Genomic DNA, 57,671 nt, shown 5'->3' on the forward strand with positions numbered 1-57,671 from the left:
GACTCCAGGAAGCTCGCCCAGCTCAAGAACAAGGGAGAGCTGGTGCGCATCCGTCGGGGCGTCTACACGAAATCCGACGACTGGAACAGTTCCAGTCCGGCGCAGCAATATGGGCTCCGTGCTTCGGCGTTCCAGGCGCTGGCACCGCGCCAACCCGTCCTGTGTCATGCAACCGCAGCACGCCTGTGGGGACTGTGGATTGTCGGACTGCCGTCAAAGCTGCACGTGGTGACGGAGACCGCCACCAGCGGACGCAACAACAATGGGGTCATGCGTCACCTTGGATCGCTGACCAACGGCGTCGTGCAGTGCGGTCCGTTCCTGCTTACCGACAAGCCGACCACCACCGTGGCACTGGTCAAGGAGTTGTCGTTCCCTTTTGCGGTCGCTGTCTGTGACTCCGCCCTGCGATCCCCCGAGGCCGGCCAGGCTGTCAACGAATTCACGGCCGCTGGCTCCGGGCCCGACCTCCATGAGCCGTCATGGGAAACAGACGGCCCACAGGGACAGGCCGTTTCGGTGGACGGTCTGCGCGCGGCCGCCGGCCGTCTCGGCAGCAGGGCAGCCCGCGAACGAACCTTGGCGGTCATCAACTTTGCCTCGGACCTGTCCGGGTCTGCAGGTGAATCCATCAGTCGCGCCAAAATGTTCCAATTCGGATTTCCCGCACCAGTGCTCCAACAACCGTTTGTCCTGCGTGACGGCAGAAAGGCAAGAGTCGACTTTTGGTTTGAGGAACAACGGGTCGTCGGCGAATTCGACGGCAAGGGCAAGTATCTCCGCGCCGACTGGGGTGCAGGCATGTCCATCCAGCAACGAGTGATGAAGGAAAAGGCCCGTGAGGACCAGATCCGCGCCCAGGGCGTCGGGTTTGTCCGTTGGGAATGGAAGGAAATGATGAACCGTCAGCAGTTCATCCACTTGTTGCGCCAAGCCGGGCTGCCCCAGAAATGACGTGCCCCGGCAAATATTGCCGCCGTTCCCGCATTTTGCCGCAGGTCTACTTGCGGCAAAATGCGCGAACGGCGGCAATTCCGGGTGGTGGACGCTACGCCTCGGCGGGTTCCTCGTACTTGGGGAAGATCGGCGCCGGGGCGGGCAGGACTGTTCCGGGCACCAGGGGCACCCCAAAGGCAGCGAACTGGCGGATGGCGTCGTCCCGGGAAGCACCCTGGCCCAGGACCGTCAGCAGCTTCGCGGCGGCGTCCGGCATGACCGGCTGGACCAGGATGGAGACCATGCGCAGCACCTCGAGGGTCACGTACAGCACCGTTTCCATGCGGGCCACATCCGTCTTGCGCAAAACCCACGGGGCCTGGTCGGCAAAGTAGGCGTTGGTGTCACCCAGGACCAGCCAGATCCTCTCCAGCGAGCCGTGGAAGTCCTGGACCGCGTACGCCGCCCGGGAGTGCTCCAGCAGCGCGCCGGCCGCGGCCAGGATCTCCGAGTCCGCGGCCGTGAACGCACCCGGAACCGGCACCGTGCCGGAGCAGTTCTTGGCCACCATGGACAGCGAGCGCTGGGCCAGGTTGCCGAGGTTGTTGGCGAGGTCGTGGTTCATGCGACCCACCACGGCGTCGTGGTTGTAGGAGCCGTCCGCGCCGAACGGGACCTCGCGGAGCAGGAAGAAGCGCACCTGGTCCAGGCCGTACTGCGCCACCCAGTCGGCCGGTGCCACCACGTTGCCCAGGGACTTGGACATCTTCACGCCGTTGTTGTGCAGGAAGCCGTGGATCATGACGCGCTTGGGCAGCTCCAGCCCGGCGGACATGAGGAACGCCGGCCAGTACACGGCGTGGAAGCGGGAAATGTCCTTGCCGATCACGTGCAGGTCGGCCGGCCAGAACTTCTGGAACGCCTCCGAGGACACGTCCGGGTAGCCCACGCCGGTCAGGTAGTTGGTTAGCGCGTCGACCCACACGTACATGACGTGCTTGTCGTTGCCCGGGACCGGAACGCCCCAGTCGAAGGTGGTGCGGCTGACGGAGAGATCCTCCAGGCCGCCCTTGACGAAGCTGACGACCTCGTTGAAGCGGGTGCGCGGGGCGCCGAAGTCGGGCTGGTCCGCGTACAGGGCCAGCAGCCGGTCCTGGTAGTTGGAGAGGCGGAAGAAGTAGCTTTCCTCCTCCGTCCAGGTCAGCTCGGTGTCCGTGACCTTGGAGTAGCGCTTGCCGTCCTCGCGCAGTTCGGTCTCGTCCTCGCCGTAATAGGCCTCGTCGCGGACCGAGTACCAGCCCTCGTACTTGCCCAGGTAGATGTCCCCGGCATCCTCCATCTTCTTCCAGATGGCCTGCGACGCCGCATAGTGGTCCGCGTCCGTGGTGCGGATGAAGCGATCGTAGGTGATGCCGAGCGCCGCATGGGCTGCCTTGTACACGGCGGCGTTGCGGTCAACGAGCTCCTTGGGGGTGATGCCTTCCTTCTCGGCCGCCTGCGCGATCTTCATGCCATGCTCATCCGTGCCGGTCAGGAACATCACGTCGAACCCGTCCAGGCGCTTGAAGCGGGCCATGGCGTCGGTGGCGATGTACTCGTAGGCATGCCCGATGTGCGGAACACCGTTGGGGTATGTGATGGCGGTGGTCAGATAGTAGGGCGTCTTGGCCGGCTCAGTTGAGGTCACCCTACGAATTTACCGTGAACCGTCCAAAATCACCGCTTCGCGTCCCACCGGCCCAAAGCGTTAACGTTCGACGCCGGCACCTGGGTGGGATGTACATCCCACCCAGGTGCCGGCGTCGTTCGCGGACCGGGGTTTCGACAAGCTCAACCAGCGGCAGGCTCAACCAGCGGCAGGCTCAACCAGCGGCAGGGGCGTCAGTCCTCCAGGTCGACCTCGCGGGTCACGGTGGCGCCGATCTCGGTCTTGATGGACTCGAGCACGCCCTGCGGGACGGAGCTGTCCACCGTGATGAGGGCCAGCGCCTGGCCGCCCTCGCTGTGGCGGGCCACCTGCATGCCGGCGATGTTCACGCCGTTCTCTCCCAGGAGCCGGCCCAAAGTTCCGACCACACCGGGACGGTCCGCGTAGGAGATGACCAGGAGGTGGTCGCTCATCGGGATTTCCAGCTCGTAGCCGTTGACGCCAACGATCTTCTGGATCTGCTTCGGGCCGGTCAGGGTGCCGGAGACGGAGATCTGGGAATCGTCGGAGAGCGCGCCGCGGATGGTGAGCACGTTGCGGTAGTCGGCGGACTCGAGCGTGGTGATCAGACGGGTGTTGATGCCGCGCTGCTCGGCCAGGATGGGGGCGTTGACGTAGGAGACCTGCTCGGAGACGACGTCCTTGAACACGCCCTTCAGCGCGGAGAGCTCCAGGGCCTTCACGTCCAGGGCGGCTATCTCCCCCGCGACCTCGACGTCGATCTGCGTCACCGAGGCGTGGGTCAGGGCGGTGAAGATGCGGCCCAGCTTCTCGATCAGCGGGATGCCCGGGCGGACGTCGGCGGCGATGACGCCCCCGGCGACGTTGACGGCGTCGGGCACCAGCTCGCCGGCCAGGGCCAGGCGGACCGACCTGGCCACGGACACGCCGGCCTTTTCCTGCGCCTCATCGGTGGAGGCGCCCAGGTGTGGGGTGACAATGACGTTGTCCAGCCCCAGGAAGTCGACGTCGGTGGCGGGCTCCTTGACGAAGACGTCAATCCCGGCGCCGGCGATTTCGCCGTCGCGCAGGGCCGTGTTGAGTGCTGCCTCGTCCACCAGGCCGCCGCGGGCGACGTTGATGACATAGGAGGTCTTCTTCATTTTTTTGAACGCTTCGGTGCCGATCATGCCGAGCGTTTCCGGGGTGCGGGGCATGTGGATGGTGACGAAGTCGGACTGTTCCAGCAGCTCGTCGAGCGTCACCAGCTGCACGCCCAGGCTGGCGGCGCGGGCGGAGGTGACATAGGGGTCGTAGGCGATGACCTCCATGCCGAAGGCCTTGGCGCGCTCGGTGATGAGCGCGCCAATGCGGCCCAGGCCGATGATGCCGAGCTTCTTTTCCAGCAGTTCGGTGCCCGTGTACTTGGAGCGCTTCCACTCGCCGTTCTTCAGCGCGGTGCTCGCGGCCGGGATGTGGCGGGCCAGGGAGAGGATGTGGCCGATGGTCAGTTCGGCGGCGGAGACGATGTTCGACGTCGGCGCGTTGACCACCATGACACCGGCCTGCGTGGCGGCCTTGATGTCCACGTTGTCCAGCCCCACGCCGGCACGCGCAATGACCTTCAGGTTCTTCGCGGCCGCGATGGCCTCGGCGTCGACCTGGGTGGCGGAACGGACCAGGATCGCGTCGGCGTCCACAATGGCGGAGAGCAGCTGGGCGCGGTCGGACCCGTCCGTCTGGCGGATCTCAAAGTCAGGGCCCAGCGCCTCGACCGTGGCGGGTGAAAGTTCCTCTGCGAGGAGTACGACTGGCTTGGTGGCGCTCACCTATGACCTCTTTAGCTCTCGGGGATGTTCTGGTGGGGATTTTGGTGAAGGGTGCGGCAGTTGTGCATTAAGACAAAAAAGCCGGACTCCAGTTTATGGGAGCCCGGCTTCCTTGCCGTAACAATTGGCCGGGGCGGCGACGCAAGCGACGCCCGTCACACGGCCGGGGGACGAGCGCTACCGGGCGACGGAACCTTCGGTGTAGTCGTCGTCGGACTTGATCCAGGAGAACAGCTTGCGCAGCTCGCGGCCGGTGGCCTCGATCGGGTGGTCCTCACCCTTCTTGCGCAGGGCCTTGAACTCCGGCGCGCCGGCATCCTGGTCGTCGATGAAGCGCTTGGCGAAGGCCCCGTTCTGGATGTCCGCGAGGACGGCCTTCATGTTTTCCTTCACGTCGGGGGTGATGACGCGCGGGCCGGAGACGTAGTCGCCGTACTCCGCGGTGTCGGAGACGCTCCAGCGCTGCTTGGCGATGCCGCCCTCGACCATGAGGTCGACGATCAGCTTGAGCTCGTGCAGCACCTCGAAGTAGGCGACCTCGGGCTTGTAGCCGGCCTCGGTCAGCGTCTCGAAGCCGTACTGGACGAGCTGCGAGGCGCCGCCGCAGAGCACTGCCTGCTCGCCGAACAGGTCGGTCTCGGTCTCCTCGGTGAAGGTGGTCTCGATGACGCCGGCGCGGGTTCCGCCGATGCCCTTGGCGTAGGACAGCGCCAGTTCGCGCGCCTTGCCGGAGGGGTTCTGTTCGACGGCGATCAGGTCCGGCACGCCGCGCCCGGCCTCGAACTCGCGGCGCACGATGTGGCCCGGGCCCTTGGGTGCGACGAGGGCGACGTCGACGTCGGCCGGCGGCTGGATGTAGCCGTAGCGGATGTTGAAGCCGTGGCCGAAGAAGAGCGCGTCCCCGGCGTTGAGATGGGGGGCGATGTCCTCTGCGTACACGAAGCGCTGGACCTGGTCCGGGGTGAGGACCATGATCAGGTCCGCCTCCTTGACGGCGTCGGCGACGTTGAGGACGCGCAGGCCCTCGGCCTCGGCCTTGGCGCGGGACTTGGAGCCTTCCTTGAGGCCGACGCGGACGTCAACGCCGGAATCGCGCAGGCTCAGTGCGTGTGCGTGGCCCTGGCTGCCGTAGCCGATGACGGCAACCTTGCGACCCTGGATGATGGAGAGGTCTGCGTCGTCGTCGTAGAACATGTCGGTCACTGTGTAACTCCTTGAATATGTGATGTGTGCTGCTGAGTTTTCACTACGTTGAAATTCACTGCGTTGCATGGCCGCGGGCGGCCGCAACTGCGCTGGGCAACGCTGCGCTAGGAGGCGCGGAGCGCCCGGTCGCTCATGGAACGGGATCCCCGCCCGATGGCCAAGGTGCCGGACTGCACGATCTCGCGGATGCCGAAGGGCTCGAGCACGTTGAGCAGTGCCGTGAGCTTGTCCGGATGGCCGGTGGCCTCGATGGTGAGCGAGTCGGTGGATACGTCGACGACCGAGGCGCGGAAGAGGTCTGCGGCTTGGGTGACCTGCAGCCTCGTGGCGGCATCCGCACGTACCTTGACCAGGATGTGGTCCCGTTGCACGGAGTTCTCTGAAACAAGTTCAACAATCTTGATGACGTTGACCAGTTTATTCAGCTGTTTGGTGACTTGTTCAATCAAGTCGCCATCGGCATCGACCACCACGGTCATCCGGGACACCCCGGCGACCTCGGTGGGGCCGACGGCCAGGGAATTGATGTTGAACGCGCGGCGGGCGAACATGCTGGCCACGCGGGTCAGGACGCCGGGCTTGTCCTCAACCAGGACGGAAAGGGTATGGCGTGTCATCTCTAGTCCTCTTCTTCCCACACCGGGGTCATGTTGCGGGCAACCTGGATCTGGTCGTTGCTGACGCCGGAGGGGACCATCGGCCACACCATGGAGTCGGGGCTGACCACAAAGTCGATGACGACCGGGCGGTCGTTGATGGACAGCGCCTTTTCAATGGTCGCGTCGAGGTCCTCCACGCGCTCGCAGCGCAGCCCCACGCACCCGTAGGCGTCCGCGAGCTTCACAAAGTCCGGGACGCGCATGGAGTCATGGCCCGTGTTCAGGTCGGTGTTGGAGTAGCGGCTGTTGTAGAAGAGCGTCTGCCACTGGCGCACCATGCCGAGTGAGGAGTTGTTGATGATGGCAACCTTGATCGGGATGTCGTTGATCCGGCAGGTGGCCAGTTCCTGGTTGGTCATCTGGAAGCAGCCGTCACCGTCAATGGCCCAGACCACGCGGTCGGGGTTGCCCACCTTGGCGCCCATCGCCGCGGGCACCGAATAGCCCATGGTGCCGGCGCCGCCGGAGTTCAGCCAGGAGTGCGGGCGCTCGTACTTGATGAACTGGGCGGCCCACATTTGGTGCTGCCCGACGCCGGCAACGTAGACGCCCTCCGGGCCGGTCAGCGCGCCGATGCGCGAGATGACGCGCTGCGGGGACATGAGGCCGTCTTCCGGCTCGGTCCAGCCCAGCGGGTAGGTGTCGCGCAGGTTGCCCAGGAACGCCCACCAGTCACTGAGGTCCGGCGCCCCGTTGGCCTCGAACTCGGCCTTCACGGCGGCGGAGAGGTCCGGGATGATCTCCTTCACGGAGCCCACGATCGGGACGTCGGCGGTACGGTTCTTGGAGATTTCCGCGGGGTCGATGTCCGCGTGGATCACCTTCGCGTGCGGGGCGAAGCTGCTGAGCACGCCGGTGACGCGGTCGTCAAAGCGGGCGCCCAGGGTGATGAGCAGGTCCGACTGCTGCAGCGCCGTCACGGCGGAGACCGTGCCGTGCATGCCCGGCATGCCGACGTGCAGGCGGTGCGAATCCGGGAAGGCGCCGCGGGCCATGAGCGTTGTGACGACCGGCGCGCCCGTCAGCTCGGCCAGCTCCATGAGTTCCTTGGACGCGTGCGACTTGATGACGCCGCCGCCCACGTACAGCACGGGCTTCTTCGCCTCGCGGATCAGCCTGGCGGCCTCGCGCAGCTGCTTGGAGTGGCCGCGGAACACGGGCCGGTAGCCGGGCAGGTCGATGACCGGCGGCCAGGAGAAGGTCATCTGGCCCTGCTGGGCGTCCTTGGACACGTCCACCAGGACGGGGCCGGGGCGCCCGGTGGAGGCGAGGTGGAAGGCCTCGGCCAGGACGCGCGGAATGTCCTGGGCGTTGGTGACCAGGTAGGAGTGCTTGGTCACCGGCATGGTGATCCCCACGATGTCCGCCTCCTGGAAGGCGTCCGTTCCGATGACGGCGCTTGACACCTGGCCCGTGATGGCCACCATCGGCACCGAGTCCATGTGGGCGTCCATGATGGGCGTGACCAGGTTCGTTGCGCCCGGGCCGGAGGTCACGATGCACACCCCGACCTCACCGGTGACCATGGCGTAGCCCTGGGCCGCGTGGCCGGCGCCCTGTTCGTGGCGCACCAGGACGTGGTTGAGCGAGGAGGCCATGAGGGGGTCGTAGGTGGGCAGGATCGCCCCGCCGGGAAGCCCGAAGACGTCCTTGACGCCAAGCTCTTCAAGTGAACGGACAAGTGCCTCGGAGCCGGTCATCTGCACGGGCGCCACAACATTGTTGGGACCTACGACGGCGGTGGCCGGGCCTGAGGGGCTGGCTGCGGCGGCGCTGCTGCCTGCGGCCGCCCCATGCCCGTGGGACTTGGCGGCCATCAGCGCTGGGCTGGCGGGCTTTCCTTTACTCATCGGTTCTTCCTTTGCGGAACTCGTGCTCTTGGTACTTCCAGGGTGTGCGTAAAGTTGGGTGGTCTCACGCAGTGTTACGAGTTGCCATGCTGTGGTGGAAACAAAAAAACCCCTCAGCCGTCAGGCTCTCATCGAGGGGTTTGCACGTGTTGCGACGTTCTCTTCATTGTTTGTCAGAGGGTCATGGCCTTATGGTGTGGCCACTTTGCGTCACGCGCTAGCTAATGACGACTACGAGCTTCATATGCATGTCTGTAGTCTCCCGTTTTCCTGACCGGGGTGTCAAACAGCCCGCAGGCCCATCTCATTATGTGGACACATGGTCCACTCTGTGGTCAAGGCCGGTGGATGCCGCCGGTGCTAGCCGCACCAGGCGCCCGTGGAGGCGCTGTTGACCAGCTTCGCGTACTTGGCCAGCACGCCCGAGGTGAACTTGGCCGGCAGCGGCTTCCAGCCCACCTTGCGCGCCTCCAGTTCAGCGTCGTCGACCAGGAGATCGAACGTCCGGGCGGCGATGTCCACGCGGATCTTGTCGCCGTCGCGCACAAAGGCGATGGGTCCGCCGTCGGCCGCTTCCGGGGCAACGTGGCCTATGCACAGGCCGGTGGTGCCGCCGGAGAAGCGCCCGTCCGTGAGCAGCAGCACGTCCTTGCCGAGGCCGGCCCCCTTGATGGCGCCGGTGATCGCGAGCATCTCGCGCATGCCGGGGCCGCCCTTGGGGCCCTCGTAGCGGATGACGACGACGTCGCCGGCGTGGATTTCGCCGTTGTCGAGGGCGTCCAGGGCGCCCTGCTCGCGCTCAAAGACGCGGGCGGTGCCTTCGAAGACGTCCAGGTCGAAGCCCGCGCTCTTGACGACGGCGCCCTCCGGTGCGAGCGAGCCGTGCAGGATGGTGATGCCGCCGGTCTTGTGGATCGGGTTGTCCAGGGCACGCAGCACCTTGCCGTCCGGGTCCGGCGGGTTGATCTCGGCCAGGTTCTCGGCAACCGTCTTGCCGGTGACGGTGAGGGCGTCGCCGTGGAGGAGTCCGGCGTCGAGCAGTGCCTTCATGATGACGGGCACCCCGCCGATCTTGTCGACGTCGAACATCACGTAGCGGCCGAAAGGCTTCAGGTCGCCCAGGTGAGGGATCCTGTCGCCGATGCGGTTGAAGTCCTTGAGCGTCAGGTCCACGTGGGCCTCGCGGGCAATGGCGAGCAGGTGGAGGACGGCGTTGGTGGAACCGCCGAACGCCATGGTGACCGCGATGGCGTTCTCGAAGGCCTTCTTGGTCATGATGTCGCGGGCCCGGATGCCCTGTTCCAGCAGGTGCACCACGGCCTCGCCGGACTTGCGGGCAAACATGTCGCGGCGGCGGTCGGCGCTGGGCGGCGCGGCCGAGCCGGGGAGGGACATGCCCAGGGCCTCGCCGATGCACGCCATGGTGTTGGCCGTGTACATGCCGCCGCAGGCACCCTCGCCGGGACAGATGGCCCGTTCGATGCTGTCCAGGTCCTTCAGGCTCATCTTCCCCGCGGCGCAGGCCCCCACGGCCTCGAAGGCGTCGATCAGCGTGACTTCCTTCTCCGTGCCGTCCTCCAGCTTGGCGAAGCCGGGCATGATGGAGCCGGCGTAGAGGAACACGCTGGCCAGGTTCAGGCGGGCCGCGGCCATGAGCATGCCGGGCAGGGACTTGTCGCAGCCGGCCAGGAGCACGGAGCCGTCCAGGCGTTCGGCCATCATGACGGTTTCCACGGAGTCGGCGATGACTTCCCTTGAGACCAGGGAGAAGTGCATGCCCTCGTGGCCCATGGAAATGCCGTCGGAGACGGAGATGGTGCCGAACTGCATGGGGAAGCCGTCCGCGGCGAACACACCCTCCTTGGCGCCCTGGGCCAGGCGGTTCAGGGAGAGGTTGCAGGGGGTGATTTCGTTCCAGGAGCTGGCGACGCCGATCTGCGGCTTGCGGAAGTCGTCGTCGCCCATGCCCACGGCGCGGAACATGCCCCGGGCCGGGGAGGCGTGGATCCCGTCGGTGACGACGCGGCTGCGGGGCTTGATGTCCGGCTTGCCGTCTGCCGTCCGGACAATGTCATCTGCTGCATTGGTCTCCACGCTCATGGGGGCAGTCTATGACGGCATTCACGGCGCGGCCAGCCTTGGCCTGGTTCCGGTCACAGGGCGGACTCGTGGGCCGCGGACTCTTGGGCGGCAGACGGCCGCGGTTGCGGGCGGGCGGCTGCGGGCGGGGTGCTTTTTCGGCAGTCGTGCAGCGGCCGTCCGTGCGAGCCCGGATCCGCGCCGCCTCCGCGCCGCCCGAAAACGCCTTCATTCCGGGGCTTCCGCCCGCACCGCTGGTGATCTGCACCGCAAACGAACTTTCCGATTTCACACTCACTCAAAAACCATGTAATGTTTCATGTCGTTGCGGGGAACACATCGGACACAAGCCGGCGTGGACCACTGCAGCGCGAAGATGCACCTCTAGCTCAATTGGCAGAGCAATTGACTCTTAATCAATGGGTTTCGGGTTCAAGTCCCGAGGGGTGCACAGTTGAGGAACGGCCTCCGGTCCGCTTAGGCGGACCGGAGGCCGTTCCGCTTTCCGTGACGTTGCCGAACAGAATGAGTGAATGTCGACCCATTCCACCGAGAACGGGGCGAACCCGCGACTTCTCCGCGAGAACGGTGCCAACCCGCGAGCGCCCCGACAAGATACACCGCACATGCGGTCTGGCCCCTGTTTCGGTGAATTCAGGCTCAGTGGCGGCGGCTTGGCCCCGTTCCCGACGCCGGGACAGGGACGGCCCGCGGCGTGGCACCCTTCTCGCGTTGCCGCGCGACGCCGGGCCGCGGCACATCACCGGGCAGCGAACCCCGCATCCCGTCAGCCTGCCCAACGGGCACGATGCCACGTGCGCTGGGGTTGGCCGTTTCGGCCCGGGGTACACGGCAGTGCTCGGAGCTGACACCAATGCCACCGGGACGCCAAATCCGGATGCGGCGAATTTGGCAATTTGCGGCATGGGCAATTTAGCCGCCCGGGGCAACTGGCCTAGGCTGAAGTGACAAGCAACCATGACCTGCGCGGCGCTGTCCCCAGCGGCCGGAAGCACGAGCCGGCGGGCGGTTCCTGTTTCGACCCGGGCCACCCGCAATCACGCATCCGGCGGGCGTCAAACGGCACACCGCCACCCTGTGGGGTCCGGCCCGCGCGGCGCCAACCGGGCACCGTCCGGGCGCGTCCGGCCCGCGCGGCGCCAACCGGGCACCGTCCGGGCGCATCCGGCCCGCGGCGCCAACCGGGCGCCGCGCGCCACAGCACCAGCCAAGAAGGAGTCACCATGTCCGAACGCCTTGTCCCCGGCGACACCGCCCCCGCCTTCAGCCTGCCCAATGCGGGCGGCGGCACCACATCCCTGGCGGACTTCAAGGACCAGAACGTGGTGGTCTACTTTTACCCCGCGGCGTCCACGCCCGGCTGCACCAGGCAGGCCTGCGACTTCCGGGACAACCTGGCCTCGCTGAAGTCGGCCGGATACCAGGTGGTGGGCATCTCCCCTGACCCCGTGGCCAAGCTCGCCAAGTTCACCGCCACGGAAGAGCTCACGTTCCCGCTGCTGTTCGACGAGGACCATGCCGTCGCCGAGGACTATGCGGCGTGGGGCGAGAAGAAGAATTACGGCAGGACCTACCGGGGGTTGATCCGGTCCACCATTGTGGTGGACGGCGGCGGCAAGGTGGCGGCGGCCCAGTACAACGTTCGCGCCACCGGCCATGTGGCCAAGCTGCGGCGGGATTTGACGATCGACAAATAGCCCGGGTCTCGACGCGCTCGCGGGGCCCGCTGCTCGAGCACCGGAACAGCAATGCCCGACCCCCGGATCGGCAATGTGTGCGCAAGAGGGGACTTGAACCCCTACGCCCGAAGGCACAGGTACCTAAAACCTGCGTGTCTACCAATTCCACCACTCGCGCTGGCAACAACAGATCATACTACCCGCCCATCCGCCCGCGGGGACCGAACACAACCGCAGGCGGCCGTTGCCAAGCAACAGCCGTTAGGATGAGTGGCTGATGGAATCCGCAGTCCTAAAGGAGAATGCCCCCGTGCCATCCCAGGCCCGCCCACGGCGCAGGCCGCGCCTGCGGGCAGCGGCGATTGCCGCCGTCGTGCTTCTGGGCGGCACGGCCTGCACGGGGTCCCCGGGTCCCGACCCGTCAAGCACGACGCCGGCCACCCGGCAGGGCGCCCCCGTCACCTTTCGCTTTGGCACGGGGGCCGACCCCGCCGGCCTGGACCCGGCGCTTGTAGCGGACACGGAGTCGTACCGGGTGACGCGGCAGGTCCTGGAGGGGCTCGTCACGAACGATCCCGTGAACGGCGCGCCGGCCCCGAGCCTGGCCACGTCGTGGAAGGAACTGGGCGACGGGCTGTCGTACCGGTTCAAGCTGCGCGGCGGCGTCACCTTCCAGGACGGCACCCCCTTTGACGCGCAGGCCGTCTGCACCAACTTTGAGCGCTGGTACACGCTGCCCAAGTCCACCCGCGGCGACGGCTCCGGGACCATGTTCAAGCAGGTGTTCCGCGAATTCTCGGACCAGCCCAAGGATTCGATCTACGGCGGCTGCACGGTGGACGGCCCCCTGGGCGTGACCCTGCGCCTGAAGATGCCGCTGACGGGCTTCCTGCAGGCCCTGACACTGCCCGCGTTTGCGATCTCCTCCCCCGCCGCCCTGGAAAAGGGCACCGCGAACACCCTGAACCAGACGTTCTACGGCAACAAGGTCTCCAAGTACGCGCTGCATCCCGTGGGGACGGGCCCGTTCATGTTCACGTCCTCCGCACCGGGAACCGTGACGATGACCGCCAACCCGAAGTACTGGGGTGAGAAGGGCCAGATCCACACGCTCATCTTCGCCACCTACGATGAGCCCGAGACCCGGCTGGCCGCCTTGGAGGAGGGCACCTTGGACGGCTTTGACCCGGTAACGCCGGCCAACTTTGACAAGCTGGTCAAGGCAGGCAAGCAGGTGCTCCAGCGCGATCCCTTCTCCGTGATGTATGTGGGGATCAATCAGGCCGTGCCGGTCATGAAGGATTTGAAGGTGCGCGAGGCCATCGCCGCCGGCATTGACAAGACCACGCTGGTCAACGACTTCTTCATCGCCGGCACGGCGGCCACGGGACAGTTCATCCCGCCCAAGCTCAGCGGCTTCAACAACGCCGTCCCCGGCATCCCCTTCGACCCCGTCAAGGCCAAGGAACTGCTGAAGTCCTCCAGCTACAAGGGCCAGGAAATCAAGTTCTACTACCCCACCAACGTCACCCGGACCTACCTGCCCACGCCGGAAAAGGTCTATGCGGAAATCGCGCGCGAGCTGACGGCCATCGGCTTCAACATCAAGCCCGTGCCGATCGCCTGGAACGACGGCTACGTCAAGGCCGTCACCAGCCCCGGCGACCACGCGCTGAGCCTCATGGGCTGGAACGGCAGCTACGCCGACCCGGACAACTTTGTGGGCCCGCTCTTTGGCGCCCCCAACGGCGAACTGGGCCTGCAGGACCCCCAGCTCGTTTCCAAGATCACCCGCGCGCGCAGCCTCCCGAACGGCCCCGACCGGACGGCCGCCTACGACGCCATCAACAAGCTGATCGCCGCCACCGTCCCCGCCGTGCCGATCGCCCTGCCCATTTCCGCCATCGCCCTCTCCGACACCGTGGCCGGCTACCCGCTCAGCCCCGTGCTCAACGAGGTGTTCAACCACGTCACGCTGACCCCGCCCGCCAAGTAGCCCTCCTGATGAACGACGCCGGGTGCCCGGCCGGTCGCCGCGCGGCACCCCGGGCCGGCCTCCCCTGTGACGCAGCTCCCCTGATTTACGCAACCAGCACCTGCCGCGATACGCTTCTACAGCTAGGAAGAGCCTCTATTCGGAGTTGACTGTGACCTTCATCTCGACCACCAAAGACGCTGACGTCGTTCTCATCGGAGGCGGCATCATGAGCGCCACTTTGGGTGCAATGCTCAAGCAACTCGAACCGACCTGGAACATTGTGCTGTTTGAGCAGCTGGGGCAGCCGGGCCTTGAATCCTCCAGCCCGTGGAACAACGCCGGCACCGGCCACTCCGCGCTCTGCGAACTGAACTATTCGCCACAGGCCAAGGACGGCACCGTTGATCCGGCAAAGGCGCTGAACATCAACGAACAGTTCCAGCTCTCCCGCCAGTTCTGGGCCCACATGGTGGACAACGGCCTGGTCGGCTCCCCGAAGGGTTTCATCAACACCGTCCCGCACATGAGCTTTGTCATTGGCGAAGCGCACCGGAAGTTCCTCAAGGCCCGGCACGCCGCGCTAAGCAGCAACCCGCTGTTCGCGTCCATGGAGTACTCCGAGGACCCCGCCCAGATTGCCAAGTGGGCGCCCCTGGTCATGAAGGGACGCGACCCCCGGGAAAAGGTGACCGCCACGCGGGCCGCCGAGGGCACCGACGTCGACTTTGGCGCCCTGACCCGCGAGCTCATCGGGTACATGGACGGCCACGGCGTCGAGGTCAACTACAACACCTCCGTCACCGACGTCGAACGCACTCCCGACGGCCAGTGGGACGTTTCCACCAAGCACCGCGCCTCCGGCGAACGCGGGCGCATCCAGGCCAGGTTTGTGTTCATCGGCAGCGGCGGCGGAGCCCTGCACCTGCTCCAAAAGTCGGGCATCCCCGAGGGCAAGGGCTTTGGCGGCTTCCCCGTTTCCGGCCAGTTCTTCCGCTGCACGGATGAAGAAATCGCGTCACGGCACAGCGCCAAGGTCTACGGCCAGGCCTCCGTGGGCGCCCCGCCCATGTCCGTCCCGCACCTGGACACCCGGTACGTGGGCGGCAAGCGGTCCCTGCTCTTCGGCCCGTACGGCGGCTTCTCCACGAAGTACCTGAAGACAGGCAGCTACCTTGACCTGCCCGGCTCCATCCGGCCCGGCAACATCATCCCGATGCTCGCCGTCGGCAAGGACAACCTGGACCTGGTGAAGTACCTGGTCAGCGAGGTCACCAAGTCCCACGCCGGCAAGGTGGAGGCGCTCCACGAGTACTTCCCCGGCGCCGACGGCAAGGACTGGGAACTCATTACCGCCGGGCAGCGCGTGCAGATCATCAAGAAGGACGCGAAGAAGGGCGGCATCCTGCAGTTCGGCACCGAGGTCATCACCTCCGCCGACGGCACCATCTCCGCCCTGCTCGGCGCCTCCCCCGGCGCGTCCACGGCCGTGCCGATCATGCTGCAGCTGCTCCAGCGCTGCTTCCCGCGCAAGTTCAAGCTGGAATGGCAGGATTCGCTGCGCGGCATGATGCCCACCTACGGCACCAAGCTCAACGAGAACCCGGAACTGTTTGAGAAGACCCTCGCCTCAACGGCTCAATCCCTGCAGCTGCAGGACGCGGCCCTCTAGCTTCCTGCCCGGCAGAACCGGCAGAACCCGCAGGACCTGCAGGACCCGCACGGCCCAACGGAACCGGCATAACGCAGTGGGAGTGTATTGATGTTTCGTTTGGCACGGATGTCCCTGGGCAACCGGGCGTTGATCGCCTTGATCACCATCTTCGGGGTGGTGTTCGGCGTCATCACGCTCGGCTCGCTCAAGCAGGAGCTGATCCCCTCCATCGAGTTCCCGCAGATCACGGTGGTCTCCTCCATGCCCGGCGCCTCGCCGGAGGTGGTGGACAAGCAGGTCGGCGCCCCGCTGGAGGCCGCGCTCAACGGCGTCGAAGGCCTGGAGACGAGCACGTCCACCTCGCGCAGCGGCGTCTCCACGATCAACCTGTCCTTTGCCTACGGCACCAACCTTGACCGCGCCCGGAACCAGATTGACCGGGCCATTTCCAACCTCGCCCCGAGCCTGCCCGACGGTGTCCAACCGCAGCCCATTGCCGGCAGCATCGCCGATTTCCCCATCGTCTTCCTGGCTGTTTCCTCCGACCAGGGCCTGTCCGCGCTGAACACCAGCCTCCAGGGGACCGCGGTGCCGGCACTGCTGAAGATCGACGGCGTCCGCAGCGCCGACATTACCGGCGCCAACTCCCAGCACATCGCCATCGTCCCGGACGCGGCCAGGATGGCTGCCGCCGGAGTCAACGCCGTCACCATCACGAATGCCCTCAAGAACAACGGCACGCTGGTCCCTGTCGGCTCCCTGAACGACAACGGGCTGACGCTGCCCATCCAGGCCGGCAGTCCCGTTGACTCGCTTGACGCGATCAAGGCCCTGCCGCTGTCCGGCGGCAAGGACCATGCCGCCCCGACCATCGGCTCGGTGGCCAGCGTTGCCCTGGCGGACGATCCCACCACCTCCATCACGCGCACCGACGGCAAACCCACGCTGGCGCTCTCCATCACCAAGACCCCCGCCGCGGATACCGTGACGCTGTCCCACGCGATCAGCGCCTCGCTGCCGCAGATCCAGGCCTCCCTGGGCCACAACACCAGGTTCACCACCGTCCTGGACCAGGCGCCGTTCATTGAAAAGTCCATCCACGACCTCACGCAGGAGGGCCTGCTGGGACTTGGCTTCGCCGTCGTGGTGATCCTGGTGTTCCTGCTTTCGGTCCGCTCCACCCTGGTCACGGCCATCTCCATCCCGCTGTCCCTGCTGGTGACATTCATCGGGCTGTGGGCCACCGGGTATTCGCTGAACATCCTGACGCTGGGCGCGCTGACCATTGCCATCGGCCGGGTGGTGGACGACTCCATTGTGGTCATTGAAAACATCAAGCGGCACATGAGCTACGGCGAGGACAAGCTGGCGGCCATCCTCTCCGCCATCCGCGAGGTGGCCGGGGCCGTGACCGCGTCCACGCTGACCACGGTGGCTGTGTTCCTGCCCATCGCCTTTGTGGGCAGCCTGGCCGGGGAGCTGTTCCGGCCGTTCGCGCTCACCGTGACCTTCGCGCTGGTGGCCTCGCTGCTGGTCTCGCTGACCATCGTGCCGGTGCTCGCGTATTGGTTCCTGAAGTCCCCCTCCCCGTCGGGCGCCGCGTCGGGCGACAGGGATGGCACCCCGTCCGGATCCCGGGACGACGCCGGAACGGCCTTGGGCGGGCAGGCGCTGCTGCGCGCAGTGGAAGGGAAGGAGCGCTCGTCCTGGCTGCAGCGCGGCTACCTTCCCGTGCTCGCCAAGACCCAAAAGCACCCCGTGTACACGCTGCTGGCCGGCGTCATCGTCCTTGGGGCCACGCTGGCCATGACGCCTCTGCTGCCCACCAACCTGCTGGGCGACACCGGGCAAAACAGCCTGACCGTCACCCAGAAAATGCCCGCGGGCACCAGCCTGGACGTCACGGACGCGGCAGCAAAAAAGGTGGAGGCCGCGCTGGCCCGCATTGACGGGATCCAGGACGTGCAGGTCACCGTCGGAAACAGCTCCGGCGGCTTCTCCGCGCTGCGGTCCTCCGGCGCGTCCAGCGCCACGTTCCAGGTCATCACCGATCCCAACGCGGACCAGGTGGCGCTGCAGGACACCGTCCGCGACGCGGTGGCCCAGGTCAAGGACGCCGGGACCATTGCCCTGGGGTCATCCGGCGGCGGCTTCGGCACCTCAAGCTCCGTGGACGTCACGGTGAAGGCGGGCACCGGCGTCGCGCTTCAGGACGCCTCAGACGCATTGGTGAAGGCCATGACCGGCCTGCCGGGGGCGCAGTCGGTTGCAAGCAACCTCTCCGGGGCACAGCCGGTGGTGCAGGTCAGTGTGGACCGGGCCAAGGCCGTTGCGGCGGGGCTCGACGAATCGCAGATCACCGGCCTGCTCGCGGCCACCGTCAGCCCCCTGCCGGGCGGGACGGTGCGCATCGACACCACCGATTACAAGGTCCAGGTGGGTGTCGGGCGGACGTTCGACTCGGTCGCCGCCCTCGCCGCGGCCCGGATTCCCACCCCGGCCGGCCCCGTGCCGCTGAGTGCCTTCGCCACGGTGAAGCAGGTGGACACGCCCCTGACCATCACCTCCTCCAACGGGCAGCGGACGGCCACCGTTTCCGTCACGCCGGATGCCAACTCGCTGGGCACGCTGAGCGCCGAGGTGCAAAGGAAGATCGATTCCGTGAAGCTGCCGCCCGGCGCCGTTGCCACGATCGGCGGGGCGGCAACACAGCAGGCGGATTCGTTCCGGCAGCTGGGCCTGGCCATGCTGGCGGCCATCGCCATTGTGTACGTGATCATGGTGGCCACGTTCAAGTCGCTCATCCAGCCGCTGATCCTGCTGGTCTCCATCCCGTTTGCGGCGACGGGCGCCATCGCGCTGCTCCTCATCACGCGCGTGCCGCTGGGGCTGGCGTCGCTGATTGGCATGTTGATGCTGGTGGGCATTGTGGTCACGAATGCCATTGTGCTCATTGACCTGATCAACCAGTACCGGCGCCCCTCCGGCGATCGGCCGGCCATGAACGTGGCGGACGCCATTGAACACGGCGCCCGGCAGCGCCTGCGCCCGATCCTGATGACGGCGCTGGCCACCATTTTCGCCCTGACGCCGATGGCCCTGGGCGTGACGGGCGGCGGCGGGTTCATCTCGCAGCCGCTGGCAATCGTGGTGGTGGGCGGGCTGGTGTCCTCCACGCTGCTGACGCTGGTGCTGGTGCCCGTGCTGTACCGGCTGGTGGAGGGCCGCAAGGAACGGCGCGCCCTCCTGAAGGCGCTCCAGGTGGTGCACCGGCCGGCGCCGCCAGGGGGTTCCGGCACCCCCGGACCTGAGTACCGGGACTGGACCACGGGCGCCATCCCGAAGGTCCGCGGCCGCCGCGCCGCGGACTGACCCCGCCCATTCAACTGTGACGCACCTGTTGCTGTTTTCACGCCTGTTGTCAGCAACAGGTGCGTCACTGGTGGGGTGGTGCGCCGAGTGCGGATGACTTAAGCGGGGGCGGTGCATAGTGGCCATGATGGAGGCATGCTCCCGCTCACCCGCTTTCCCCAATCCCTTCATGGCGGCCCGTTTACCGTTGCTGAAGCGCCCGAGTCCGATACCAGCCATGCGATGCTCCGGCACGCCCGGGTCCTCAAGCCAAGCCGCGGCATAAAGTCCTTGAGGAACGACGCCGATGTTCCCCTTGCGCTCCCCGCCCCGGTTCCCCTGGCACCCGGCGTTGAGAGGACGCCCGCTCATTCCTTTCCGGCGGCTGGACGCAAGTGCGTCACCGTTGCGGAGGGGAGCCGGGGAGGGTGGCGCCGCTGGTCAGCTCCACCAGCACCAGAAATCCGACCACGGCGGCCGCCGTGGGCCCGGCCCGCAACCCCGGCGAGGCCTGACGGGCTTGACTTGGATCCACGAATTACCTCCCGGCCGGATTGTGACGTCGCCTACAGTGTCGCTTGGTGAGCATCCTAGTACGCGCCGGTAACCCGCCCTCCACGGCGCGCAGGACCGGCCGGGAACCGGCCCCGGGCACGGGGGAGAGGCGCCCGAACCGTCCGGGAACATTTTGCCCTCCCCCCGGGTTGGACCGTATATTAGATGCAAACGTATATATCTCGACCACCGGCCGGGAGACGAAGGAGCAATCATGCAGTTCGGAATTTTCAGTGTTGGCGACGTCACCATGGACCCCACCACGGGACGCACCCCCACCGAACACGAGCGCCTGAAGGCCATCACCACCATCGCCAGGCACGCCGAGGACATCGGCATGGACGTCTTTGCCACGGGCGAGCACCACAACCCGCCCTTCTACCCCAGCTCCCCCACCACCATCCTGGGCTATATTGCGGCGCAGACCGAGAAGATCATCCTCTCCACGACCACCACCCTGATCACCACCAACGATCCCGTGAAGATCGCCGAGGACTTCGCCACCCTGCAGCACCTGGCCGAGGGCCGCGTGGACCTGGTCCTGGGCCGCGGCAACATGGGCGCCGTCTACCCGTGGTTTGGCAAGAACAACCAGGATTCGGTCGAGCTGACAGTGGAAAACTACGCGCTGCTGCGCCGCCTGTGGGATGAGGAAGTGGTGAACTGGGAGGGCAAGTTCCGCACGCCGCTGCGCGGATTCACCGCCACGCCCCGCCCGCTCGACGGCGTCGCCCCCTTTGTGTGGCACGGCGCCATCCGCACGCCCCAGGTCGCGGAGATCGCCGCCTACTACGGCGACGGCTTCTTTGCCAACAACATCTTCTGGCCCAAGGAGCACTACATCCAGCTGATCAACCTTTACCGGGAGCGCTACGCACACTACGGACATGGAACGCCGGAGCAGGCCATTGTGGGCCTGGGCGGGCAGTTCTTCATCCGCAAGAACTCGCAGGATGCCGTCAACGAGTTCCGCCCGTACTTCAACAACGCCCCCGTGTATGGCCACGGCCCGTCCATGGAGGACTTCACCTCGCAGACGCCGCTGACAGTCGGCAGCCCGCAGGAAATGATTGAAAAGACACTGGCCTTTCGCGACTACTTCGGCGACTACCAGCGCCAGCTGTTCCTGGTGGACCACGCGGGCCTGCCGTTGAAGACAGTGCTGGAGCAGCTGGACCTCTTTGGTTCCGACGTGCTCCCCACGCTGCGCACGGAGTTTGCCAAGAACCGCCCGGCCAGCATCCCCGAGGCCCCCACGTTCGCCGCACGCAAGGCGGCCAAGGAAGCCGGGGAGGCGGCCGGCGTCGGACAAGACGGCGCCGCGGCAGGCGCGGTGACGGCATGACATCCGCCGCGGCCCACCGCCGGCTGGCCACGGAGGCCTGGGAATCGCTGCTGCGTTCGCAGGTGGCCGTCATGCGCGAACTTCACAAGGAACCCATTTTCAAGAAGGTGGGCAGCCGGGAGTATGACGTCCTGTTCAACCTCTCGCGCTGCCCCACCGGCTGGCTGCGCCTGAACGAGCTCAACGACAACGTCCTGCTGACCCAGCCAAGCATCTCCCGCCTCGTGGAACGGCTGGAGGCGCGCGGCCTGGTCCAGCGAAGGACACCCGACGACGACCGGCGGGGCGTGCTGATCGGCCTCACCGAGGCGGGCGCAGCGCTCCAAAAGGAGGTAGGCCGGGCGCATGTGCGCAACATCATGAACCTCATGGAGGAGGGCCTCAGCGACGCGGAAATGCAGACGCTGCTGGAGCTGACCGGCAAGCTGCGGGAGGCGGTGGCCGGGCGGGCGGCTGCCCCCGCCGACGAGGCGGCTACCCCAGCGACGTCAGCGACGTGACCATCCTCTGCACGTTCAGGTAGCCGCTGGTGCGCATATAGGCCTGCGCGTCCGCGATGGTGGCGAAGGCACGCAGACCCGCCGATCCGTCCAGCGCGCTGGTGAACTGGAGGACGTCGCCGAACATGTAGATGCCGAGCGTGTCCGAGCGCACGGTGTTGTACACCAGGCAGGCCTTCCCGTCCGCACCGGCCGTCTGGTCGGTGATGCCGTACGAGGCGTAAAAGTGGGTCGCGCCCCGGATGACGCGGTACACGTAGCGCGGGGCCACCGCGGCCGCCGCTGTGTTGTTTGACGGGATTTGCAGCGGAATGCTGGCGAGGACGGTGTAGGGCCGCGCCGACTTTGGCTGGCAGGCCCCGCCCAGCCTCGACATGTGGGTTTGCAGGGTGGCCACAACGTCACCTTGGCTGTCGCGCACTTCCACGCGCAGGCCCTTGCCGGACTGGCCGGGCACCTGCTGCGTGATCCAGTCCGCGGGCAGGTCGAAGCTGACGGTCCTGCCGGGATCGGTATAGGTTTTCCACTGCGCGGCGGTTGGCTCGGCTGCGGGGCTGGCGGACGGGCTGCCCGAGGCGGGGCCCGCCGTGCCCGAGCCGGGGCCCGCCGTGCCCGCGGTGCCCGTGGTAACTGGGATGCCGGAACCTCCCGAGGACGACGGCGCGGGGCCGGTCTGGGTGGTGCCGCCCGCCTGCGGTGAGGGGGTCGCCGGGCTGATAGTCACGCCGCAGGCTGCCAGTGACAGGGCCGCGGCGGCCGCGGCCGCCGCGCGCAGCATCCTTCGGGCCGTTGTCCGGGCGGTTTTGGTCCGACGTTGCATGGAAACTCCCTGGGCCGGAGCCGAGACTGTCTGTCCGGTTGCAGCCATGGTAGCCATCTGCGGCGGGTCCGCTCCGGCGACGCGCCGCAGAGATCCCGGCGCCGATTCACAGGGCCTGCATCAGCTCCCGGTAAAACACCACGCCCGCGCCGAGCGCCGACACGCGGACCTTTTCGTTGACGCCGTGGATGCTGGCGCGGTCGCCGGCATCCATCAGCAGGGGCGAGAACCGGTATACGGCCGGGCAGAGCGCCGTGAAATGACGGGCGTCGGTGGCCCCCGTTTGCACGTAGGGCGTCACCACGGCGCCGGGGTGGGAGACTCCCACGCAGCGCGAGAGCAGGGCAAACTGTTCGTTGTTGAATGGGGAAACCGGCGAGGGCTCGTGCGCGCCGTGGACCCGCAGCTCGATGGACGGGTCGTCAATGGTGCGCCGCACGCGCTCGACCGCACCCGCCACGTCCTCCCCCACGGCAATGCGGATGTTGGCATTCGCCCGCGCCGTTGCGGCCAGGACGTTGGCGCCCCTGCTGCCTTCAAGCTCGGTGACGGCCACCGTGGTGCGCGTCATGGCCCGTGTTTCGTCCCCCAGCAGGTCAAAAACGCGCGTCAGCAGTCCCTTGAACGCCCACATGTTCGACGTCACCAGGCGCAGACCAAAGCCGCTGTGCACCCCGATCCGGCGCAGCATCTCCACAACCGGCCCCGGCATCGACTGCGGGAACGGATGCGTTTCCAGCGCCATGATGGCCCGCGCGAGGCGTGCCGTGGCGCCCATCCTGGGTGGCGTGGAGGCGTGGCCGCCAGCGCTGCGCGCCACGAGCTCCAGGTCCAGGATCCCCTTTTCGGCCACCCCGATGACGGCGGCCGGGCGGCGCAGGCCGGGAAACGCGTTTTCGGCCACGGCGCCTCCCTCATCCAGGACCATCCACGGCCGCACCCCCCGGCCGGCGAGCAGCGCCGCGGCCGCGACCGCACTGTCGCCGGCTGTTTCCTCGTTGTTGCCAAAGGACAGGTAGATGTCCTGGCGCGGCTCCCAGCCCTCCCCCACCAGGGATTCCACCGCCTCCAGAATGACGACGACGGCCCCCTTGTCGTCCAGCGCGCCCCTCCCCCACACATATCCGGCGTCCCGGTGGCCGGAGAAGCCGGGGTGCGTCCAATTGTCGCGCGCGTCCACGGGCACAACGTCGTAGTGCGCCATGAGCACCACGGCCCTGGCGGCGGCGCCGGGCCCCGCGCCGGGCCACTTGTAGAGCAGGGCGTGCCCGTTGACAAACTCGCGCTCCAGGGCGGCGTGGGCCGCCGGATAGAGCCGCTCCAGGGCGGCGATAAAGCCGGTGAATTCCTCGAGCTCAATTTCATCCCGCCTGGGTGAAAAGACGGTGCGGAAACGAATCAATTCGGCCAGGCGGGCTGCAGCGCGCGTCGCGTGCTCCGCCCCGGTTTCACCTGGGCTGGCAGTCGGGCCGCGGCCCCCGGGCGGCACCGCGGAGCGCTCTCCGGCCGGCGTGCCAAATTGGTCCCCTGGCGGAATCACGGACTGTTCTCCGGCCGGCGCGCCCGGCTCCACACGATCGGCCCCCGCGCGCAGGGCCCGCGCGCCCATGACGGCGGCGGTGCCGGCGGCGCCCGCGGCGAGCACCGCCGCCACGGCTCGGTTCAAGGACTTTGCGCTGGCGCGTTCCATGCCAGCAGTCTAGGCCACCGGGGCCGCGGACCACAGGGTCACCACCGCCCGCCCCTGCCGCCTCGCTCGGCCCCGATCCCCGCCCGCCCCTGCCGCCTCGCTCGGCCCCGATCCCCGCCCGCCCCTGCCGCCTCGCTCGGCCCCGACCACCGCCCGCCCCTGCCGCCTCGCTCGGCCCCGACCACCGCCCGCCCCTGCCGCCTCGCTCCGGCACGCCGCCGAGGAGGTAGGATCTCCTCATGACAGCTGCCCCGTACCGCCTTGCCCGTGTCCACCCACTCGATGCGGCGGACGGCCCCCTGCCGGAGCAGTTCTTTGTCCGCAATGACGCGTCCGGCTTCGCCGGACCCGACGGCACTGTGTGGACGGTGGTCGCCACGCCGTTCCCCGCCTCGGCCGGAAACCAGAACAGCCCCGCCCGGGCCGGCTGGACCACCGGCGCCAGGGTCAGCGAGGACCAGTTCAGCTTCCTTGCGCCGTGCGCCCCGGCCAATGTCTTCGGGATGGCGCACAACACCGGCGCGCCGGGCCGGGCGCTGCCGCCGCAGGCGTTCCACAAGGCCGCCAGCTCGGTCATCGGCCCAGGCGAGGCCATCAGGCTCGGCCCGGAAGCGGGCCGCGTGGAGCCGGAAGCCGAGCTGACCGTCGTCGTCGGCCAGGCCGCACGGCACCTGACCCTGGAAAACGCGCGCGCAGCGATCCTGGGCTTCACCATCGGCAACGACGTCTCCGACCGCGACGCCCAAAAAAGCGACGAACTGTGGATCAGCGCCAAGAGTCCCGACACGTTCACCCCGCTGGGGCCCTGGATCGTGGTGGGCCTGGAAGATCGCGGCCGGCCCATCGGCATTGTGCACAACGGCACCGAGCTGTCCGCCGCCTCGAGTGACGACCTCGGCTGGGGCGTGGGGGAGATCCTGGTGTACCTCAGCAGTTTCATGACGCTGCAGCCCGGGGACGTCATCCTCACCGGATTCCCGGCCGAGTGCCGCCCGCTGGCCCCCGGGGACGACGTGGTGTGCCGCGTGGGCGGGATCGGCGAGCTGCGGAATCCTGTGGTGGCCGGCGAATAGCCGTCCGGGCCGCGGCGGGCCATTCACAGAAAACACACAAGCAACGTTTTGGGCGGTCACAACTGCAGGTGGCAGTATTGGTTACTGATGGCAACTACAACTCCGGCCGAACCAGCAGCCCTGGAACCCGTGCCCGCCACTGGCGCCGGCGGGGCAGTGCGCGCGATGCTCGCGCGGCTGTTGCAGCGCCATCCCGTTTTGTTTGCCCAGCTGCGCGGCTTCGGCGTGGTGGCCGTGATTTGCACGGCGGTTTCCATGCTGATTTTCGCCGGGCTGCGCCAGCCCCTGGGAATGCAGTGGGCCAATGCCGTGTCCCTGGTCCTGTGCTCGGTGCTCAACACCGAGCTGAACCGGCGCATCAGTTTCGGGGTGCGCGGCGGGCACCTGTGGTGGCATGACCAGCGGCGCGGGCTGTGGGTCATGCTGCTGGCGCTGGGCATGACGAGCGGCAGCCTCTGGCTGCTGCACGAGGTGTCACCCGACGCCAGCATCGTGACCGAGCTCGTCGTGATCGCCCTGGGCAACGTGGCGTCCGCCGTGACGCGCTTCCTGTTGCTGCGCTACTGGATCTTCCGCCGGCTGCGGCTGGACGTGCCGGCGGCCGCGTAGCTCCCGAGCCGCTGCACTGCCGCCTCCAGCTCCCCCGCCGCCCTATCCAGGGCGTCGTTCGTGGCGTCTGCGCCGAAGCTGAAGCGGAGCGCCGTTTGCGCCACCGCCCGGTCCACGCCCATCGCGGTGAGCACCTGCGACGGCTCGTCCGCTCCGGCCGCGCAGGCCGATCCCGACGAACAGATGATCGAACGCCGTTCCAGTTCCAGCAGCACGGATTCGCCGCTGGTGCCCGGGAAGCAGAACGACGCCACCGACGGCAGCCGCCGCGTCCGGTGGCCCGTCAGCCGGGCGGCGGGCACCCTGTCCAGGACCTGGTCGATGAAGCGGTCGCGCACGGCCGTGGCATGGTCGACGGCGGTCCCCCGGCCCGCGTCGGAGAGCCGCAGCGCCGTGGCCAGGGCCACCGCGAACGCCACGTTCTCCGTGCCCGAGCGGGTGCCGCGCTCCTGCCCCCCGCCGTGGACCAGCGGCTCGCACGGCACGCCGCCGCGCAGGTACAGCAGCCCCACGCCCTTGGGCGCGCCGACCTTGTGCCCGGAAAGGCTCAGCGCGGACACGCCAAGCGCGCCGACGTCCAGGTCCAGCCACCCGGCGGCCTGCACGGCGTCCGTGTGGAACGGCACGCCCAGGCCGCGCGCCGCGGCGGCCAGTGCGGGAATGTCCTGGACGGTGCCCACCTCGTTGTTGGCGTACATGACGGAGGCGACGGCGACGTCCCGGCCGGCGGTGCCGCCGTCGGGCCTCCCGTGCAGCAGCCGGGCAAACCCGGCCGGGTCGACGAGGGCGTCCGGCCCCACCGGGACCACGTCCACCGTGAAGCCGTGGACGCGCCGGAGGTAGGCGGCGGACTCGGCTATGGCCGGGTGCTCGATGGCGCTGACCACCACGCGGTTGCGGCGGGGGTCGGCGGCGCGGCGGGCCAGCGCGATGCCCTTCAGGGCCAGGTTGTCCGCCTCCGTCCCGCCGGAGGTGAAGGTGAGCTCCTCCGGATGGCAGCCCAGCACGGCCGCGGCCCACGCGCGGGCGCCGGCCAGGGCGGCGGCGGCCTGCTCCCCCAGTTCGTGGTGGCTGGACGGGTTGCCGAACTGGTTGGTCAGGAACGGGAACATGGCCTCGATCACCTCGCGGCGGACCGGGGTGGTGGCGGCGGCGTCCAGGAAGATCATTGCCGGGACCCGGCGGCCTCGATGGCGATGTCCAGGCCGAGGTCCAGGGCGCGCACGCTGTGGGTGAGGGCGCCGACGGAGATGATGTCCACGCCCGTGCGGGCAATCCCGGCGATGGTGGCCAGGTTGACGTTGCCGCTGGCCTCCACCAGCGCCCGGCCGTTGACCAGGGCCACGCCCTCCACGAGCTGGTCAAGGGTGAAGTTGTCCAGCATGATGGTGTCCACGCCGGCGGCCAGCACGGGCTCGATCTGCTCGATGCTGTCCACCTCGACCTCAAAGTGGACGGTGTGGGGCAGCTGGGCGCGGACGCCGGCGAGCGCGGCGGTCAGCCTGGCGGGGTCGCCTCCGGTGAGAACGGCCAGGTGGTTGTCCTTGGCCAGCACGGCGTCCGACAGCGAGAAGCGGTGGTTGTGCCCGCCGCCGCAGCGCACGGCGTAGCGTTCCAGCGCGCGCAGGCCCGGGGTGGTCTTGCGCGTGTCGGTGACGCGGGCCCCGGTGCCCTCAATCTGGCGGGCATATTCGGCGGTCTGGGTGGCGATGGCGCTCATGCGCTGGGTGAGGTTCAGCGCGATGCGCTCGGCCGTCAGCACGGCGCGGGCCAGGCCCGTGACGCCCATGATCCGCTGGCCCGTGGCGAAGGGCTGGCCGTCGGCGACCAGCCGCTCCACCTCCGCAGCCGGGTCCTGCATCACCATGGCCGCGGTGAAGACGTCGCCGCCGGAGAAGATCCCGGGTTCCCGGGCCACGAGCCACGCCGTGGCCGTGGCATGCGCCGGCAGGAGCGTGGCGGAGGTGATGTCCCCGTACGGTGCGTCCTCCACAAACGCCGCACGGAGGATGTTCTCCACAATCGCCCCGGGCAGGGTTGGCAGCGGGGCCGGGTCGGGGTGGACTGGTGGGAGGGGGGCGGCCGCGGCTGGTGGCTTCGGCGTTGTGGGGGCAAGTTCGACGGCGTTCATACTGTTTCGCTTTCAAGAACGGAAAGGCTGGTGGGAAGGTGGGCGTCCTGGCCGGTGCTGGACCGCACCCAGGAGTGCGCGCCCCGCCCGGGCGCGGGCGCTTCGGGAAAGTCGCTGCGGAAGTGCGCGCCGGCGGAGTCCTCGCGGGCAAGGGCGGCATTGACCAGCAGTTCGGCGACGAGGCGGAGGTTTTCCAGTTCCGCCCCGGCCTGCGTGGCGGGCCCTGCCTCCGGGGCGCCGGACCGGGAGGCCTGCGGCCGCCAGGCGGCCAGCTGCCGCGCGGCTGCGCCCAGCCCGGCGGCATTGCGGACCACCCCGGCATGGGCGCCCATGAGGCGCTGCAGCCCGTGCCGTGACAAGGGGACCGGCCCGGCTGCGCCCGGGTCGAGGTCGCCGATCCCGAAGTCGCCCGGTTCGAGGGCGGTTGGCTGCCGCATGGCGGCGCAGGAGGCCGGGGCGCCGGCATGCGCAGCGGATGATGCGAAGTGCCGCACGGCGCGGCGGCCGAACACGAGGCCCTCGAGCAGGGAGTTGGAGGCCAGCCGGTTGGCGCCGTGGACGCCCGTGCAGGCCGCTTCACCGGCGGCATACAGCCCCGGGATCGAGGTCTGGCCGTTGAGGTCCGTTGCCACCCCGCCCATCCAGTAGTGGGCGGCCGGGGTGACAGGCAGCCAGTCGCGGGTCCAGTCGAAGCCGAGTTCGCGGGTCCTGGCGTCAATCGTGGGGAAGCGGCGCGCCAGGTAGCCGGCCCCGTGCGCGGCCTCGACGCCTGTGGCGTCCAGAAACACCGTGTCGCCGGGACTGCCCGGGAGGGAGGAAAGGTGGGCGGCGATGCCGCGGGAGACCACGTCACGCGGGGCCAGGTCGGCCTCGGGGTGGTAGCTGGCCATGAAGGCGGCTCCGGTGCTGTCGCGGAGCACGGCCCCGGCGCCGCGGACGGCCTCGGACACCAGGAAGTTGTCACCCACGGCAAGGGCGGTGGGGTGGAACTGAAAGTACTCGAGATCAGCCACGGCGGCCCCGGCCCGCCAGGCGGCGGCGAGTCCGTCGGCCGTGGCCACGGCCGGGTTGGTGGTGAAGTCGAACAGCTGCCCGGCTCCGCCGCTGGCCAGCAGCACGGCGTCGGCGATCACAGTTCTGGGCGCGCCGCCGGGAGCGAGCAGGGAGACCCCGGCGACGCGCCCGCCGTCGAGCACCAGGTCCCGGACAAAGGCGTGTTCCATGATCCGGACCGTCCCCAGCTCCGCCGCGGCGCGGACGGCGCGGATCAGGCCCTCGGCAATGGCCGCCCCCGTGGCGTCGCCGCCGGCGTGGAGGATCCGGGCGGCGGAGTGGGCACCCTCGAGCCCCAGGGCCGGCCTGCCGGTGTCAGCGTCGCGGTCGAAGACGACCCCGAAGCGTTCCAGGGCGGCGATGTCACCGCAGGCCTCTTCGCAGAGGATGCGCACGGCGTCGGGGTTGCACTGGCCGGCGCCGGCCTTCAGGGTGTCGGCGATGTGCGCCTGGACGGTGTCGCCGGGGGCGGCGGCGTCCGGGCCCAGCACGGCGCAGATGCCGCCCTGCGCAAAGTGGGTGTTGCCCTGCGCCAGCACGCCCTTGGTCACCAGCGTGACGCGCAGTCCCGCCTCGGCGGCCAGCAGGCTGCCAAAGAGCCCCGCAATGCCGCTTCCGACCACGACCAGGTGCGAGTTGCGCGCGCTCATGCGCCCGGGGCTCCCGCGGCCGCCGGTTCCCGCACGCCCGCAGTGCCGCGCCGGTCCCTGGCGGCCGCCTGCCGTTCCGCGCGTTCCTGCACGGATCGCGGCCTGGCGGCCAGCATGCGCTCGAGCGCCACCCGGGCGTGGACGGCCGTCGCCTCGGGGACGGTGATCTGGTTCAGGACCTCCCCGCGCACCAGCCCCTCCAGCACCCAGGCCAGGTAGCCCGGGTGGATCCTGTACATGGTGGAGCACGGGCAGATGACCGGGTCCAGGCAGAAGATGGTGTGCTGCGGGTACTGCGCGGCGAGCCGGTTCACCATGTTGATCTCGGTGCCGATGGCAAAGGTGGTGCCGTCCGGGGCCGCCTGGACGGCCTTGAGGATGTAGTCGGTGGAGCCGGATTCGTCCGCCGCGTCCACCACTTCCATGGGGCATTCCGGGTGGACGATGACGCGCACGCCGGGGAAGTCGGCGCGGGCCTGGTCGATCTGGGCCGTGGTGAAGCGCTTGTGCACGGAGCAGAAGCCCTGCCACAGCACCACCTTCGCGTTGTCCATGGCGGCCGGGGTGTTGCCGCCCAGGGGAAGGCGCGGGTTCCACAGCGGCATGTGCTCCAGCGGGATGCCCATGGCCTTGGCCGTGTTGCGGCCCAGGTGCTGGTCGGGGAAGAACAGCACGCGCTGTCCGCGCTCGTAGGCCCATTCGAGCACGGTGGCGGCATTGGAGGACGTGCACACGATCCCCCCGTGCTCGCCGCAAAAGGCCTTCAGGGCGGCAGAGGAATTCATGTACGTCACGGGGATGACGGGCACCCGGCCGGCGGCGTCGGGCTCGGTGCCGTACAGCTCCTCCAACTGCGCCCAGCAGGCCTCCACGGAGGGCAGGTCCGCCATGTCGGCCATGGAGCAGCCCGCGGCGAGGTTGGGCAGGATCACCGACTGGTGCGCGCCGGAGAGCATGTCGGCGGTCTCGGCCATGAAGTGCACGCCGCAAAACACGATGGCCTCGGCGGCGTCCCTTGCCTTGGCGGCGTTGGCCAGCTGGAAGGAGTCCCCCAGGAAGTCGGCAAACTTCACCACCTCGTCGCGCTGGTAGAAGTGGCCCAGGATCACGACGCGGTCCCCAAGTTCCGCCTTGGCGGCCATGATCCGGGCGGTGAGTTCGTCGTCCGAGGCGTCCTTGTACTCCTGGGGCAGCTGGCCCTGGCGGGGGGTCTCCACGGGGGCCGTGTCCGCGTTGGAGGCGCCGGGGCCGTAGCCGGGCGTGCCGGCAAGGGCCTCGGCGAGGTCAAATTCCCACGGACCCTTCGCCAGGTCGTCGTCGCAGCTTTCCTGCGCCCGGCCCGGCCTGCCCCGGGTGCCCTGCCGCTCGGCCTCGGCGCGGGTGATGAGCTGGATGGTGTTGTTGACGGAGGGCATGGTGTGCTCCAAGGGGTGTTGGACGAAAGGTTGAAGGCGGGCGGCGTGGGCTGGCTTACGGCACGGGAGAGTCCTCGGCGGTGGTCCCGGTGTAGCGGTACAGGCGGGGCGGGCGGTGCTTGCCGCCCTGGAGGTATTCATCGGTGGCCTCGATGTGGGCCGTCTGCTTGAGCTGGCGCCGGAAGTTGGCGGGGTCCACGGTGCGGTCCAGCACGGCCTCATACACTTCGCGCACCTGGGCCAGCGTGAACTTTTCCCCGAGCAGGTGGTAGGCGATGGAGCCGTAGGCCATCTTGTTCCGCAGCCGCCAGAGGGCGTAGTCCACAATCTGGTTGTGGTCGAAGGCGAGCGTCTCCAGGCCGTCGGCCCGGAACCACTTCACATTCTCCGATTCCAGCGCCATGTCCGCCTCCGTGGGCTGGACCATGGCCCAGTAGACGATCGAGACCACGCGCTGGGCCGGCGAGCGGTGCAGGCCGCCGAAGGCATAGAGCTGTTCGAGGTAGCTCGGCGCGAGCCCGGTGGTGTCCGCCAGGTTGCGCGCCGCCGCGTCCTGCAGCGAGTCCGCCTGGGCCAGCGGACCGCCGGGCAGCGCCCACAGGCCCTTGAACGGCTCGCGGATGCGGCGCACCAGCGGCAGCCACAAGGTGGGGCGGCCGCTGGTCGCACTGGGGCGCAGGGCGAAAATGACCGTGGAGATGGCAAGCGCCGGAGGCTGCGCAAGGCGCTCGCTGACGTTGGCCGCACTGACAAAGGGCTGCCGTTCCATGCCTGTCCACCCCGCTTCCACAGTTAAGGTAAATTTGACTAGAACTGATTCTACGGCCCCGCGCGGGCTGACACAAATATTTCGGGAAAAAGTCGGATGAAACCCGGGTCCGGCCCGGCACGTTGGGGTCGGAGCCGACGCGCACGCCCGGGACGGGAACGCCGTCGACCATGAACGGGACACCGTTCGCCGCCCGCCGCCCGCGCCGGGGTTCGGTGCCGTCCCGCCGGATGGTCCGCACGGCATCCCCCAGCAGCGGGTGGCGCATCCGCGGCCGCTGCCTCGTCCGGGGGGGGTGGGAGGTGCGGGTGCGCCGCCGGGCTCGATGGTGCGCTCAAAGTCCATGGCCCACCCTGCCCCGTTCCGGCAACGGGTCCCGTGCGGCGGGAGCCTGCGTACTTGGGCGTACACGCGCAGTGGGGAATAATCTCCCGTGGGGCAGGCCGCCGCGCCGCTGCCTCCCCCGGCGGCCACCCCGCCAACCCCGCCACAGGACCGCCACAGGACCGCCCCCACAGAATGAAGGACACCCACCCCATGAGCACCCAGGCTGCCACCGCCACCGCGCCGCCCGCCACCGGCCTGGGGCATTCCCTCAAGCAGCGGCAGCTGGCCATGATGGGGCTGGGCAGCGCCATCGGTGCGGGGCTGTTCCTGGGCTCCGGCAAGGGCATCGAAGCGGCCGGCCCGGCCGTCCTGGTTTCCTACCTGGCCGCCGGCACCCTCATCATCCTGGTCATGTGGGCGCTGGGCGAAATGGCCGCGGCCAACCCCAGCTCCGGCGCGTTTTCCGTCTACGCCCAAAAGGCGCTGGGCAACGTGGCCGGTTCCACGGTGGGCTGGCTGTGGTGGCTGCAGCTGGTGGTGGTGATCGCCGCAGAGGCCCTGGGCGCGGCCTCCCTGCTGGTCACGATCTGGCCCGTGCTCCCGGTGTGGGCCCTGACCCTGGTCTTCATGGTGGTGTTCACTGCGGTCAACCTGACCAGCGTGAAGAACTACGGCGAGTTTGAGTTCTGGTTCGCGCTGCTGAAGGTGGTGGCCATCGTGCTGTTCCTGGCCTTCGGCGCCGCCCTCCTGCTCGGCTGGATCCCCGGCGCCACGTCCCCCCGCCTGGGCAACTTCACCGGCCACGGCGGCTTTGCGCCGCACGGCCTGACCGGCATCGCCACGGGACTGTTTGTGGTGGTCTTCGCCTTTGGCGGGACGGAAATTGTTGCCGTGGCCGCCGCCGAGACCAGCAACCCCGAACGCAGCGTGGCCATCGCCGTGCGCACCGTGGTGTGGCGGATCCTGGTGTTCTACATCGGCTCCATCTTTGTCATTGCCGCGGTGCTCCCCTGGAACTCGCCGGACCTCGATTCCCCGTTTGCGGGCGTGCTGAACTCGGCCGGCATCGGCTGGGCGGGCACGGCCATCACGCTGGTGGCCGTCGCCGCCCTGCTCTCCGCCCTGAACGCGAACCTGTACGGCGCCTCCCGCATGGTGTACTCGCTGGCGGAGCGTGGCGAGGCCCCGGCCCTCTTTGCCCGGACCAGCCCTCGCCAGGTGCCGCGCGCCGCTGTGGCCGTCTCGGTGATGTTTGGTTTCGTGGCGGTGGTCCTGGAGCTGCTGTTCCCCGGCAGGATCCTGGACGCGCTGCTGAACCTGGTCGGCTCCACATGCCTCATCGTGTGGGGCACGGCCCTGGTTTCCCAGCTGGTCCTGCGCCGCCGGGCCGACCGCGACGGCACCCCGCTCCCCCTCCGCATGGCGGGCTTTCCGGTGCTGACGGGGATCGGGCTGGCCCTGCTCGCCGCGATCTTTGCGGTCGGGTTCTTCGGCGAACAAAGCCGCGCCCAGCTCATCGGGACGTTCGCACTCGTGGCGGGAATCGCCACCGCCTGCGGGCTCGCCCAGCGGCACCGGGCCGGCAGGGCGCGCCGCGAGGACGGGGCGAATTGCGTCCGTCCGGGAATGTGACTAGCGTCTCTGGTGGACGGTGTGCTCAACGGCGCGCATGCCGTTCCGACGTTGGCCCTGGATTTCGCTAGTGTGGATGTACGACGGCGGCACGCGCCTCCGCGGGAAAGGTCACCATGTCTGCCCTTGGCAAGCACCAGGCCGCTGCGGCCCTGCACACCATTGAAGGTGCCAACGCCGGGTTGAACGTCGCAGCCTTCGACCCGGATTTCCCCGTGCCGCTGCCCCCGGTCTTCCTCATTCACGGCTTTGCCTCCTCGATCGACCTCAACTGGGTCAAGAGCGGCTGGGTGGCCGCCCTGAACCGGGCCGGGCGCCGCGTGCTCTCGGTGGACCTGCCCGGCCACGGCAGGAGCGCCGCCCCGGTGGACCTGGACTCCTACACGCCCGGGAAGATCCGCGCCGACCTTCTCCAGGTGCTCATCGATGAAGGCGTACGCCCGCTGCGCGACGGCGACCCCACCTCCGGCGTGGACCTCATCGGTTACTCGCTGGGGTCCCGGCTGGCCTGGGAGTTTGGCGCGACGCAGCCGGAGCTGGTGCGCCGGATGGTGCTGGGCGGCCCCAACCCGCACGACCCCCTCGCCGACTTTGACCTGGCCGCCGCGCAGAACTTCCTCAACGACGGCACCCCCATTGCGGACAAGTCCACGGCCTGGCTGCTGAACATGGCGCAGCTGGTGCCCTCGAATGACATCTTTGCGCTGCTGGCCATGGTCCAGGCCGTCAAGCTTGAGCCGTTCGACCCGACCGATGCCGTGCCCAAAATGCCCATCCTCCTCGTGGCCGGCGACCAGGACGAACGCGCCAGGTCAATGACCCGGCTGGCCGAGCTCAGCGGCCGGGCCGAACAGCGCATCGTCGCCGGGCGGACCCATGAAAACACGGTGACCTCCCGGGAATTCAAGGACGCCGCCGTCGCGTTCCTGGACTAGCCCGGACCCGGCCGGCATGGGGTACAGCGCAGAACCGCGGCCGTGGCAGCCGTTCCTGGACAGGAACGACGCCGGGTCCCGGCTGGGGAGGGCCCTGCGGCCCCCGGCGGGCTCGGTCCGCGGCGGCGCCCTGGTGCTGGGTCTCGCCCGCGGCGGCGTTCCCGTTGCCGCGGGGGTGGCGCGGGCGCTCGGGCTGCCGCTGGGCGTGCTGGTGGTCCGCAAGCTGGGGGTCCCCGGCTCGCCGGAGGTGGCTTTTGGCGCCGTGGCCACGTATGCGGGCACGACAGCGGGCACCCACCTGGATCGCACCGTCCGGGAGTTGCGGCGCCACGGCTACGGGGCGGAGGAACTTGACCAGGTCGAGCGGGATGAACGCGCCGAACTGGCGCGTCGCCAGGCCCTGTACGCCCGCGGCACGCAGGAGCCTGTGGCCGGGCGGACCGTGCTGCTGTGCGACGATGGCCTCGCCACGGGCGCCACCATGCGCGCCGCCGTCACGCTCATGCGGGATGCGGGTGCGGCCGAGGTGCTGGCGTGCGTGCCCGCCGCGCCGCGGCAGGTGTGCGCGGAGCTGCTCGACGTTGCGGACCGCGTGGTCTGCCTTCAGCCGTGGCCCACCCTGCGTGCCGTCAGCGAGGCGTACCTGCGGTTTGGGCAGGTGGGCGACGCCGAGGTCCTCGCGCTGCTGGGTGGTTCCGGGCCGCCGTCGTACGGGCCCGGGGACGCCGGCCCGCAACCAGGGCAGTGACTTCCCGGGCCGTGCAGGGCTCACCCCCGTCCCGCTGCGCGGCGACGGGACGCCGGCGGACGCCGGGCGCCGGGGTGGCCGGCCTGCCGGAACCATCAGCCGGGCCCCCTGTCCGCTTGTTGCCTCAAAGCAGTCCCTCCGCCCGTGGACGCACCCGGCCTGGACGTCTAAAATGGTCACCACAAAATTCCTGCGCATGCCAGGAAAGGGTGATGAACCATGCGAGGCAAACAGCGAACCATCGACAGTGCACTGCTGGGGCCCATGATCCAGGAAGAAACGGCGTACCCCCTCTGGTGCGACCATTGCGGAACGGACGCGTACATCCTCATCGAATCGGTGCGGCGGCGGCATTTCGCCCCGGCGGACCACCTCGACGTGACCTACTTCTGCTCGCAATGCGACGCGATCTACGGCCATCTTGTCAAGGAGTCCGAGATCAAGGCGGAATTCATGGCCGCCATCGCCGTGGCGGGGCGTCCGCAGGCCATTGCGGAGGATGCCGGCTTCACCGAAGCGTCCTGAACCGCGCCGGACTCAACGTACACAGGTGGTCACGGCGCGGGAAGTGCCCTAGTCCCTGGCCCGGCGCAGCACCGCGGCGGCCACCAGGCCCAGCAGCAGCAGGGCCCCGGCGGCGGCCACGGGAACAATGAAGGCCGTCTGGTAGCCCGCGGACTGCGCCAGTGCGCCCGCGATCGAGGAACCCAGCGCGGTCCCGGCGACAATGCCGCTGGCCAACGCCGTCATGACCGTGCCCATCCACTGCGGCGGCGCGATGACGCTGCCCACGCTGAAGACGGTGACCATGGTGGGCCCCACCGGGATGCCAACCAGCAGCAGCACCACGATCATGGCTCCCAGGCTGTCCGGAACGAAGAACGCTGCCGAGCCGGCGGCCATGAGCACGGCGGCCAGCACCCACCGCCACGCGTAGGTGAAGGCGGCGGGCCAGTAGGCCACGGACAGGGCCGCGACGGCCGAGCTGGCGCCCATGACGGCGTACATGAGCCCGGCCTGGTCCACCGAACCGTGGACGCCGGTAAACGCCGTCAGGGCAGTCTGGGAGGAGCCGAAGAAGGTCCCCATGCACAGCATGCCGGCCACCGGGACGGCGACCCTGGCCCATTTGACCGATTCCTGCGGGACGTACCCGGCGTTGCCGGAGGAGGAGGTTTTTCGGGTCGCCACGGCGGCGTGCGTGGGGTGGACCGCGAAGAGCGTCACGAGCGTCACGGTCATGGTGGCGGCCAGGACCAGCGGGAGCCACGGCGTCACCAGCGAGGCCAGCAGGCCCACCAGGGCCGGCCCCAGGACGAACGTGATCTCGTCCGCGGTGCCTTCCAGGGACAGCGCCGTGTCCATCACGGCGCCGCGCTGCTCCTTCGGAAGCCGGCGGCTCAGGGCCATCCAGCGCACGCGGGACAGCGGCCCCACCTGGGGCGACGTGGCCCCGGCCAGCAGCGTGGTGGCCAGCACCGCCCAGGTTGCGGCGGGGCTGAAGTCCGGTGTGGCGTACACGAGGACGACCGCGGCGCCCACGATCAGGGCATTGGCCACGGCGGCGGCAATGAGGACGGGCTTTTGGCCCAGCCGGTCCGCCACGTAGCCGAGCAGCGGCGCGCCGATGGCGGCGCCGACGCCGACGGATCCGGCAGCGAACCCGCCGATGGCATAGGACTTGCTGACCGCCGTGACCAGGGTGAGGACGCCGATGGTGAGCATGGCAAGGGGGACGCGGGCGAACAGCCCCAGAGGGATGTAGGAGTTGCCTGCCAGGCGCGGCAGCATGCCGAAGCGGCCCGCATTTTTGGCGGGCCTGGCGGGATTGTGCGCGTCCGCGGTGCCTGCGGACGTGGAATTGCGGGTGGTCATCATTTATCCGGTCAACAAAAGGGTGCGCACCGTCCCTGCCACCCGGTGCACCCGACCCAAATACACGTGCCAGTCTACCGGGCCGGCCCGCTTCCCGGTCCCCCGGGAACGGTTCATGCCGTCCCCACGGCCAGCGTTGACCCGTTGCGGCCCTTGGCGACCTGCAGGTGGACGGGAATCCGCGTCTTCATCTCCGCGACGTGGCTGACCAGCCCCACCACCCGGCCGCCGTCGCGCAATCCTTCCAGCGCGTCCATGACCTGGTCCAGGGATTCCTCGTCCAGGCTGCCAAAGCCCTCGTCCACGAACAAGGTTTCGATGTCCAGGCCGCCGGATTCCTGCTGCACCACGTCCGCGAGCCCCAGCGCGAGGGAGAGCGACGCCATGAACGACTCCCCGCCGGACAGTGTGGCGGTGTCCCGGCTGCGCTGCGTCCATTCATCCACCACTTCAAGGCCCAGGCCGGACTTCCGGTTTCCCCCGGCCTTCGCGTCCGAGTGGCTGAGCGTGTAGCGCTGGCCGCTCATGGTGGACAGCCGCACGGATGCGGCGAGGGCCACCTGCTCCAGCCGGGCTGCCAGGACGTAGCTGGTCAGCGTCATCTTCAACCGGTTGTCCCCGCCCCCACGGACGGCCTCGGCCAGCCCTGACACCAGCGCGGCCCGCTCCCGCAGCGGCGCCACGAGGGCCTCGCGGGAGGCGAAGGCAGCGGCCGTTTCCGCCACCTGCTCCCCCGCCCGCCGCGCCAGGCCCAGGTGCACGGCAGCCGCCTGGGCGGCGGCCCCGAGGCGCCGGGCGTCCTCGCGCCACCCTGCCAGGTCCCCGGCGGACGGCACCCGGACGCCCCGCGCCGCCTCGAGGGCGGCCTGGGCCACTTCCGCCCGTTCCAGTTGTGCCGTGTTGAGCGTGCCGTCCCGGTCAAAGGCGGCCAGCCGCTCCTGCCGGGCGGACGCCTCCGGCTTTGCCAGCAGCGCCGCGCGGACCTCCTCCGCGTCGGCGAAGGTGCTGTCCGCCAGCGCATCCGCCAGGGCGGACGCCGCATGGCTGGCAGCCTCGGCCGCCGATTCCTGCCGGCGCAGCGCGTCCGTCAGCGCCGAGGCGGCCCGCTGGGCAGCCTCCACCGCGTGCAGCCGTTCCGCCAGTGTGTCGTAACCGGCGCGGGCCGCGGCGAGCTCGCCCTCCAGCTGCGCCGCTTTCTGGGCGAGCGCGGCATTTCCCGCAGTCAGGGACGCCACGCGCTGCGTGCCCGCGAGCAATGCCGACTGGGCGCGCGCCACGCCAGCTTCCAGGACGTCCGTCTCTGCGGAAAGGGCCGACAGCCGGTCTTGCGCCGCAACGGCCGTGTCCAGCACATCCTTGGCACGGACGACGGCGGCGCCGGCCTCCCCTGCCTCGCCGTCGCCTCCGCGTTCAGCCAGGACGGCGAGCGCCTGACGGGCCGTTGCCAGTGCGGCGTGCGATTCAACGGCGCGCTTCTCGGCCTTGTCGCTGGCCGCCTTGGCGGCCTTTTCCGCCTGGACCGCCCCGGTGCCGGGCCCGGCCAGTTCCGAGGGCGCCGGATGGACCGTGCTGCCGCATACCTGGCAGGGCTCGCCATCCACCAGCAGGGCGGCCAGTTCCCCTGCCGCCAGGAAGTGGCGGCGTTCCACGGCGTCCAGCCAGGCCTGCCTGGCGCCAACCGCCGCCTCACGGGACCCGAGGTCGGCGGCGGCGAGCGTGTCCACCTCGGCCGACTGCCGGGCATGCCCTGCGATGCTGTCAACCAGCCGTGTGGCGGCCAGGTGCCGCTCGGCGGCCTGTTCGACCGGGACGGCGCTGCCGCGAAGCGCCGAAAGTTCGGCCTTGACCTCCAGCAGGCGGGCCTTGCCCCGGACTTCGGCACCGCGCTGTTCGGCGACGCCCGCCGTGGCGGCAACGAGGTCCCGTTCTCCCGCGGCAAGGTCCGCGGCGGCACGGGCCAGGCGCTGTTCGCCGGGCATCGCCGCCGCGACGGCGGCCAACTGGCCGGCCAGGGCCTGCTCCACGCGCGCCAGCAGCGGAAGGTCCGGTGCCGCGGCGCCGCCGCCGGCCAGGGATCCGGCCAGGCCTGAGGCCAGCGCGTTCGCGGCAAAGTCTTCACGGGCCAGCTGCGCCCCGGCCTCCGCGCCTGCGCAGGCGCTGGCGGTGGCGGAGGCAGCGGCCACCACGGCGGAGAGGACCTCTGCCTCATGGTGGCGTTGCAGCGACTCCCGCCACTTCCCGGCATCGCCGGTGAGCGCCGCCAGGCGTACCTGTTCGGCCAGGGCGGCTTCACGCAGGGCGTGGCGGGACTGGCACCGTTCGGCCTCGACGACGGCCTCGGCAGCCTCCCGGGCCGCGCCGGCCGCCGCGTCGGCGTCGGCCGCGGCCAGCTGCACGGCCCGCTCCAGCGAGGCGGACAGCCACGTCAACAGCTCCGCCCCGGTGGAATCCAGGCCGGCGCCGTCACCATCGCCTTCCCCCGCCAGCAGCCCCGCCTGGGCCAGGGCCGCGGAGGCCTGGCTGCGGGCCAGCTCCTCGAGCGAGCCGAGCTGGGCCAGCCCCGACGCCACCTGGGCGGCGGCTTCACGGGATTCGGCGTTGAGCCGGATTTCCAGGCCCTGGTAAATTTCGGTGCCGAACAGCTTCTCCAGCAGTTCCTCGCGGTCCTTGGCGCTCGCCCGCAGGAACGCGGCGAATTCGCCCTGGGCCAGCAGGATCACCTTGGTGAACTGCTCCATGTTCATGCCCAGCAGCCGCTGGATCTCGCTGGCGGCCTCGTCGTTGCGCTGGGACAGCGGCAGCCATTCGCCGCCGGCCCATTCGCGCAGCTGCGTGCTGGCCTGCTCCCGGGTGGTGCCGGTGCCGCGCTTGGCCGGGCGCATCCACTCGGGGCTGCGGCGCACTTCCAGCCGGCGGCCGCCGGCACTGAACTCGCACACCACCTCGGGGCCCACGCCGTCGGCGGCGTGGTGGCTGCGCAGGCTCTTCAGGGCGTCGTTCCGGGCCCCGGGAATCCTGCCATAGAGGGCGTAGGCCACGGCATCCAGCACGCTGGTCTTGCCGGCGCCGGTGGGGCCGTTGAGCAGGAACAGCCCCTGCGCCCCCAGGGCATCAAAGTCCACTGTTTCGTGGCCGGCGAATGGGCCGAACGCCCGCATTTCCAAGCGGTGGATTCTCACAGCGCGGCCTCCTGGGCATGGACGGAAGCCAGCGCCCCGCGCAGGACCGCCTGTTCGCCGTCGTCCGCCGGCCGGTGGCGCACATGGTCCAGGAAACCGCAGCAGAGGTCGAGCTCGTCCACGGCCGCCGAGACGCGCTGGCTGTACGACCTTGCCGCAGCATCGCGTGCATTCTCCGGCTCAAACATGAGCACCAGTGTGTTGGGAAAGCGCGCGCGCAGCCGCTCCATGGCGTTGGCCGGGCGGTCGTCGTCCGTCAGCGTCACCTGGCAGTAGTTCTCCTCCACGGGCTGCCACTGCGGATCCGCGAGCAGGTCCGCAAGCCTGCCGCGGAGCACTGACAGGGGCCGCTCCGCCGGCCAGTCGGCGCGGCGCACCTCCTTGAGGCCGTCCGCCGTGATCTCCACGAGCCAGGCGCCCTTGGCGTGGGCGGCCTCGGAGAAGGAATACGGCAGGGGCGAGCCGGAGTACCGGACCGATTCGCTGAGCTTTTGGCGGCCGTGCAGGTGCCCCAGTGCGGTGTAGGTGAACCCGTCAAAGAGGTCCAGCGGCACGGCCCCCACGCCCCCAACGGCCAGCTCCCGCTCGCTGGCAGAGGTGATCCCGCCGCTGGCGAAGGTGTGGGCCAGCACGACGCTTGCCGTCCCGTCCGCGCGCCCCGCCAGGTCCGCGCGGATCAGCTTCAGGGCCGCCTCGGTGACGGCAAAGTGGGAGGCGGGTTCGGCGTCGAGCCCGCCGGCGACGAGGCGCGGCTCCAGGTACGGGATGCCGTAGACGGCCAGCTGGGGTCCGTCCGGGCTGCCGGCCTCGAGCGGGAACAGCACGGGGGTGGCGAGGTCGGCGGTCCGGGTCCGCAGGTGCACGCCGGCGCGTTCCATGATGCGCCCGCCGAAGCCCAGGCGGGTCGCGGAATCGTGGTTGCCGCTCGTGACGACAATGGGCACGCCCGCCGCATTGAGCCGGGCCAGGATGTCGTCAAAGAGATTCACCACATCCACGTTGGGCAGGGCGCGGTCGTAGACGTCCCCTGCCAGCAGGACCACGTCCACGCGCTCCTCGGCGACGGTGGCCAGCAGCTGGTCGGCGAAGCGGCGCTGGGCGGGCAGCGTGCCCACGCCGTGGAACGACCGGCCCAGATGCCAGTCGGAGGTGTGCAAGAGCTTCATGGTTCAAAGCTATCGGACGCCACCGACATTCCCGCCCGGCGGAAGCACTACCTGGCGTCGAAGAAGTCCTGGGCGTCGCTGCGTTTCGGGGCGGGAGCCGCGGCGCCGCTGGCGTCCTGGGCGGAAACGGGCGCCGGCAGGGCATCCAGCGTGCCGTCCGACAACGTCTCCAGGGGCGACGGCGGGGCATCCGCGCCGGCGGCGGCGCCGGCGTCGTCCATGGCAGGAACGGGTGCGGGCGGGACAAACGTGCGGTAGATCGCGGCGGCCAGCGCGGCGCCAAAGAGCGGTGCCAGCCAGAACAGCCACAGCTGGCCGGCAGCCCAGGAGTCGGTGAGGAAGACCACGGCGGAGGACGCGGCCGGGTTCAGCGCACTGTTGCCCACCGGCAGGGCGATGCTCGCCGACACGGCCAGCGCCAGGCCAATGCCGAACGGGGCCAGGTTGGTGTTGTTGCGGGCATGGGTGGCGCCCAGGATCACGGCCACCAGGACGGCGGCGGCCACAATTTCCACGATCATGACGCCCACCATGGGGACCTTCAGCGGCGAGTGGTCGTCAAAGCCGCTGGCCAGGGTGGCGAACACCTTGGACGCGCCGCCGGTGGAATCGGCCGGGATGACCTGCACCACGGCGTAGATGACGCCGGACGCCAGCACGGCGCCGATGGTCTGGGCGGCCACGTAGAGGACCATGGGCAGCCACTTGATCCGTCCGGCAACGGCCATGGCCAGGGAGAAGGCCGGGTTGAAGTAGCCGTTGGAAATGTTGCCAAAGGACACCAGGGCCGCCACCAGGGCCAGCCCGTAGCCAAACGCCACCGCCGATGTGGAGGCGCTGAACAAGGCTGTGGCCAGTCCCACAAAAACGATGAAGAAGCTGCCCAGCGCCTCAATGGCGACCTGGGTGCCCAGCGGGTGGGGCTGCGCGGCGGCGGGGGCCGTTCCGGAAGTGCTCATGGTGAAGAAGGTCCTTCGGTGGGGGAAAATCGTCGGTGATGGGGTGGTTGCCGCTGCGCTGCCCGGAGCCTGCCCGGCCTGCGGCAGTCACATCCCCAGGGCAATCACGTCCCCAGGGCAATGGCCCGGACGGCGGCGGCCGCCAGAGCCACTATAGCCGCCGATGCTGTGCGTACCGTAAGTGCCGGGGCTGCCGTGCCGTCCGCCGCACCCGGCCGCCCGGCGCCGGCGTGCAGCACCCTGATCCGGCCCCCCGGCGCGGCCCGCGGGACGGTAAATTGGAGACATGACCAGCCAGCCCGACTCCGTCAACGCCCCGCCCGCCGACTTTGCCTCCCGCGTCCACGGCACCCTGCTGGGCGGCTCGCTGGGCGACGCGCTGGGGTATCTGGTGGAGTTTGATTCGCTCGCTTCCATCACGGGCAGGTACGGCCCGGCCGGACTGGTGGACCTCTCCCAGGCGGACGGGCCCGTGCATTTTTCGGACGACACCCAGATGACCCTGTACACCCTGGACGGGCTGCTGGAGGTCTTGGAGTGGGCCAACGACGGCGTGGGCGCGGACATCAACGCGTGCCAGTGGCTGGCCTACCTGCGCTGGCTGAAAACGCAGGGCATCCGGCCGGCAGGCAAGGCCCCCGAGCCCCAGCCGCGCTGGATCGACCGCCAGAGCGTGCTGCACCACCAGCGTGCGCCCGGCAACGCCTGCATCACGGGGCTGGCCGGCGGCGAAATGGGCACCCGCTTCCGGCCGGTGAACCCCGATTCCAAGGGCTGCGGGACGGTCATGCGCTCGGCCCCCTACGGCCTGATCCCCAACGTGCCCACGGAGGCCGTGTACAAGATGAGCTCCGACGCCGCGTCGCTGACCCACGGGCACCCGGCGGCCCGGCAAAGCTCCGGTGCCTTCAGCTGGCTCATCCACGCACTGGCGGTGGGGGGCCTGGGGCTGCGCGAGGCGGCCGCGTCGGCACAGGCCCGGGCCGTTGCCGAGCCCGGCGCCGACGCCGCCCTCCTGGCCCGCCTCGACGCCGCCCTCGCCCTCTCCGTGCCGGGCGGCCTTGCCGCGCACGACGGCGAGCCCCTGTCCGGCGGGCAGCTCACCGACGCGCTCGGGCTGGGCTGGGTGGCGGAGGAGGCCCTCGCCGTCGGCCTCTATGCGGTCCTGGCAACGGCCCCCCGGGCGGTGTCCGCGGTGGAGCACTTTCTGGCGGCCATGCGCCTGGCCGTCAACCACGACGGCGACAGCGACTCCACCGGCTCCATCGCCGGAAACATCCTCGGGGCGTTATATGGCGAGGCGGCGCTGCCCGGCGCCTGGCTGCAGCTCGGCGAAGACCCCCAGCTCATCAGGCACCTGGGCACGGAGCTGGTCAAGCTCACGGTGGGCGGCTGAGCCCGCTGCCTGGCTCCCGCTGCCTGGCTCCCGCGGCCAGGTGACCAGGTGCGGCCGCTTGTTGCGGCCGGACTGGCCGGGCAGATGCGCAAACATGCCCCGGCGGCCGCCATGGCGCCTATGGCACCACTGACGACATGTCCTTGGTGGAAACGCCGGATGTCCCCGGCGAAAGGCCTGCCGTCACCGCCACCTCCCAGCTGTACACGCGCCACTTCAGCGACGCAGACTCCATCGACGTCGAACCGTGGCATGCCGACGCGCTGTCCGCGCTGGGAATAGGGGCCCGTGGGCAGCGTTTCCGTTTCCATGCCTCCACTGGACGAAGGGGGTAGGCTCAGGAACATGGGCGCCTTGCCGGACCCGGATGCGCGAGCAGAAACCTTGTGACAAGGACCCGCCGCAGCAAGCAAGAAGCCGTTGTTGTCCGCCATTCACGGAAGGTAGAACCATGGACACCAGGATTGCCACCACCGCCGATGGGATCATGAGCCGGCCCGTGGTGACCGTTCCGCCCGGACTTGATGTGGCCTCGGTGGCGGCGCTGTTGCACGAGCACCGGATCAGCGGCATTCCCGTGGTGGACCCGGATGGCCACGTGCTGGGGCTGGTCAGCGAATACGACCTGCTGGCCAAGACCGGGACCACCGCGGAAGAGATCATGACCACCGCCGTGATCAGCGTCAGTCCCGACACTGCCATCGCCGACGTCCGCCAACTGCTGGTCAGCCAACGCATTGGCCGGCTGCCGGTACTCGCCGGCGGCCGCGTGGCCGGGATCATCAGCCGTGGCGACCTGGTGGCGCTGCTCGCCACCGAATGGGTGTGCGGTGTCTGCGGCGAACCCGCCCGCGGGGAGCATGCTCCGGCCAGCTGTCCCAAATGTGGAGGCGGCCAGGCCGGCTTCACACTGCAGGAGCAGCCGCCGGGGCCGTGAATGCCCGCCGGCAGGCACACCAGCGCGACGACAGGTCACAGCATCTTTGGAGGAGGACACATGGCTGAACGACGGAAACCGGCAGCGGCGCGAGGAAAAGACCCGGCTGCTGCGGGCCGGAAGGCGGAGGCGGTGGAACATTTTCCCGCCGGCGAACCCACTGAACGCCTGCTCGGCTACTATGCCGGCATGGTCCTGATCCGCAAGTTCGAGCTCAGTGCCGACCAGATGTACAAGCGTGCCAAAATCGGCGGCTACTGCCACCTGAACCTGGGTGAGGAGGCCACCGTCGTCGGGCTGATGGATGCGTTGCGGCCCAGCGATTATTTGTTCACCAACTACCGCGACCACGGCTACGCCCTGATGCGCGGGATGACCCCGGGCGCGGTGATGGCGGAACTGTTCGGCAAGTCGACGGGGGTGTCCAAGGGCCGGGGCGGATCAATGCACCTGTTTGACACCGGAGCCCGGATGATGGGCGGCTACGGCATCGTCGGAGGCCAGCTGCCTCCAGCCACCGGCGCAGCGCTGGCACTGACTTACCGCGGCGCCCCCGGCCCGGACGCCGAGGTCGTGATGTGCCAGATGGGGGACGGCACCACCAATATCGGGGCGTTTCACGAATCCCTGAACCTGGCCGCCGTCTGGAACCTGCCCATCGTGTACGTGATTGTGAACAACCGCCTGGGCATGGGAACCACCGTCGAGGCCGCCGCAGGGGAGCCGGAACTGTACAAACGCGGCTGTTCGTACCGAATCCCGGGTGAGCGCGTTGACGGCACCGATGTGGTGGCCGTGCGTGAGGGCGCCCGGCGGGCCCTGGACCGTGCGCGGCTGGAACGAAAGCCGGCGCTGTTGGAAGTCATGAGCTACCGGCTGCGCGGGCACTCGGTGGTGGACCCGGCCCGGTACCGCTCCGCGTCGGACCTTGAAATCGCCCAGTCCGCAGATCCGCTCCCGCTGCTGCGCCGGAGCCTGTTGGCTGCGGGCCTGATGGACGAGGCCCAGGCACAGGACATCGAGTCGGAAGCGGACAAAAAGGTCGCGGCCGCCGTCGCCTTTGCCGATTCAAGCCCGGACCCGACCCCGGACCAGCTCTTCGACTACGCCTACGCCAGTCCGGTCGCGAATGCGGCCCATGCCCTTCCCGGCGACCCCCTGGTGGTGGTCCCATGACCGGCGAAGGCACCGCCAAGGCTGTCATCACGTACCGGCAGGCGCTCAATGACGCACTCCGGGCCGAACTGAGCCGGGACAAGAACGTGATCCTGTTGGGCGAGGAGATCGGGATCTTCGAGGGATCCTATAAGATCACCGCCGGACTGCTGGCTGAATTCGGGCCCGAACGGGTACGCGACACGCCCATCGCCGAGGAGGGCTTCGTCGGGGCCGCGATCGGCGCCGCGATGCTGGGCATGCGTCCCGTGGTGGAAATCATGACGCTGAACTTCAGCCTGATTGCGATGGATCAGATCGTCAACCATGCCGCCAAAATCCATGGCATGTTCGGCGGCCAGACGCCGGTTCCCATGGTGATCCGGATGCCGGGAGGCGGCGGCCAGCAGCTGGCTGCCACGCACTCACAAAACCTGGAGGTCTGGTTCGCGCATGTCCCGGGGCTGAAGGTCGTTGCGCCCTCCAACCCGGCCGATGCCAAGGCCCTGCTGCTGGCGTCGATCCGGGACAATGATCCGGTGATCTTCCTGGAGAACCTGTCCCTGTACAACACCAAGGGCGAGGTGCCCGACGGCGAACACGTCGCGGAGATCGGCAAGGCCGCCGTGGCGCTGGAAGGCACCGACCTGACGGTGATTTCCTACTCGCGCGCCACGACCGTGGCCCTTCAAGTGGCACGCCAGCTCGCCGGCGAAGGCATCTCCGTCGAGGTGGTGGACCTGCGCAGCCTGCGCCCGCTGGACCGGGAGACTGTCTGTGCTTCCGTCCGCAAGACCAGCAGGGCCGTGGTCCTGGAAGATGACTGGCTCAGCTACGGCATCGGCGCGGAAATCTCCGCCACCCTCATGGAAGGGGCCTTCGACTACTTGGACGCGCCGGTTCGCCGCGTGGCCGCGGCGGAAGTTCCACTGCCCTACGCCAAACCGCTCGAACTGGCGGCCCTGCCGGATGCGAACGACCTGATCAAGGTCATCCGCGAACTCCTCGACGCCACCGGCTTCAGCCCTGCGGCGGGCCACCCCATTGACACCGCTACCTGAGAGGACGAGTCCATGCCCGAAGTAGTCATGCCCAGGCTTTCCGACACGATGGAGGAGGGTGTGCTCAGCCGCTGGCTCAAAAAGGAAGGGGACACGGTCCGGCAGGGTGAGGTGATCGGCGAGATCGACACCGACAAGGCCACGATGGAGCTGGAAAGCTTCGACGACGGAATCCTGGAGAAGCTGCTGGTCCCGGAGGGCACCACGGTGGCGATCGGCCAGCCGCTGGCCGTGATCGGCGACGGCAGCGGCACCGTCCCCCCGGTGGAAGCAGCGCCCGAAGCGCCCGGAATTGACCCTTCGACGGGGCCCGTCCCCGCCCCGCCCGAGTCAAGGCCGGCCCAGGCACCGTCCGATGCACGGGCCGACGCCGGCGCACGGCGGCTGCTCAGCTCCCCGCTGGCCCGCCGCGAGGCTGCCCGGCACGGACTGGATCCGGCAACGATCACCGGCACGGGCCCTGGCGGGCGGATTGTGCGCGCGGACGTGGAAGCCGCCATAGCCGCAGCGGAAACGGAGCAGCCTCAACCCCAACGGCAGGCCCCGCCGGCGGCTGCCGGCAGGGAACCAGCCGTGACGCCGTCGTCCGCCCAGGATTCAGTGGAGGTCCCGCTGAGCCAGATGCGCAGGGTGACAGCACACCGGCTCACCGAAAGCGCGGCCGCACCGCACTTCTACCTGACAGTCGTGGTGGCTGTGGATGCCCTGTTCCGCTTCCGCAGCGAGGTCAATGAACGGTTCGCGGACCAAGATGTCAAGGTCAGTGTCACGGACCTGCTGGTGCGGGCGTGCGCAGCCACGCTCAGGCGGCACCCGCACGTCAACTCCTCGTGGGCAGGAGACAAGATCCTGGCACACCAAAAAATCAACATCGGCGTGGCGGTGGCCCTGGACGAGGGCCTGATGGTTCCCGTCGTCACCGGCGCCGACACCAAGAGCCTGGACCGGATAGCCACGGAAACGCGGTCCCTGGCGGAGAAGGCCCGCACCGGGACACTGAAGCTGCACGAATTCAGCGGCGGGACGTTCACCATCAGCAACCTGGGAATGTTTGGCATCGACAACTTCACCGCGGTCATCAACCCGCCGGAGGCCGCCATCCTCGCCGTCGGGGCCGCCACTGATGAACCGTACGCACACGACGGGGAACTGCACAGCCGTCGGGTCATGAAAATCACCATGACCTCCGACCACAGGGTGCTGGACGGGGCCACCGCGGCGGCGTTTCTCAGCGACCTCAAGCGCACACTGGAGGATCCACTGCGGATCGTCATCTGAGCCCGTGGTGCCAACGCCGCTGCGCCTCGCCCTTCCATCCGTGCCTGCCGAAGGGGCTAATTCGCATCCGGACCACAAACGCGGATCCCGGGCGTAAGGCATGCCAAAACACCTGGCCCCGGCAGGGTCCATACGCCCCGCGGCGTCCTGAGGCATGCAGTCGGCAGCACGTGCAGATCTCCGCGTTGGTGTTGATTGGCGGGAGGGACGTGCCAATCGATGCCCACGCCGGCGGCGGCCGTCTCCAGGAGGCTGCCAGCGGAATGCCTTGGGCCCGGAACACGACTGGACCACGGAGGACGCGAACGATCGAGCTTTGACGTGCTTTGCCGGAATCCACCTCGGCACGCCGCGCGCCCGCCAGGCGGGATACTGAACCAGGGGCGGTCCCACCCCCACGCCAAGAATCGTCGTGTGTATGCTGGGGAGAATACCCATTTCGAATGCAGGAGGACTCGTGGATCTGTTGACAAACGACGATATCGCAGCCCTGGCGGCACCGGGACAGGGTGGTACCAACGTTTCCCTGTTCATGGCCACACACAGGTTTGGCCGGGAAGTGGAGGCAGACCGGCTGCGCTTCAAGAATCTCGTAGCCGGCGTGGAAACGACCCTTGGCAAGACGCTGCGGCGAGCCGAGATCGATGAGCTGCTCGCCCCTGCACACCAGCTGCGCGACGATGCCATGGAGTGGCAGTACATGAGCGACGGATTGGCCATGTTTCTGCGCGCGGACCGTCACCGCACCTTCCGGGTCGCGGCGCCGATGCCCACATTCGCCACGGTCGGCGACAAGCCGGTGCTGGGCCCGATGCTGCGGCTCCTCTCCGGCGACGGGCACTTCCTGGTGCTCGCGCTGAGTCAGCGTGAGATCCGCTTGATGGAAGGCAGCCGCAACACGGTGGAGGTCGTGCGGCTCACCGCTGTGCCCACCAGCCTGAAGGATGTCATCACGCCGAGGGAGCCGCGGTCGGACACCATGGCCCGGCCGGCGGCGGGTGGCCGCGGTGGCGGCGGCTCTGCCGTCTTTTACGGGCACGGCGCCGGCGACCAGCACGTCAAGGGCGTCGAGGTGGAGCAGTTCCTTCGGAACGTTTCCACCGGGTTGAAGGAGGTGCTGGCGGGTCAGACCGTGCCGATGGTGCTGGCAGGCCTCGACCACCTCGTCGCGGCCTACCGGGCGGTCAACGCCTACCCCAACGTCATCGAGGCGGCGGTTGAGCACAATTCGGACCAGCTCTCCACCGAGGAGCTGCACAGGAAGGCCTGGCCGCTGATCGAGGCCCGACTGCGTTCGGACCGCGAACGGGTCATCGACCGATTCAAGGAACTCAACGGAACCGGTCTGGTATCCAGCGATCTGGCAATTGTTGCCGAGGCAGCGGCGGCTGGCCGCGTGGAGACTCTTTTCGTCAAGGCGGACCCGTGGTGCTGGGAGCGCGTGGTCCACGACGACTCGCCTGTCGTGGAGCTCGGTGTGGACGAGCGGTTTGCTGACTGTGAGCTGATCGATGCAGCGGCGGTGGCGACGCTGAACACGAACGGCAGGATCTTCGCGACCTCCGAAACCGTCGCGTCCGACAGCGAGGTCGCCGCGATCCTGCGCTACTAACAAGCCCGACGGCGGCCGGGGCGCGGACCGCCAGCTCCGCTCCGGCCGGAAGGGACACCTTCAAAAGGCGCAGCGCCACGCAATCTGGCGCAACGACCCCATCGGGGCAGCCATGCGCCGCTCACCCACCGCCCAGGACCACTGACACCTTGGAATTTCCCGGCCAGTTGGAATTTCCCGGCTAGGCCCTCCGGAGGGAGAAGTTGGCGCATTCCTCGCAGATGCCGGCCGGGATGATGCCGCGGCGCTGGAGCACCCCGAAGATCACGCAGCCAAGGCAGAGCCCGACGAATGCCTCCAGGGACGCCGCCACGATCAAGGCCGCCATCAACGTCCAGCCGGCCGGGGACGCCCCGGAAAGCAGCAGCACAAGCGCGGCGATGGAAAGGACGGCGCCGAGGCCCTGGGCGAAGCGCTTGGGCGGGCCGGGAACCATCTTCGGCGGCCCCAACCGCGGGGCCAGCACCTTCACCGAGAGCCGTGCCGCGGGCGAAATGCGTGGTCCGAAGGCCAGCCGCAGCACGAAGCCAGCGGCAATGACGCCCACCAGCCACAGTTGCCCGGAAATGACCGCCGCCAGCGCCAGCGTCACCACAATGCCGGCCGTGCACCGGGCGGCGTATTCGTTGACGGGGTTGGGGAACGCAAAGAACCGCTTCACGGGTCCCGGCTGCGGCACCTGGATGAATTCGGTGGCGGCGGGGATGCGTTCATTGAGGGTGGTCATCTTCCAAGGCTAGGACGTCCCGCCCCTGCTCAAGAAGCAATGTTGCGGAGAATGACAAAGTCACGTCCCCGCGGGCGTGCCCGGCCGAAGGCGCGAAACCCAAATCCAGGCCCACCCAGCCCTACGTCCCTCAATGGGAAACACTCCCAAGCTGGTGCCGCGCCGGGAGCGTCAGCCCACCATCTGCATGAACTCACCTTCCGAGAGCACCTCGATTCCCTGCCCCCGGCGCTGCAGTTGCAGCACCCGTGCGGCCTTGGACGTCACCCGGCCGCCGCGCAGGTCGGTCGCCGTGAAGCCGCTGCCCACCACCAGAACGGTGGTCTTGCGCGTCACACTGCTGGCGCACTGTGCACCGCAGTGGGCCGCGCGCCGCTTGGCATCCGGCCGATTCAGGCCAAGGTCGCCGGTGAACACCAGGGTCTGCCCGTACAGCGGGTGCCCCGGGTCGGCGGCGATGTTGGGCACCGGGTTGGGGCCCTCCGAGGACCAACTGGACCGCGCCCCCCGGCCTGCGTCCGGGGCGCCTTCCGCCAGTCTCCCCAGCGCCGACCGGGTGGCCTTGGACACCTCGTCGGTGGAGGGGTCCCATGCGTCGACGTGCGGCATGGGCAGCTTCATTGCGGCGAAGACGCCGGCCACCGACGTGGCGGCGCGGCGGGCGGCAATGTCCACCATGATCCCGGCGCAGGCCCGGGCGTCCTCCGTGGCGTCGTGGTGGTTCACCAGCGGGACGCCGGCGGCCTCGGCCACAAACGGCAGCGAATACGACGGCAGGGAGTAGTTCTTCCGGGACAGCACCACGGTGCAGGCGTAGTCGAACGCCGGGGCGCGCATCCCGGAGACCTCCGACGCCGAGCGGATCACGCCGAGGTCGAAGGCCGCGTTGTGCGCCACCAGCGCGTCGCCGCCGATGAATCCCCGGACCTCGGCGAACACGTCCTTGAAGCGCGGGGCGGCCAGGACGTCGTCGGGCGTGATGCCGTGGATTGCGATGTTCCTCGAGTCGAAGTGGTCGTGGCCGGCGGGCGGGCGCATCAGCCAGTACCCTTCATCCACCACCACGCCGTCGCGGACCTTCGTCACGCCCACCGAACAGGGCGATCCCCTGAATCCATTGGCGGTTTCAAAATCGATTGCAGTAAAGTCCACAGGCACCCTTCAAGGCTACCGCCCCCTCGCGCATGTCGGGACAACCGTGAGCCCACCCACGGCACGGGGGCCCGCAGGCGCCGTTGCCGTAATCTGGGGTGGTGATACTTTCAGCTCTGAGTGACTTCGCCCTGCCCGCCCTGGTGGGCCACGGCCCTGCCCCCACGGGGTTGCTGCCGCCCTGGCTCGATCCCGTCAACATCCTTGACAACCCCGCCCTCGGATTCTGGGTGGTGGTCATTGCCTGCGGCATCATCTTCGCCGAGACCGGCCTGCTGGTGGGTTTCTTCCTGCCCGGGGACTCCCTGCTCTTCACGGCCGGCCTGCTGACCAGCACCGGCAAGCTTCCCGTCAACATCGGCGTGCTGATCATGCTGCTGATTGTGTGCGCCTTTGTTGGCAACCAGGTTGGCTACGTCATCGGGGCCAAGGCCGGACCCGCCATCTTCAACAAGCCTGACTCCAGGCTTTTCAGGAAGGACCATGTGGAGCACGCGCACGCCTTCTTCGAAAAGCACGGCGGCAAGGCCCTGGTGCTCGCCCGCTTTGTGCCGATCGTGCGGACCTTTGTGCCGGTCATCGTGGGGGTGGCCCGGATGAACATGCGCCACTTTGTCATCTTCAACGCGATCGGTGCCATACTGTGGGCCGGCGGAGTCACGCTCCTGGGCTTCATCCTGGGCGACCGCTTCCCCTGGGTTCAGAAGAACCTGGACATCATTTTCATCCTGATTGTCCTGCTCTCGGTGGTCCCCATCGTCGTAGAGTTGACCAAGGCGTTCCTGTCCAACCGCAAGGTGGGGAAGCCTTAATGCGTGGTGGCCACGGCGATCGGCTCACCTGACACATCCTCGAAGTGCCGGTTGCGGCCGGCCAGGAAGTAGTACGCCACGCCGGCGATGCCGGCGCCGAAGAACCAGGAAAAGTCGGAGATCGAGTGGAAGAACGGGACCAGGCCGAGGACGATTGAGATGGCGGCCGCCGGGACGAACGCGACGATGGCCCGCGGGTTGACGCCCTGCTGGTAGAAGTACGGCCCGGAATCCTGCAACGTGTACAGGGCAGGAACGTTGACGCGGGCCTTCCGGATCAGCCAGTAGTCCACCATGATGATGCCGAAAAGGGGGCCGAGGAGCGCGCCCAGTCCACCCAGGAAGTAAACGATCACCACTGGGTTGTTGTAGAGGTTCCACGGCAGGATGACAAAGCCGATAACGGCCGAAATCAGGCTGGCGCGGGCAAAGTTGAGATGCTTGGGGAAGAAGTTGTTCAGCGCGTAGACGGGCGCAACGAAGTTGGCCATCATGTTCACCGCGACGGTCAGCACCAGCAAGGCCAGGCTGGCGAGCACCACCAGTACGGTGTTCGGAATGGCTTCCACGACGTCCGACGGGCTGCCGATGATGTGGCCGTTGATCTTGAACTGGGCCCCGGCCATGACCACCGCAATGACGCCAAAAAGCATCGTGTTTACGGGGATGCCCCAGAGGTTTCCCCTGGCGATTGACTTGCGGGATTTGGACGCCCGGGTGAAGTCGCAGAAGTTCAGCACGAAGGTGCCGTAAATGGTCACCCAGAGCGCGGCACCGCCAAAGATGCTGCGCCACATGGCGCCTCCCGTGAGCGGATGGCTCGTGGAGAAGGAAATCGACATGCCAGCCTGGAAGAACATCCAGACGGCCAGCGCGATCAGCGTGACCAGGACCACAGGGCCGGCAAAAACCTCATATTTGCGGATCATGTCCATGCCGTAGCGGACGATCACCACCTGAACGATCCACAGCAGGAGGAAGGTCAGCCACCCGAGCGTCGACAGGCCCAGGAAGGAATTGTGGTCCAGCGCCCCGAATCCGGGGGCGATGGCGATGAGCATGACCCGCAGCACCAGCGTGGCGAGGTAGGTCTGGATGCCGAACCAGACGATGGCCACGGCACCGCGGATGGCTGCCGGCAGCTGCGCCCCCCGGATGCCAAAGGCAATGCGGCTCATGACCGGGAAGGGCACCCCCGTCTTGTGGCCCATGAAGCCGGAGTAGGTCAGCAGGGCAAAGAGCAGTCCGGCGCCGATGGCCAGCGCGAGCAGGATCTGCCAGGCGCCCAGGCCCAGGGCGAAGAGGCCGAGGATGAAGCCGTAGTTGCCCAGGCTGTGCACGTCATTGGCCCAGAGGGCAAAGATGCTGTACGACGTCCAGTGCCGCCCCTCCTTCTTGGTCGGGGCCAGGTCCTGGTTATAGAGCGTGGCGCTGATCCGGGGCAGGCCGGGCACTTCACCGCTGGGCGGATAGTGCAGGATGTGGTCGGCGTGGTGATGGCCGTGGCCGGCGTCCTGTTGCTGCGTCGGGGCGGCAGGTTCATTTTTCATGGATGGTGGACCAATCACTTGCGGGAAACCTCGTCATTGCGGCTACACAAAAAGTGTAGGCCGCACCCCACAGATTCCGCAACAAGAAATTTTGATTTCACCATATGAAAATTGCTGGCGGTGCCGCGCGTGCCGCGACCGTCCCGCCGTCGCGGTTCCCGGCGGACCCGGCCTCAGTGACGTTCCGGGGAAAGCGCCTTGATGATGTGCGGGAGCAGGGCGCGGAAGGCCTGGCCGCGGTGGCTGATGGCGTTCTTTTGCTCGCCGCTCAGCTCGGCGCAGGACTTGTCCATGCCGAGCGGCTGCAGGATCGGGTCGTACCCGAAGCCGCCGTCGCCGCGTGGCGCGCTGAGCAGGGTCCCTTCCAGCGTTCCTTCCTCCACGACGTCCAGGGAGCCGTCCGGGCTGGCGAGAGAGGCGGCGCAGACAAACCGGGCTCCGCGGTGGGCGCCTTCAATGTCGGCGAGCTGGGCCAGGAGCAGGTTCAGGTTCGCGGTGTCGTCGCCATGTGCTCCCGCCCAGCGGGCCGAAAAGATCCCGGGGGCGCCGCCCAGTACATCCACGGCCAGGCCGGAGTCGTCTGCGACGGCCGGGACCCCGGTGAAGGCCGCCACGGCGGCGGCCTTCAACCGCGAGTTTTCCGCAAAGGTGAGCCCAGTTTCCTTGACGTCGGGCGCGTCCAGGGCACCGGCGTCGACCACGTCCACATCGACGTCCAGGCCGGGCACCTGGCCGCGCAGCAGCTCGCGCAGCTCGCGGAGCTTGCCCTGGTTGTGGGTGGCCAGGACCAGACGGGGGCCGCTCACTTGGCCCCAAGTGTTTCGCGCTGGATTTGGGCCAGCTGGCTGGTGCCGATCAGGGCAAGGTCCAGGAGCTGGTTGAGCTCGTCGCGGTCGAACGGGGCGCCTTCCGCCGTGCCCTGGACCTCGACGAATTTGCCGGATCCGGTGACCACCACGTTCATGTCGGTTTCGGCGCGCACGTCCTCCACGTAGGGCAGGTCGAGCATGGGCACGCCCTCGATGATGCCGACGGAGATGGCGGAGACGGTGTCGATGAGCGGCTGCGCGTTCTTCGCGATCAGCTGGTTTTCCTTGGCGTAGGCGACGGCATCGGCCAGGGCCACGTAGGCGCCGGTGATCGCCGCGGTGCGGGTGCCGCCGTCGGCCTGGAGGACGTCGCAGTCCAGGACGATCGTGTTCTCGCCGAGTGCCTTGGTGTCGATGATGGAGCGCAGCGAGCGGCCGATCAGGCGGGAGATCTCGTGGGTGCGCCCGCCGATCCGGCCCTTGACGGATTCGCGGGAATTGCGGGTGTTCGTGGCGCGCGGGAGCATGGCGTATTCGGCGGTGACCCAGCCCGTGCCTTCACCCTTGAGCCAGCGCGGCACGCCCGCGGTCAGCGAGGCGGTGCACAGCACGCGGGTGTTGCCGAATTCGATCAGGGCCGAGCCTTCGGCCTGCTTGGACCAGCCGCGGGTGATGGAAATGTCGCGGAGTTGGTCGGGGGTGCGGCCGTCGGCGCGCAGGATGGCAGTCTCGCTATTCGTCATGGTCTAAGCCTAGCTGTCCCGTCCTGCATGGCCTGCCCGGCGGCCCCTGCGCATGACCCCGTCCTGCGCACCGGCCGTGCCGTACGTTGCGCCGGACAGTGCACCCGGTCAGCCGATCTTGCCGGCCTTCCTGAAGTTCCTGCTGTCGGTGAAGTACTGGGAGCCGGGCCGGCTGAAGCACAGGATGATCGCGGCGATGCCGGCCAGCACCTGCAGGACGGTGAAGATGCCTGCCGGCATGGTGAGGCCGATGAGCCGCGAGAGTGAAATCACGGCAAGAACCAGGCCGGTGATGCGCGCCCAACCGGCCCCCTTGTTGATGAACAGGCCGATGACGATGTACAGCGCCACGGCCACCACCGCCGTGGCGATGAGCACGCCGATCGTGGTGGTCACCGCGACCTGCACCAGGTCGTTGGCTTTGGCGTTGGCGGGCAGGTTTTGCTTGGCGATCGTGGCGGCGGCCGACTGGCGGAACTTGTCCGAGGAGACGTAGACGACCCCGAAGATGGCGGCAATGACCTGCAGCGCGGCCGCAGCGATGACCAGCTGGAACGCCCAACGCACCTGCTTGGGTTTCGTGGGGGCGGCGGGGATGGGCTGCTGGGACCACTCGGGGTTGTAGCTGGGCATCGGCATGTTGCTCATGGTCTTGTCCTTTAGGGGGAAGGGCTCGGCGGCCCCGCCGGCCAGCTCAAGCAACCGCCAGACACCCCAAGCCTTGTTGCATCGGTAGTTCCGACCCTATCCGACCCCGCCGGCGGATTCATGATCATTTGGGATGATTCCGCGGCGGCCCCGGCTCAGCCCGCCTCAGCCGTAATGGGGCTGTTTGATTCCTCGAACTCGACGGCGTCGCCGTACGTCGCTGCCAAGGCGATCACGGCGGCGTTCTCCTCCACGGGAGGGTCCGTGGCGGTTCGGTGGATCGTCACGTGCAGGGCCTGTCCGATCGGGTCCGGCCGCGCCTGGCTGGAGTACTTGGGCTGCTGCATGTAGTGGACCAGGACCCGGCGGCCCGCAAGCGTCCGGCCAGATCAGACGGCAGGCGGCAGCCGGCCTAAAAGATGGCGGCCTGATTCATGGCGCCCTAGATGGTGTAGTGGACCCCGGCCACGGCGGCGGACACGTCGCGCGGGAACACCTCGCGGGCCTCGGCCACCACCGTGTTTGCCTCGGTCCACACGGGGATGTGCGTCAGCAGCAGCCTGCGCGCATTGGCCCGCTCGGCCGCCTCGCCGGCCCGCTTGCCGGTCAGGTGGACGTCCTTGATGTGGTCGTCGCGGCCCTCCTCGAAGGCGGCCTCGCACAGGAAGAGGTGGGCGTCCCGGGCGGCGTCCTCGAGCTCGTCGCAGGCGTCCGTGTCCCCGGAGTACGTCAGGATGATCTCGCGGTCGACCCCCGTGCCGTCATATTCGGTGGTCTCCACGCGGAGGGCATAGGCCTCGGGCACGGGATGGTTGACCGGGAAAGGCGTGACCTTGAAGGGCCCCACCGTGACCGGTTCCAGCGCCTGCCACGGCTGGAAGTCGAATTCCTCGCGCATGCCCGGATCAAGTTCCAGGCCATACGCCGTGGCGAGCCGGTCCGCCGTCGCCGCCGGACCCCAGACGCGGATCCGCCCGCGGTGCCAGCCGTGGGGGTTCCAGCGCACGGCCACGTGCAGCCCGCACAGGTCCATGCAGTGGTCCGGGTGCAGGTGGGAGAGGAAGATCGCGTCGATGTCCTCCAGGTCCATGTATTTTTGGACGTCGCCCAGCGCACCGCTGCCCAAATCCAGCAGCACCCTCCACGGCCGGACGCCGTCATGGGCCGTCAGCAGGTAGCAGGACGCGGACGACGACGGGCCGGGGAAGGACCCGCTGCACCCCACGATCGTCAGTTTCATGTCCGCTCCCCCGGCGCCGGTCCCGAAACTGCCACTTTGCCCGCAGAGTCCCGCAAAACAAAATTCGAGATCCGCGGGGCGGCCGAACCCCCTGCTGCGCGGGCTGCGGCGATCATGTCCGGGGTAATGCGGGCCATGGACCCCGTGGGATAGTGGGCGGACACATGGCGCGCCTGCTCGACGCCACGCACCTCCGGGCCCAGGAAGCGCCGGGCCAGTTCGCCGAACTGGAC

At 68.7% G+C, this 57,671-nt stretch carries 48 protein-coding genes and 2 tRNA genes (2 of these 50 only partly in view); 22 read left to right on the forward strand and 28 right to left on the reverse strand.

What is annotated here, in order from left to right:
* A protein-coding gene (locus G6034_RS03430) for a type IV toxin-antitoxin system AbiEi family antitoxin domain-containing protein (RefSeq protein ID WP_176633708.1) crosses the window boundary here: on the forward strand, positions 1-954 show its 3' portion. 402 nt of this gene lie to the left of the window's left edge; the window shows 954 of its 1,356 coding nt (coding positions 403-1,356); its start codon lies beyond the left edge, outside the window; its stop codon occupies positions 952-954.
* 94 nt (positions 955-1,048) lie between these two features.
* On the opposite strand, the gene metG is transcribed toward G6034_RS03430, so the two are convergent.
* From metG to ilvD, 6 genes are all read right to left on the reverse strand, one after another.
* Complete coding sequence (metG, locus tag G6034_RS03435) at positions 1,049-2,623, reverse strand: methionine--tRNA ligase (RefSeq protein WP_176633709.1); 1,575 nt, start codon at positions 2,621-2,623, stop codon at positions 1,049-1,051.
* Positions 2,624-2,817: 194 nt separating this feature from the next.
* Positions 2,818-4,413 (reverse strand): phosphoglycerate dehydrogenase, encoded by a 1,596-nt coding sequence (gene serA / locus G6034_RS03440; protein WP_176633710.1) that lies wholly within the window; start codon positions 4,411-4,413, stop codon positions 2,818-2,820.
* Between the two features lie 177 nt (positions 4,414-4,590).
* Complete coding sequence (ilvC, locus tag G6034_RS03445) at positions 4,591-5,616, reverse strand: ketol-acid reductoisomerase (RefSeq protein ID WP_176633711.1); 1,026 nt, start codon at positions 5,614-5,616, stop codon at positions 4,591-4,593.
* 107 nt (positions 5,617-5,723) lie between these two features.
* Entirely contained in the window at positions 5,724-6,236 is a 513-nt protein-coding gene (gene ilvN / locus G6034_RS03450) for an acetolactate synthase small subunit (RefSeq protein ID WP_176633712.1), read from the reverse strand.
* A gap of 2 nt (positions 6,237-6,238) precedes the next feature.
* The gene (locus tag G6034_RS03455) at positions 6,239-8,128 is read right to left on the reverse strand and encodes an acetolactate synthase large subunit (RefSeq protein ID WP_176633713.1); all 1,890 of its coding nucleotides are present in this window, start codon (positions 8,126-8,128) and stop codon (positions 6,239-6,241) included.
* A gap of 360 nt (positions 8,129-8,488) precedes the next feature.
* Positions 8,489-10,228 (reverse strand): dihydroxy-acid dehydratase, encoded by a 1,740-nt coding sequence (gene ilvD, locus G6034_RS03460; RefSeq protein ID WP_176633714.1) that lies wholly within the window; start codon positions 10,226-10,228, stop codon positions 8,489-8,491.
* A 357-nt stretch (positions 10,229-10,585) separates the two neighbouring features.
* On the opposite strand from ilvD, the gene G6034_RS03465 reads away from it, so the two are divergent.
* Positions 10,586-10,658, forward strand: a tRNA-Lys gene (locus G6034_RS03465).
* 793 nt (positions 10,659-11,451) lie between these two features.
* Positions 11,452-11,925 (forward strand): thioredoxin-dependent thiol peroxidase, encoded by a 474-nt coding sequence (gene bcp, locus G6034_RS03470; protein WP_176633715.1) that lies wholly within the window; start codon positions 11,452-11,454, stop codon positions 11,923-11,925.
* A gap of 78 nt (positions 11,926-12,003) precedes the next feature.
* On the opposite strand, the gene G6034_RS03475 is transcribed toward bcp, so the two are convergent.
* A tRNA-Leu gene (locus tag G6034_RS03475) sits at positions 12,004-12,085 on the reverse strand.
* Between the two features lie 99 nt (positions 12,086-12,184).
* Between G6034_RS03475 and G6034_RS03480 the strand changes: the two genes are divergently transcribed.
* From G6034_RS03480 to G6034_RS03490, 3 genes are all read left to right on the forward strand, one after another.
* Entirely contained in the window at positions 12,185-13,903 is a 1,719-nt protein-coding gene (locus G6034_RS03480) for an ABC transporter substrate-binding protein (RefSeq protein WP_176633716.1), read from the forward strand.
* A 151-nt stretch (positions 13,904-14,054) separates the two neighbouring features.
* A complete protein-coding gene (locus G6034_RS03485; protein ID WP_176633717.1) occupies positions 14,055-15,554 on the forward strand; it encodes a malate:quinone oxidoreductase in 1,500 nt (499 codons plus the stop codon).
* 90 nt (positions 15,555-15,644) lie between these two features.
* Positions 15,645-18,908: an efflux RND transporter permease subunit gene (locus tag G6034_RS03490; RefSeq protein WP_176633718.1), complete on the forward strand. Its 3,264-nt coding sequence runs from the start codon at positions 15,645-15,647 to the stop codon at positions 18,906-18,908.
* Between the two features lie 379 nt (positions 18,909-19,287).
* Here the strand turns inward: G6034_RS03490 and G6034_RS20065 are convergent, their stop codons facing one another.
* On the reverse strand, positions 19,288-19,422 hold the full coding sequence (locus G6034_RS20065; protein WP_281375383.1) for a hypothetical protein: 135 nt from the start codon (positions 19,420-19,422) through the stop codon (positions 19,288-19,290).
* Between the two features lie 234 nt (positions 19,423-19,656).
* Between G6034_RS20065 and G6034_RS03495 the strand changes: the two genes are divergently transcribed.
* Together G6034_RS03495 and G6034_RS03500 are read left to right on the forward strand one after the other, a co-directional pair.
* Complete coding sequence (locus tag G6034_RS03495) at positions 19,657-20,787, forward strand: LLM class flavin-dependent oxidoreductase (RefSeq protein WP_176633719.1); 1,131 nt, start codon at positions 19,657-19,659, stop codon at positions 20,785-20,787.
* Positions 20,784-21,287, forward strand: coding sequence for a MarR family winged helix-turn-helix transcriptional regulator (locus G6034_RS03500; RefSeq protein WP_176633720.1), 504 nt, complete (start codon positions 20,784-20,786; stop codon positions 21,285-21,287). The genes G6034_RS03495 and G6034_RS03500 overlap by 4 nt, the downstream gene beginning before the upstream one ends.
* Here G6034_RS03500 and G6034_RS03505 read toward each other — a convergent pair.
* The gene (locus G6034_RS03505; protein ID WP_176633721.1) at positions 21,262-22,107 is read right to left on the reverse strand and encodes a hypothetical protein; all 846 of its coding nucleotides are present in this window, start codon (positions 22,105-22,107) and stop codon (positions 21,262-21,264) included. The genes G6034_RS03500 and G6034_RS03505 overlap by 26 nt on opposite strands.
* A gap of 106 nt (positions 22,108-22,213) precedes the next feature.
* The gene (locus tag G6034_RS03510; RefSeq protein ID WP_246295267.1) at positions 22,214-23,797 is read right to left on the reverse strand and encodes a M20/M25/M40 family metallo-hydrolase; all 1,584 of its coding nucleotides are present in this window, start codon (positions 23,795-23,797) and stop codon (positions 22,214-22,216) included.
* Positions 23,798-24,036: 239 nt separating this feature from the next.
* Here G6034_RS03510 and G6034_RS03515 point away from each other — a divergent pair, with 239 nt between their 5' ends.
* Positions 24,037-24,870, forward strand: a complete 834-nt coding sequence (locus G6034_RS03515) for a fumarylacetoacetate hydrolase family protein (RefSeq protein WP_176633722.1) — start codon at positions 24,037-24,039, stop codon at positions 24,868-24,870.
* A gap of 87 nt (positions 24,871-24,957) precedes the next feature.
* A complete protein-coding gene (locus G6034_RS03520) occupies positions 24,958-25,479 on the forward strand; it encodes a GtrA family protein (RefSeq protein WP_176633723.1) in 522 nt (173 codons plus the stop codon).
* Here the strand turns inward: G6034_RS03520 and G6034_RS03525 are convergent.
* Genes G6034_RS03525 through G6034_RS03545 form a run of 5 tightly spaced genes read right to left on the reverse strand, consistent with a single transcriptional unit; the run spans position 25,431 to position 31,497 of the window.
* On the reverse strand, positions 25,431-26,648 hold the full coding sequence (locus tag G6034_RS03525; protein WP_176633724.1) for a cysteine desulfurase family protein: 1,218 nt from the start codon (positions 26,646-26,648) through the stop codon (positions 25,431-25,433). The two genes, G6034_RS03520 and G6034_RS03525, sit on opposite strands and share 49 nt — an antisense overlap.
* The gene (gene nadC / locus G6034_RS03530; protein WP_176633725.1) at positions 26,645-27,610 is read right to left on the reverse strand and encodes a carboxylating nicotinate-nucleotide diphosphorylase; all 966 of its coding nucleotides are present in this window, start codon (positions 27,608-27,610) and stop codon (positions 26,645-26,647) included. Before nadC ends, G6034_RS03525 begins: the two co-directional genes overlap by 4 nt.
* On the reverse strand, positions 27,607-29,313 hold the full coding sequence (nadB, locus tag G6034_RS03535; RefSeq protein WP_176633726.1) for an L-aspartate oxidase: 1,707 nt from the start codon (positions 29,311-29,313) through the stop codon (positions 27,607-27,609). The genes nadC and nadB overlap by 4 nt, the downstream gene beginning before the upstream one ends.
* The gene (gene nadA / locus G6034_RS03540; protein ID WP_176633727.1) at positions 29,310-30,728 is read right to left on the reverse strand and encodes a quinolinate synthase NadA; all 1,419 of its coding nucleotides are present in this window, start codon (positions 30,726-30,728) and stop codon (positions 29,310-29,312) included. The genes nadB and nadA overlap by 4 nt, the downstream gene beginning before the upstream one ends.
* Before the next feature lie 55 nt (positions 30,729-30,783).
* Positions 30,784-31,497, reverse strand: a complete 714-nt coding sequence (locus G6034_RS03545) for an NUDIX hydrolase (RefSeq protein WP_176633728.1) — start codon at positions 31,495-31,497, stop codon at positions 30,784-30,786.
* A gap of 537 nt (positions 31,498-32,034) precedes the next feature.
* On the opposite strand from G6034_RS03545, the gene G6034_RS03550 reads away from it, so the two are divergent.
* The 4 genes from G6034_RS03550 (at position 32,035) to G6034_RS03565 (ending at position 35,664) form a co-directional block, all read left to right on the forward strand.
* On the forward strand, positions 32,035-33,456 hold the full coding sequence (locus G6034_RS03550) for an amino acid permease (protein ID WP_176633729.1): 1,422 nt from the start codon (positions 32,035-32,037) through the stop codon (positions 33,454-33,456).
* A gap of 116 nt (positions 33,457-33,572) precedes the next feature.
* Positions 33,573-34,391, forward strand: coding sequence for an alpha/beta fold hydrolase (locus G6034_RS03555; RefSeq protein ID WP_176633730.1), 819 nt, complete (start codon positions 33,573-33,575; stop codon positions 34,389-34,391).
* A 16-nt stretch (positions 34,392-34,407) separates the two neighbouring features.
* Positions 34,408-35,139 (forward strand): phosphoribosyltransferase, encoded by a 732-nt coding sequence (locus G6034_RS03560; protein ID WP_176633731.1) that lies wholly within the window; start codon positions 34,408-34,410, stop codon positions 35,137-35,139.
* Between the two features lie 219 nt (positions 35,140-35,358).
* On the forward strand, positions 35,359-35,664 hold the full coding sequence (locus tag G6034_RS03565) for a hypothetical protein (protein WP_176633732.1): 306 nt from the start codon (positions 35,359-35,361) through the stop codon (positions 35,662-35,664).
* 48 nt (positions 35,665-35,712) lie between these two features.
* Here G6034_RS03565 and G6034_RS03570 read toward each other — a convergent pair whose 3' ends face one another.
* The 4 genes from G6034_RS03570 to G6034_RS03585 form a co-directional block, all read right to left on the reverse strand.
* Complete coding sequence (locus G6034_RS03570; RefSeq protein ID WP_343037923.1) at positions 35,713-37,017, reverse strand: MFS transporter; 1,305 nt, start codon at positions 37,015-37,017, stop codon at positions 35,713-35,715.
* A gap of 110 nt (positions 37,018-37,127) precedes the next feature.
* Positions 37,128-40,193, reverse strand: coding sequence for an AAA family ATPase (locus G6034_RS03575; RefSeq protein ID WP_176633733.1), 3,066 nt, complete (start codon positions 40,191-40,193; stop codon positions 37,128-37,130).
* Positions 40,190-41,359 carry an exonuclease SbcCD subunit D gene (locus tag G6034_RS03580; protein ID WP_176633734.1) on the reverse strand — a complete coding sequence of 390 codons (1,170 nt, stop codon included), beginning with the start codon at positions 41,357-41,359 and terminating at the stop codon, positions 40,190-40,192. The genes G6034_RS03575 and G6034_RS03580 overlap by 4 nt, the downstream gene beginning before the upstream one ends.
* A 47-nt stretch (positions 41,360-41,406) precedes the next feature.
* Complete coding sequence (locus G6034_RS03585) at positions 41,407-42,318, reverse strand: aquaporin (RefSeq protein ID WP_176633735.1); 912 nt, start codon at positions 42,316-42,318, stop codon at positions 41,407-41,409.
* Between the two features lie 286 nt (positions 42,319-42,604).
* Between G6034_RS03585 and G6034_RS03590 the strand changes: the two genes are divergently transcribed.
* The 7 genes from G6034_RS03590 (at position 42,605) to G6034_RS03620 (ending at position 49,757) form a co-directional block, all read left to right on the forward strand.
* Positions 42,605-43,714, forward strand: coding sequence for an ADP-ribosylglycohydrolase family protein (locus tag G6034_RS03590; RefSeq protein WP_176633736.1), 1,110 nt, complete (start codon positions 42,605-42,607; stop codon positions 43,712-43,714).
* Positions 43,715-43,851: 137 nt separating this feature from the next.
* Positions 43,852-44,049 (forward strand): hypothetical protein, encoded by a 198-nt coding sequence (locus G6034_RS03595; protein ID WP_176633737.1) that lies wholly within the window; start codon positions 43,852-43,854, stop codon positions 44,047-44,049.
* Positions 44,050-44,165: 116 nt separating this feature from the next.
* Complete coding sequence (locus tag G6034_RS03600) at positions 44,166-44,651, forward strand: CBS domain-containing protein (protein ID WP_176633738.1); 486 nt, start codon at positions 44,166-44,168, stop codon at positions 44,649-44,651.
* Between the two features lie 132 nt (positions 44,652-44,783).
* Positions 44,784-45,827: a pyruvate dehydrogenase (acetyl-transferring) E1 component subunit alpha gene (gene pdhA / locus G6034_RS03605; RefSeq protein ID WP_343037924.1), complete on the forward strand. Its 1,044-nt coding sequence runs from the start codon at positions 44,784-44,786 to the stop codon at positions 45,825-45,827.
* The gene (locus G6034_RS03610; protein WP_176633740.1) at positions 45,824-46,867 is read left to right on the forward strand and encodes an alpha-ketoacid dehydrogenase subunit beta; all 1,044 of its coding nucleotides are present in this window, start codon (positions 45,824-45,826) and stop codon (positions 46,865-46,867) included. The genes pdhA and G6034_RS03610 overlap by 4 nt, the downstream gene beginning before the upstream one ends.
* 12 nt (positions 46,868-46,879) lie before the next feature.
* Positions 46,880-48,145 carry a dihydrolipoamide acetyltransferase family protein gene (locus tag G6034_RS03615; RefSeq protein WP_176633741.1) on the forward strand — a complete coding sequence of 422 codons (1,266 nt, stop codon included), beginning with the start codon at positions 46,880-46,882 and terminating at the stop codon, positions 48,143-48,145.
* A 457-nt stretch (positions 48,146-48,602) separates the two neighbouring features.
* Positions 48,603-49,757, forward strand: coding sequence for a baeRF3 domain-containing protein (locus G6034_RS03620; protein WP_176633742.1), 1,155 nt, complete (start codon positions 48,603-48,605; stop codon positions 49,755-49,757).
* A gap of 181 nt (positions 49,758-49,938) precedes the next feature.
* On the opposite strand, the gene G6034_RS03625 is transcribed toward G6034_RS03620, so the two are convergent.
* Both G6034_RS03625 and G6034_RS03630 read right to left on the reverse strand, forming a co-directional pair.
* Positions 49,939-50,484 (reverse strand): DUF4395 domain-containing protein, encoded by a 546-nt coding sequence (locus tag G6034_RS03625; RefSeq protein ID WP_176633743.1) that lies wholly within the window; start codon positions 50,482-50,484, stop codon positions 49,939-49,941.
* Positions 50,485-50,655: 171 nt separating this feature from the next.
* On the reverse strand, positions 50,656-51,642 hold the full coding sequence (locus G6034_RS03630; RefSeq protein ID WP_176633744.1) for an exonuclease domain-containing protein: 987 nt from the start codon (positions 51,640-51,642) through the stop codon (positions 50,656-50,658).
* A gap of 110 nt (positions 51,643-51,752) precedes the next feature.
* Between G6034_RS03630 and G6034_RS03635 the strand changes: the two genes are divergently transcribed.
* On the forward strand, positions 51,753-52,448 hold the full coding sequence (locus G6034_RS03635; protein ID WP_176633856.1) for a VTT domain-containing protein: 696 nt from the start codon (positions 51,753-51,755) through the stop codon (positions 52,446-52,448).
* On the opposite strand, the gene G6034_RS03640 is transcribed toward G6034_RS03635, so the two are convergent.
* The 7 genes from G6034_RS03640 to murI form a co-directional block, all read right to left on the reverse strand.
* A complete protein-coding gene (locus tag G6034_RS03640) occupies positions 52,445-53,998 on the reverse strand; it encodes an NCS1 family nucleobase:cation symporter-1 (RefSeq protein WP_176633745.1) in 1,554 nt (517 codons plus the stop codon). The two genes, G6034_RS03635 and G6034_RS03640, sit on opposite strands and share 4 nt — an antisense overlap.
* A 173-nt stretch (positions 53,999-54,171) precedes the next feature.
* Positions 54,172-54,804, reverse strand: coding sequence for an RdgB/HAM1 family non-canonical purine NTP pyrophosphatase (gene rdgB / locus G6034_RS03645; protein WP_176633746.1), 633 nt, complete (start codon positions 54,802-54,804; stop codon positions 54,172-54,174).
* Positions 54,801-55,550, reverse strand: coding sequence for a ribonuclease PH (gene rph, locus G6034_RS03650; protein ID WP_281375384.1), 750 nt, complete (start codon positions 55,548-55,550; stop codon positions 54,801-54,803). Before rph ends, rdgB begins: the two co-directional genes overlap by 4 nt.
* Positions 55,551-55,658: 108 nt before the next feature.
* On the reverse strand, positions 55,659-56,198 hold the full coding sequence (locus G6034_RS03655) for a hypothetical protein (RefSeq protein ID WP_176633747.1): 540 nt from the start codon (positions 56,196-56,198) through the stop codon (positions 55,659-55,661).
* A 155-nt stretch (positions 56,199-56,353) separates the two neighbouring features.
* The gene (locus G6034_RS03660; protein ID WP_176633748.1) at positions 56,354-56,545 is read right to left on the reverse strand and encodes a hypothetical protein; all 192 of its coding nucleotides are present in this window, start codon (positions 56,543-56,545) and stop codon (positions 56,354-56,356) included.
* Between the two features lie 95 nt (positions 56,546-56,640).
* Positions 56,641-57,438 (reverse strand): MBL fold metallo-hydrolase, encoded by a 798-nt coding sequence (locus G6034_RS03665; RefSeq protein ID WP_176633749.1) that lies wholly within the window; start codon positions 57,436-57,438, stop codon positions 56,641-56,643.
* A protein-coding gene (gene murI / locus G6034_RS03670; protein ID WP_176633750.1) for a glutamate racemase crosses the window boundary here: on the reverse strand, positions 57,435-57,671 show its 3' end. It continues 792 nt past the right edge of the window; 237 of the gene's 1,029 nt are visible here — the last part of the coding sequence; its start codon lies beyond the right edge, outside the window — the gene reads right to left on this strand; it ends in the stop codon at positions 57,435-57,437. Before murI ends, G6034_RS03665 begins: the two co-directional genes overlap by 4 nt.

It is taken from the genome of Arthrobacter wenxiniae (assembly GCF_013376105.1).
GTDB classification, from domain to species: Bacteria; Actinomycetota; Actinomycetes; order Actinomycetales; family Micrococcaceae; genus Specibacter; species Specibacter wenxiniae.

Coding starts and splice junctions, on each gene's coding strand:
- nadA (WP_176633727.1), bottom strand. CDS start 30,728: ATGCCCTCCGTCAACAACACCATCCAGCTCATCACCCGCGCCGAGGCC.
- G6034_RS03510 (WP_246295267.1), bottom strand. CDS start 23,797: ATGGAACGCGCCAGCGCAAAGTCCTTGAACCGAGCCGTGGCGGCGGTG.
- G6034_RS03495 (WP_176633719.1), top strand. CDS start 19,657: ATGCAGTTCGGAATTTTCAGTGTTGGCGACGTCACCATGGACCCCACC.
- bcp (WP_176633715.1), top strand. CDS start 11,452: ATGTCCGAACGCCTTGTCCCCGGCGACACCGCCCCCGCCTTCAGCCTG.
- G6034_RS03590 (WP_176633736.1), top strand. CDS start 42,605: ATGACCAGCCAGCCCGACTCCGTCAACGCCCCGCCCGCCGACTTTGCC.
- G6034_RS03570 (WP_343037923.1), bottom strand. CDS start 37,017: ATGATGACCACCCGCAATTCCACGTCCGCAGGCACCGCGGACGCGCAC.
- G6034_RS03500 (WP_176633720.1), top strand. CDS start 20,784: ATGACATCCGCCGCGGCCCACCGCCGGCTGGCCACGGAGGCCTGGGAA.
- G6034_RS03625 (WP_176633743.1), bottom strand. CDS start 50,484: ATGACCACCCTCAATGAACGCATCCCCGCCGCCACCGAATTCATCCAG.
- nadB (WP_176633726.1), bottom strand. CDS start 29,313: ATGAGCGCGCGCAACTCGCACCTGGTCGTGGTCGGAAGCGGCATTGCG.
- G6034_RS03560 (WP_176633731.1), top strand. CDS start 34,408: ATGGGGTACAGCGCAGAACCGCGGCCGTGGCAGCCGTTCCTGGACAGG.
- G6034_RS03545 (WP_176633728.1), bottom strand. CDS start 31,497: ATGGAACGGCAGCCCTTTGTCAGTGCGGCCAACGTCAGCGAGCGCCTT.
- G6034_RS03455 (WP_176633713.1), bottom strand. CDS start 8,128: ATGAGTAAAGGAAAGCCCGCCAGCCCAGCGCTGATGGCCGCCAAGTCC.
- G6034_RS03655 (WP_176633747.1), bottom strand. CDS start 56,198: ATGAGCAACATGCCGATGCCCAGCTACAACCCCGAGTGGTCCCAGCAG.
- G6034_RS03550 (WP_176633729.1), top strand. CDS start 32,035: ATGAGCACCCAGGCTGCCACCGCCACCGCGCCGCCCGCCACCGGCCTG.
- G6034_RS03490 (WP_176633718.1), top strand. CDS start 15,645: ATGTTTCGTTTGGCACGGATGTCCCTGGGCAACCGGGCGTTGATCGCC.
- ilvD (WP_176633714.1), bottom strand. CDS start 10,228: ATGAGCGTGGAGACCAATGCAGCAGATGACATTGTCCGGACGGCAGAC.
- G6034_RS03640 (WP_176633745.1), bottom strand. CDS start 53,998: ATGAAAAATGAACCTGCCGCCCCGACGCAGCAACAGGACGCCGGCCAC.
- rph (WP_281375384.1), bottom strand. CDS start 55,550: ATGACGAATAGCGAGACTGCCATCCTGCGCGCCGACGGCCGCACCCCC.
- G6034_RS03580 (WP_176633734.1), bottom strand. CDS start 41,359: ATGAAGCTCTTGCACACCTCCGACTGGCATCTGGGCCGGTCGTTCCAC.
- G6034_RS03660 (WP_176633748.1), bottom strand. CDS start 56,545: ATGCAGCAGCCCAAGTACTCCAGCCAGGCGCGGCCGGACCCGATCGGA.
- G6034_RS03480 (WP_176633716.1), top strand. CDS start 12,185: ATGGAATCCGCAGTCCTAAAGGAGAATGCCCCCGTGCCATCCCAGGCC.
- G6034_RS03505 (WP_176633721.1), bottom strand. CDS start 22,107: ATGCAACGTCGGACCAAAACCGCCCGGACAACGGCCCGAAGGATGCTG.
- G6034_RS03515 (WP_176633722.1), top strand. CDS start 24,037: ATGACAGCTGCCCCGTACCGCCTTGCCCGTGTCCACCCACTCGATGCG.
- G6034_RS03525 (WP_176633724.1), bottom strand. CDS start 26,648: ATGATCTTCCTGGACGCCGCCGCCACCACCCCGGTCCGCCGCGAGGTG.
- G6034_RS03615 (WP_176633741.1), top strand. CDS start 46,880: ATGCCCGAAGTAGTCATGCCCAGGCTTTCCGACACGATGGAGGAGGGT.
- G6034_RS03520 (WP_176633723.1), top strand. CDS start 24,958: ATGGCAACTACAACTCCGGCCGAACCAGCAGCCCTGGAACCCGTGCCC.
- ilvN (WP_176633712.1), bottom strand. CDS start 6,236: ATGACACGCCATACCCTTTCCGTCCTGGTTGAGGACAAGCCCGGCGTC.
- G6034_RS03600 (WP_176633738.1), top strand. CDS start 44,166: ATGGACACCAGGATTGCCACCACCGCCGATGGGATCATGAGCCGGCCC.
- G6034_RS03555 (WP_176633730.1), top strand. CDS start 33,573: ATGTCTGCCCTTGGCAAGCACCAGGCCGCTGCGGCCCTGCACACCATT.
- G6034_RS03665 (WP_176633749.1), bottom strand. CDS start 57,438: ATGAAACTGACGATCGTGGGGTGCAGCGGGTCCTTCCCCGGCCCGTCG.
- G6034_RS03595 (WP_176633737.1), top strand. CDS start 43,852: ATGTCCTTGGTGGAAACGCCGGATGTCCCCGGCGAAAGGCCTGCCGTC.
- nadC (WP_176633725.1), bottom strand. CDS start 27,610: ATGAACGCCGTCGAACTTGCCCCCACAACGCCGAAGCCACCAGCCGCG.
- G6034_RS03585 (WP_176633735.1), bottom strand. CDS start 42,318: ATGAGCACTTCCGGAACGGCCCCCGCCGCCGCGCAGCCCCACCCGCTG.
- G6034_RS03565 (WP_176633732.1), top strand. CDS start 35,359: ATGCGAGGCAAACAGCGAACCATCGACAGTGCACTGCTGGGGCCCATG.
- G6034_RS03610 (WP_176633740.1), top strand. CDS start 45,824: ATGACCGGCGAAGGCACCGCCAAGGCTGTCATCACGTACCGGCAGGCG.